Annotated in this window: 45 protein-coding genes; 21 read left to right on the forward strand and 24 right to left on the reverse strand. The window is 61.4% G+C overall.

Translation table 11 applies throughout. The features are described from left to right. Positions 1-254 precede the first annotated feature (254 nt). Genes HNO82_RS19120 through HNO82_RS19130 form a run of 3 tightly spaced genes read right to left on the reverse strand, consistent with a single transcriptional unit; the run spans position 255 to position 3,514 of the window. On the reverse strand, positions 255-1,442 hold the full coding sequence (locus HNO82_RS19120) for an ABC transporter substrate-binding protein (protein WP_488928477.1): 1,188 nt from the start codon (positions 1,440-1,442) through the stop codon (positions 255-257). Between the two features lie 56 nt (positions 1,443-1,498). Beyond that, entirely contained in the window at positions 1,499-2,455 is a 957-nt protein-coding gene (locus HNO82_RS19125; protein ID WP_175344795.1) for a PDR/VanB family oxidoreductase, read from the reverse strand. 9 nt (positions 2,456-2,464) lie between these two features. Then, positions 2,465-3,514, reverse strand: a complete 1,050-nt coding sequence (locus tag HNO82_RS19130) for an aromatic ring-hydroxylating dioxygenase subunit alpha (RefSeq protein WP_175344770.1) — start codon at positions 3,512-3,514, stop codon at positions 2,465-2,467. Positions 3,515-3,841: 327 nt separating this feature from the next. Between HNO82_RS19130 and HNO82_RS19135 the strand changes: the two genes are divergently transcribed. Beyond that, positions 3,842-4,351, forward strand: a complete 510-nt coding sequence (locus HNO82_RS19135; RefSeq protein WP_175344771.1) for a MarR family winged helix-turn-helix transcriptional regulator — start codon at positions 3,842-3,844, stop codon at positions 4,349-4,351. Positions 4,352-4,354: 3 nt separating this feature from the next. On the opposite strand, the gene HNO82_RS19140 is transcribed toward HNO82_RS19135, so the two are convergent. The 7 genes from HNO82_RS19140 to HNO82_RS19170 form a co-directional block, all read right to left on the reverse strand. Further along, a complete protein-coding gene (locus tag HNO82_RS19140) occupies positions 4,355-5,056 on the reverse strand; it encodes an ABC transporter ATP-binding protein (RefSeq protein ID WP_008332179.1) in 702 nt (233 codons plus the stop codon). Beyond that, complete coding sequence (locus HNO82_RS19145) at positions 5,049-5,816, reverse strand: ABC transporter ATP-binding protein (protein ID WP_008332180.1); 768 nt, start codon at positions 5,814-5,816, stop codon at positions 5,049-5,051. Before HNO82_RS19145 ends, HNO82_RS19140 begins: the two co-directional genes overlap by 8 nt. Then, complete coding sequence (locus HNO82_RS19150) at positions 5,813-6,820, reverse strand: branched-chain amino acid ABC transporter permease (RefSeq protein WP_175344772.1); 1,008 nt, start codon at positions 6,818-6,820, stop codon at positions 5,813-5,815. The genes HNO82_RS19145 and HNO82_RS19150 overlap by 4 nt, the downstream gene beginning before the upstream one ends. After that, positions 6,817-7,683 carry a branched-chain amino acid ABC transporter permease gene (locus HNO82_RS19155; protein ID WP_175344773.1) on the reverse strand — a complete coding sequence of 289 codons (867 nt, stop codon included), beginning with the start codon at positions 7,681-7,683 and terminating at the stop codon, positions 6,817-6,819. The genes HNO82_RS19150 and HNO82_RS19155 overlap by 4 nt, the downstream gene beginning before the upstream one ends. A 215-nt stretch (positions 7,684-7,898) precedes the next feature. After that, complete coding sequence (gene pcaF, locus HNO82_RS19160; protein ID WP_008332198.1) at positions 7,899-9,101, reverse strand: 3-oxoadipyl-CoA thiolase; 1,203 nt, start codon at positions 9,099-9,101, stop codon at positions 7,899-7,901. Between the two features lie 39 nt (positions 9,102-9,140). Further along, a complete protein-coding gene (locus HNO82_RS19165; protein ID WP_008332199.1) occupies positions 9,141-9,782 on the reverse strand; it encodes a CoA transferase subunit B in 642 nt (213 codons plus the stop codon). Next, positions 9,779-10,453 carry a 3-oxoacid CoA-transferase subunit A gene (locus tag HNO82_RS19170; protein ID WP_008332201.1) on the reverse strand — a complete coding sequence of 225 codons (675 nt, stop codon included), beginning with the start codon at positions 10,451-10,453 and terminating at the stop codon, positions 9,779-9,781. The genes HNO82_RS19165 and HNO82_RS19170 overlap by 4 nt, the downstream gene beginning before the upstream one ends. Before the next feature lie 360 nt (positions 10,454-10,813). On the opposite strand from HNO82_RS19170, the gene HNO82_RS19175 reads away from it, so the two are divergent. Continuing rightward, positions 10,814-11,755, forward strand: coding sequence for an IclR family transcriptional regulator domain-containing protein (locus tag HNO82_RS19175; RefSeq protein WP_175344774.1), 942 nt, complete (start codon positions 10,814-10,816; stop codon positions 11,753-11,755). Between the two features lie 158 nt (positions 11,756-11,913). Here HNO82_RS19175 and HNO82_RS19180 read toward each other — a convergent pair whose 3' ends face one another. Next, the gene (locus HNO82_RS19180; RefSeq protein ID WP_034351027.1) at positions 11,914-13,029 is read right to left on the reverse strand and encodes a porin; all 1,116 of its coding nucleotides are present in this window, start codon (positions 13,027-13,029) and stop codon (positions 11,914-11,916) included. A 553-nt stretch (positions 13,030-13,582) separates the two neighbouring features. Between HNO82_RS19180 and HNO82_RS19185 the strand changes: the two genes are divergently transcribed. The 12 genes from HNO82_RS19185 (at position 13,583) to HNO82_RS19240 (ending at position 27,562) form a co-directional block, all read left to right on the forward strand. After that, a complete protein-coding gene (locus HNO82_RS19185; RefSeq protein WP_008332209.1) occupies positions 13,583-14,758 on the forward strand; it encodes an ABC transporter substrate-binding protein in 1,176 nt (391 codons plus the stop codon). A gap of 304 nt (positions 14,759-15,062) precedes the next feature. Continuing rightward, entirely contained in the window at positions 15,063-15,842 is a 780-nt protein-coding gene (locus HNO82_RS19190; RefSeq protein ID WP_008332210.1) for a crotonase/enoyl-CoA hydratase family protein, read from the forward strand. A 158-nt stretch (positions 15,843-16,000) separates the two neighbouring features. Continuing rightward, complete coding sequence (locus HNO82_RS19195; RefSeq protein ID WP_175344775.1) at positions 16,001-17,863, forward strand: feruloyl-CoA synthase; 1,863 nt, start codon at positions 16,001-16,003, stop codon at positions 17,861-17,863. A gap of 13 nt (positions 17,864-17,876) precedes the next feature. After that, positions 17,877-19,130, forward strand: coding sequence for a thiolase family protein (locus tag HNO82_RS19200; RefSeq protein ID WP_175344776.1), 1,254 nt, complete (start codon positions 17,877-17,879; stop codon positions 19,128-19,130). Between the two features lie 27 nt (positions 19,131-19,157). Next, positions 19,158-19,922 (forward strand): SDR family NAD(P)-dependent oxidoreductase, encoded by a 765-nt coding sequence (locus HNO82_RS19205; RefSeq protein WP_175344777.1) that lies wholly within the window; start codon positions 19,158-19,160, stop codon positions 19,920-19,922. 16 nt (positions 19,923-19,938) lie between these two features. After that, entirely contained in the window at positions 19,939-20,358 is a 420-nt protein-coding gene (locus HNO82_RS19210) for an acyl-CoA thioesterase (protein WP_008332216.1), read from the forward strand. An 84-nt stretch (positions 20,359-20,442) separates the two neighbouring features. Further along, positions 20,443-21,588 (forward strand): ABC transporter substrate-binding protein, encoded by a 1,146-nt coding sequence (locus HNO82_RS19215; RefSeq protein WP_175344778.1) that lies wholly within the window; start codon positions 20,443-20,445, stop codon positions 21,586-21,588. Between the two features lie 89 nt (positions 21,589-21,677). Beyond that, positions 21,678-22,718: a branched-chain amino acid ABC transporter permease gene (locus tag HNO82_RS19220; RefSeq protein ID WP_175344779.1), complete on the forward strand. Its 1,041-nt coding sequence runs from the start codon at positions 21,678-21,680 to the stop codon at positions 22,716-22,718. After that, positions 22,715-24,508 carry a branched-chain amino acid ABC transporter ATP-binding protein/permease gene (locus tag HNO82_RS19225; RefSeq protein WP_175344780.1) on the forward strand — a complete coding sequence of 598 codons (1,794 nt, stop codon included), beginning with the start codon at positions 22,715-22,717 and terminating at the stop codon, positions 24,506-24,508. The genes HNO82_RS19220 and HNO82_RS19225 overlap by 4 nt, the downstream gene beginning before the upstream one ends. Continuing rightward, complete coding sequence (locus tag HNO82_RS19230; RefSeq protein ID WP_175344781.1) at positions 24,505-25,260, forward strand: ABC transporter ATP-binding protein; 756 nt, start codon at positions 24,505-24,507, stop codon at positions 25,258-25,260. Before HNO82_RS19225 ends, HNO82_RS19230 begins: the two co-directional genes overlap by 4 nt. 63 nt (positions 25,261-25,323) lie before the next feature. Further along, complete coding sequence (locus HNO82_RS19235; protein WP_175344782.1) at positions 25,324-27,099, forward strand: acyl-CoA dehydrogenase; 1,776 nt, start codon at positions 25,324-25,326, stop codon at positions 27,097-27,099. After that, positions 27,077-27,562: a MarR family winged helix-turn-helix transcriptional regulator gene (locus tag HNO82_RS19240; protein ID WP_008332229.1), complete on the forward strand. Its 486-nt coding sequence runs from the start codon at positions 27,077-27,079 to the stop codon at positions 27,560-27,562. The genes HNO82_RS19235 and HNO82_RS19240 overlap by 23 nt, the downstream gene beginning before the upstream one ends. Positions 27,563-27,583: 21 nt before the next feature. Here the strand turns inward: HNO82_RS19240 and HNO82_RS19245 are convergent, their stop codons facing one another. Then, positions 27,584-27,844, reverse strand: coding sequence for a hypothetical protein (locus tag HNO82_RS19245; RefSeq protein WP_175344783.1), 261 nt, complete (start codon positions 27,842-27,844; stop codon positions 27,584-27,586). Positions 27,845-28,131: 287 nt separating this feature from the next. Here HNO82_RS19245 and HNO82_RS22395 point away from each other — a divergent pair, with 287 nt between their 5' ends. Next, positions 28,132-29,655: a methyl-accepting chemotaxis protein gene (locus HNO82_RS22395; RefSeq protein WP_175344784.1), complete on the forward strand. Its 1,524-nt coding sequence runs from the start codon at positions 28,132-28,134 to the stop codon at positions 29,653-29,655. Positions 29,656-29,749: 94 nt separating this feature from the next. Here HNO82_RS22395 and HNO82_RS19255 read toward each other — a convergent pair whose 3' ends face one another. The 10 genes from HNO82_RS19255 to HNO82_RS19300 form a co-directional block, all read right to left on the reverse strand. Then, on the reverse strand, positions 29,750-31,915 hold the full coding sequence (locus HNO82_RS19255; protein WP_175344785.1) for a T6SS phospholipase effector Tle1-like catalytic domain-containing protein: 2,166 nt from the start codon (positions 31,913-31,915) through the stop codon (positions 29,750-29,752). Between the two features lie 16 nt (positions 31,916-31,931). After that, positions 31,932-32,423 carry a DUF3304 domain-containing protein gene (locus HNO82_RS19260; RefSeq protein ID WP_081486084.1) on the reverse strand — a complete coding sequence of 164 codons (492 nt, stop codon included), beginning with the start codon at positions 32,421-32,423 and terminating at the stop codon, positions 31,932-31,934. A gap of 74 nt (positions 32,424-32,497) precedes the next feature. After that, a complete protein-coding gene (locus tag HNO82_RS19265; protein WP_008332233.1) occupies positions 32,498-32,947 on the reverse strand; it encodes a hypothetical protein in 450 nt (149 codons plus the stop codon). Beyond that, on the reverse strand, positions 32,937-33,866 hold the full coding sequence (locus HNO82_RS19270) for a DUF4123 domain-containing protein (RefSeq protein ID WP_175344786.1): 930 nt from the start codon (positions 33,864-33,866) through the stop codon (positions 32,937-32,939). Before HNO82_RS19270 ends, HNO82_RS19265 begins: the two co-directional genes overlap by 11 nt. 18 nt (positions 33,867-33,884) lie before the next feature. Continuing rightward, positions 33,885-36,125, reverse strand: coding sequence for a T6SS phospholipase effector Tle1-like catalytic domain-containing protein (locus tag HNO82_RS19275; protein ID WP_241822149.1), 2,241 nt, complete (start codon positions 36,123-36,125; stop codon positions 33,885-33,887). After that, positions 36,122-36,916 (reverse strand): hypothetical protein, encoded by a 795-nt coding sequence (locus HNO82_RS19280; protein ID WP_175344787.1) that lies wholly within the window; start codon positions 36,914-36,916, stop codon positions 36,122-36,124. The genes HNO82_RS19275 and HNO82_RS19280 overlap by 4 nt, the downstream gene beginning before the upstream one ends. A gap of 80 nt (positions 36,917-36,996) precedes the next feature. After that, positions 36,997-37,764, reverse strand: a complete 768-nt coding sequence (locus tag HNO82_RS19285) for a DUF3304 domain-containing protein (RefSeq protein WP_249777048.1) — start codon at positions 37,762-37,764, stop codon at positions 36,997-36,999. Next, a complete protein-coding gene (locus tag HNO82_RS19290; RefSeq protein WP_175344788.1) occupies positions 37,761-38,711 on the reverse strand; it encodes a DUF4123 domain-containing protein in 951 nt (316 codons plus the stop codon). The genes HNO82_RS19285 and HNO82_RS19290 overlap by 4 nt, the downstream gene beginning before the upstream one ends. Beyond that, positions 38,708-41,653, reverse strand: a complete 2,946-nt coding sequence (locus tag HNO82_RS19295; protein ID WP_175344789.1) for a type VI secretion system Vgr family protein — start codon at positions 41,651-41,653, stop codon at positions 38,708-38,710. Before HNO82_RS19295 ends, HNO82_RS19290 begins: the two co-directional genes overlap by 4 nt. 78 nt (positions 41,654-41,731) lie before the next feature. Beyond that, on the reverse strand, positions 41,732-42,619 hold the full coding sequence (locus HNO82_RS19300; RefSeq protein WP_175344790.1) for a hypothetical protein: 888 nt from the start codon (positions 42,617-42,619) through the stop codon (positions 41,732-41,734). Positions 42,620-42,842: 223 nt separating this feature from the next. Here HNO82_RS19300 and HNO82_RS19305 point away from each other — a divergent pair, with 223 nt between their 5' ends. The 6 genes from HNO82_RS19305 to HNO82_RS19330 all read left to right on the forward strand — a co-directional run bounded on the left by HNO82_RS19305 (position 42,843) and on the right by HNO82_RS19330 (position 51,267). Beyond that, a complete protein-coding gene (locus HNO82_RS19305; RefSeq protein ID WP_175344791.1) occupies positions 42,843-43,682 on the forward strand; it encodes a M15 family metallopeptidase in 840 nt (279 codons plus the stop codon). A 68-nt stretch (positions 43,683-43,750) separates the two neighbouring features. Next, the gene (locus tag HNO82_RS19310; RefSeq protein WP_008332251.1) at positions 43,751-44,008 is read left to right on the forward strand and encodes a PAAR domain-containing protein; all 258 of its coding nucleotides are present in this window, start codon (positions 43,751-43,753) and stop codon (positions 44,006-44,008) included. 67 nt (positions 44,009-44,075) lie between these two features. Further along, positions 44,076-45,623 (forward strand): hypothetical protein, encoded by a 1,548-nt coding sequence (locus HNO82_RS19315; RefSeq protein ID WP_175344792.1) that lies wholly within the window; start codon positions 44,076-44,078, stop codon positions 45,621-45,623. A 29-nt stretch (positions 45,624-45,652) separates the two neighbouring features. Beyond that, positions 45,653-49,474 carry a type VI secretion system membrane subunit TssM gene (gene tssM, locus HNO82_RS19320; protein WP_175344793.1) on the forward strand — a complete coding sequence of 1,274 codons (3,822 nt, stop codon included), beginning with the start codon at positions 45,653-45,655 and terminating at the stop codon, positions 49,472-49,474. Beyond that, positions 49,471-50,457, forward strand: a complete 987-nt coding sequence (tagF, locus tag HNO82_RS19325) for a type VI secretion system-associated protein TagF (RefSeq protein WP_008332256.1) — start codon at positions 49,471-49,473, stop codon at positions 50,455-50,457. Before tssM ends, tagF begins: the two co-directional genes overlap by 4 nt. Before the next feature lie 3 nt (positions 50,458-50,460). Continuing rightward, positions 50,461-51,267, forward strand: coding sequence for an OmpA family protein (locus HNO82_RS19330; protein ID WP_034351042.1), 807 nt, complete (start codon positions 50,461-50,463; stop codon positions 51,265-51,267). 82 nt (positions 51,268-51,349) lie between these two features. Here HNO82_RS19330 and tssA read toward each other — a convergent pair whose 3' ends face one another. Both tssA and HNO82_RS19340 read right to left on the reverse strand, forming a co-directional pair. Further along, positions 51,350-52,477, reverse strand: a complete 1,128-nt coding sequence (gene tssA, locus HNO82_RS19335) for a type VI secretion system protein TssA (RefSeq protein WP_175344794.1) — start codon at positions 52,475-52,477, stop codon at positions 51,350-51,352. A 349-nt stretch (positions 52,478-52,826) separates the two neighbouring features. Then, on the reverse strand, positions 52,827-53,561 hold the full coding sequence (locus tag HNO82_RS19340) for a hypothetical protein (protein ID WP_241822139.1): 735 nt from the start codon (positions 53,559-53,561) through the stop codon (positions 52,827-52,829). Positions 53,562-53,631: the final 70 nt, after the last annotated feature.

Genomic DNA, 53,631 nt, shown 5'->3' on the forward strand with positions numbered 1-53,631 from the left:
GTGGATCAGAAGGATAGTCGGAGCGAAGCGACTCTATCCTTCCCACTTTTCGCTCTGCTGCGGCGGGGACCCTCCGAAGGAGGGCTGGCTCTTTGGGGTCGCCTTCTTTTGCTTACTTTTCTTGGCGAGACAAGAAAAGTGAGCGGCTGCCGGGCCGCTCCCGGCGCGTCCTCCCGACCGGAGAAAGATAAGCATTAAGCTAGAGCGCAGGAAAGAGGCCCGTGCAGACTACCCTCCCCCCAAAAAAACAAAAATCAAACCCCAGGATCCCGCACCTTCTCCACCTGATCAAACTCCACGTTATAAAACTCAGACCCGCGCAACTCAGCCTTGCGCATATAAACCGTCTGCACGATATCGCGAGTAGCAGCATCGATAGAAACAGGCCCGCGCACACTCTCCCAGCTCATCCCCTTCATGGCAGCCAGCAGTTTTTCGCCATTCGCATCGCCGGAGGTTTTCTTGAGGGATTCATAGAGCAGGTGCATACCATCGTAGGCACCGACAGAATGGAAGTTGGCCCGCATCCCCTTGTTAGCCTTGGCCATCGCGTCCACATATTCCTTGTTGGCCGCCGAAGGATGCGCAGCAGAATAATGATGACTGCTCACCACATCCTTGGCGGCCGCACCGATACCCGCCATCAGGTCATCATCGAGCACATCGCCGGTACAGATCAGGCGAATTCCCGCCGCCGCCAATCCCCGCTCGGTGAACTGCTTCAACACGGCAGCTCCTTCACCGGAAGGTACAAAAACGAACAAAGCCTGCGGCCTGGCATCCTTGACCCGCTGCAGGAACGGCGCATAGTCCGGATTGCGCAAAGGCACCCGCACACTCTCCATCACCTTGCCACCGGCTTCAGAGAAAGTCTTCACAAACACCTTCTCTGCATCCAGCCCCGGCCCGTAATCGGAAACAAAGGTCACCACACTCTTGATGCCATTCTTCGCCGCCCAGGACGCCAGTGGCGAGGTCACCTGCGCCAGCGTAAACCCGGTACGCACGATATAGGGTGAACGCTGGACAATGATGGAAGTCGCCGCCGCCGTCACGATCATCGGCACCCTGGCCTGCGTGGCAATGGGTGCAGCCGCCAGCGCCAAGGGCGTCAGCCCGAAGCCCATCAGCACCTGCGCCTTCTCACGCGCCACCAGCTCCTGCGCCAGACGCTTGGTCACATCGGGCGAGACCCCGCCGTCATCCTTCAACAAGATCTCCACCTTGCGTCCGGCCACACTGTCACCGAACTTCTGCTGATACAACTTGACCGCCGCCTCGATCTGCCGCCCGGTCGAGGCAAACGGCCCCGACATCGGCACGATCAGCCCCACCTTCAACGTCTCTGCCGCTTGCGCCACCAGCGGCGCACCAACGGCGGCCAATGCCGTCCCGGCCAACATCAGGTGGCGGCGTCGGGTATTGATCATCTCGCTCATCATGTCTCCTCACGTTTTAATTGGTATAAATGATTTACGGCCAGTTGCTTCGTATTACGCTACAAATCCAGCACCAGCAAGGGACTCCGTGCCCGTGAACAACACGGCGTGAACTGGTCATTGGCCGCGCGTTCCTCATCGGTCAGATATTGATCACGATGATCCGGTTCCCCCTCCAGCACGCGCGTAAGACAGGTGCCGCAGATCCCCTGCTCGCAGGACACCGGCACATCCACACCGTGCTCGCACAAGACCTGGATCACCGTGCGGTCCGCCGGAATGCGGTAGACCTGCCCGCTGCTGGCCAGCCTGACCTCAAAGCTGCCATTGCCGTCAGCCTGCACCGGCGCCGCACCAAAGTATTCAAAATGGACTTGCGCCTCCGGCCAGCCACGCGCACGGGCAGTCTCCACCACATGCGTGATGAAACCGACAGGGCCGCAGACGTAAAGATGGGTGGCCGGATCGGCCTGCGACAGCAAGGCATCGAGGTCGAGCTTCTGTGCAACATCACCATCGTCATAGTGATGCACCACGCGCCGAGCGAATCCCGATGCCGCGATGCGCTCGCGAAACGCCTGGCGGGCGGGCGAACGGGCGCAATAGTGCATCTCGAAAGAAGCCCCGCAAGCCGCCAGCGCCTCGGCCATGCACAGAATGGGCGTCACCCCGATACCACCCGCCAGCAGCAGACTGTGCGGCGCCGACACCAACGCGAACTGGTTGCGCGGCACCCCGATGGTGAGCAGGTCGCCCACCTTCAACACCTCATGCACCGCCACGGAACCGCCCCGCGAATGGGCATCACGCAATACACCGATCTGATAGCGATGCTGCTCATGCGGCGCGTTGCACAGCGAATACTGACGCAGCATGCCGCCCGGCAGATGCACATCGATATGTGCCCCCGCAGTAAAGGCCGGCAAGGCACTGCCATCCGGCGACACCAGTTCCAGCCCGATGATGCCGTCGGCTTCCTCGCGGCGCGCCGCGATCCTGACCTGCAATGTCGTCATCATCCCCCCTCAGGCTGCCGCAGCCTTGCCGGCATCGGCTTCGCGCGCCAACCACTTGTCCAGCACCTTGCGCGACTGCACGCCACCGGCATCGATGTTCAGCGCCAGCAGGCGACGCTCCGGATACTTGAGCAGATTGGCCTGCTGCAGCTCCAGCATCGCACGGTCCTCACCGAAGATCTTGCCCTGGCCCTCGCGGATGGTGTCGGTGAGGTCCTTGTCCTCGGGACGGAAGTGGCGCGCCATGCCCCAGAAATACCAGTGCGAAGTCTCGGTCTCGGGCGTGATGAAATCCACCACGATGGACGACGCCTTGTGCTCTGGCGCAGCGTCGTAACCACCCTGCCCGGCATGCGCCACGCCCACTTCGATCATCACGTGACTGGGCGGCGAAAAGCGGCAGATCTGCCAGCGGTCCACCGGGACGTCGTCGGCCAGCCCGTTGCCTCGCAGGGCCATGCGCCAGAACGGCGGCGGCATGATGTTTTCCATGAAGCGGCTGGTGATGACCTGCTCACCCTCCACGCGCGTGTTGACCGGGGCTTCATCAATCTCCTTCTGGCCGATGCTGGAGGCGTGCACGTAGGTCTCGTGGGTGAGATCCATCAGATTGTCGATCATCAGACGGTAGTCGCAGTTGATGTGATACAAGCCGCCACCATAGGCCCATTCAGGGTTCTCGGCCCACTCCAGGTGATGGATCTGCGCCGGATCGGCCTGCTCCTTCTCACCCGGCCAAACCCAGATGAAACCGTAGCGCTCCACCACCGGGAAGCTGCGGATACAAGGGAAACCACGCACGCGCTGACCAGGCATGCTGCGGGTGTGGCCGTCGCAACCCATCTCCAGACCGTGATACCCGCAAACCAGCTGTCCATCGCGCACGAAACCCAGAGACAGGGGCGCACCACGATGCGGACAGAAATCCTCGACGGCGGCCACCTTGCCCTCGGCACCACGATAGAACACGATCTTCTCGCCACAGATCTGACGGCCCAGGGGCTTGCTTTCGATTTCGTCGGGGGTACAGGCAACGTACCAGGCATTCTTGGGGAACATGACGGTCTCCTTGGGTAAATTCCTCAACCGGCACCGGCCTCGCGCGGCCAGTGCCCTCCTTGATGGACTGCTCCAACTTGTTCTTTTCCGCAGGTGGCTTGATCCAGATCCTGTCGGGTCTCGCATTTTTCTGATTTAATATTCAGTGCACTGAATGTTAGGAAAAGTATCCGCCAATCCGCTGCGCAAGTAAACGCGCCGGCGGACTTTTTTCATTGCGCATCGCATCAATTGATTGAGGGAAAACGTCGCGGACCTTACACTGCCGCATCGCTGCGTACTGATTGCAGCTCATCCATTGCCCGACCGAACCTGACCGAATCCGCCATGCCAGAGACCACACCGCCCAAGGACGAAAGCCAGCTCATCGATCTCTACGAGCACCCCGGCCACCTGTTGCGGCGCGCGCAGCAGATCTCGGTATCGATCTTCCATGACGAAACCGGCGGCATCATTACCCCGGTGCAATACGCCATCCTGCGCATGCTGTCGAATCATCCCGGCATCGACCAGGTGAGCCTGTCGGGGCTGGTCGCCATCGACACCTCCACCGGCGCCACGGTCTGCGCCCGCCTCGAAGAAAAGGGCTTGCTGGTGCGGGAAGTCATTCCGCACAACCGCCGCCAGCGCGCATTGCGCATCACGCAAGCGGGCGAAGCCCTGCTGGAAGAACTGATCCCCGGCCTGCAGCGCCTGCGCAAGCGCATCCTGGCGCCCCTTGATGACGCCGAGCAGGAGCAGTTCATGCGGCTGCTGGACAAGCTGGTGCACGAGAACAATCCACAAAGCCGCGCACCGCTGGCACGCTTGCGCGACCAGGATTGCCAGGAGGACTGAGCCTCAGGCTACCGCTACCAGTCGATCCAATTTTTCACCATCGTCCAGCAGGCTTTGGCTATCCGAGGCATGCACGATGCGGCCACGATCAAGCACGATGGCCCGTTGCGTGAGCGACAGCGCCATGCGCGCATGCTGCTCCACCACGATCACCGACATCCCTTCGTCGCTGACCAGGCGGCGGATCACCTTCAGCAGCTCCTGCACGATGATGGGCGCCAGCCCTTCCATCGGTTCATCCAGCAAGAGGATGCTGGGACTGACCATCAGGGCGCGCGCAATGGCCAGCATCTGCTGCTCGCCACCGGAGAGCTGATTGCCCATGTTGTGGCGGCGCTCATGCAGGCGCGGAAAAATCGAATAAATCTTCTGCAAGTTCCATTTTCCGCCACGCTCCACCACCGTCAGGTGTTCCTCCACCGACAGCGAAGGAAACATGAAACGCTCCTGCGGTACCCAGCCCAGCCCGGCATGCGCGCGCTTGTGGGTCGGCACGCGGGCGATGTTGCTGCCGCGCCAGTGGATGCTGCCGCCATGCAGGCGAGTCAGTCCCATCAGAGTAATCAACAGACTGGTCTTGCCCACGCCATTGCGCCCCAGCAGAGCCAGGCTCTCACCTTCCTGCATGGAGAAGGACACCTCCTCCAGGACGATGGAATCGCCATAACCGGCGCTCACCTTGTCCAGTGCCAGCAGTTCAGGCATGTTCGGCCTCCCCCAGATAGACTTCCTTGACGCGCTGATCCGCCGCAATCTCGGCCGGTGTGCCTTCCACCAGCACCTTGCCGCCGACCAGTACGGTGATGCGTTCGGCAAAGCGGAACACCAGTCCCATATCGTGTTCGATGAAGACGATCGTCACCTCGCGGGGCAGTTGCGCAATCACTTCAAACAATTCGCGGCTTTCCGCCGACGGAATGCCTGCGGCAGGTTCATCCAGCAACAGCACTTTGGGTTGCGTGGCCAGCGCCAGCGCAATTTCCACCAGCCGCTGCTTGCCGTAGGCCAGGCTGCGCGTGATGCTGTTGGCCTCCTGCGCCAGCTTGAGCGAGGCCAGCAGCGCCATGGCTTCGTCCACCACGTCGGTCTGACGGGCCACGGTCTGGTACCACTTGTATTGCAGGCCGCGCCTCTCCTGGATCGCCAGCACCACCGACTCCAGTACGGTCAGTCCGGCAAAGAGCGTATTGATCTGGAAGGTACGCGTCATGCCCCGCTTGACGCGCTCGTGCTGGGCCAGCGCGGTAATGTCCTCGCCACCGAACCATACCTTGCCACTGCTGGGTGCAAAGCCACCCGTGAGCAAGTTGATGAAGGTGGTCTTGCCTGCGCCATTGGGGCCGATCAAGGCGTGGCGCGCGCCGGGCGTGAAGGTCAGCGAGATGTCGCTGTTGGCCACGAAGCTGCCCCAGCGCTTGCTCAGCGCTTCGGTGCGCAAGGTGGTATCGGCTGGATGCGAGCTCATGTGCGCCCTCCCTTGAAGAACTTGTCACGCAGCACGGCCAGTCCACCCAACAGACCACCGCGTGCGAAGAGAACGATGACGATCAGCAGCAGGCCGATCCAGAACTGCCAGTAGGCCGGATCGAGTCCGGAGAGGGTGTCCTGCGCCAGCATGTAGACCAGCGCGCCCACCAGTGCACCATAGAGCCGACCGGTGCCGCCCAGCACCAGGATGATGAGCAACTCGGCCGAACGCGGAAAGCCCAGCACATCGAGTCCGACAAACTGCGTGGTCTGGGCCAGCAAGGCACCGGCCACACCCGCAACCGCAGCGGCGATGGTGAAGATCACCACCAGCCGGCGATTGACGTCGGCCCCGATGGCCGGCATGCGGCGACCTCCTTCGCGGATACCCCGCAAGCCCAGGCCGAAGGGCGAACTCACCAAGCGTCGCAAGACCACGAACAGCAACAACAGCACCGCGAAGCTGTAGCAAAAGGCGACGCGGCCGTTGAGATCGAATTCGAAGACCCCGAAGATCTTGCCCATCACCATGCCGGACAGACCATCCACGCCGCCCGTGATGAAGGATGCCTTGTTGGCCGCCTCGAAGAGCATCAGTCCGATGCCCAGCGTCACCATGAGGCGGGTGAGGTCCGTCCCGCGCACTACCAGGAAACTCACCAGGAATCCGGCAACGGCTGCCACGATGGCGGCCAGCAGCAGTCCGGTGATAGGCTCGCCCCAGCCATGCACGGCCAGCAGGCCGGCAGTGTAGGCACCGAGGCCGAAGAAAGCCGCATGCCCCAGCGAGACGATGCCGGCATAGCCCAGGATCAGGTCCAGCGAGACGGCGAACAGACCCACAATCATGATCTGGCTGATCAGCACCAGATAATCCGGGAAGACGAAATAGGCCGCCACCGGCAAGAGCCAGAAGATCAGCTCCAAGGGCGTCCAGCGGTCATTGGGCAGATGCAGTGCAGGTTTCGTCGCGGACCGGCTTGTCGTATTCAGGCTGCTCATCCGCGCCTCCGCATCAGGCCAGCCGGGAACAGGATCAGCAATACCACCATCAGGCCGTAGATGACGAAGGCGCCGGTCTCCGGCACGTAGTATTTGCCGGCGACGTCGAACACGCCCAGGATCAGCGCGGCCAGCAACGGGCCCTTGATGGTGCCGGCACCACCGACGGCCACCACCAGCAGGAAATAGACCATGTACTTGACCGGGAAAGTCGGATCCAGTCCCAGCACGTCGATGCCCAACCCGCCACCGAGTCCGGCCAGGCCCGAACCGAGCGCGAAGGTCAGGCTGAAGACACGGCTGACGTTGATGCCCAGTCCGGCTGCTGCAACCTGGTTATCGACCGCGGCACGAATCTGCGCACCGAAGCGGGTACGCTCGATCAACAGGCCCAGCGCAATGGTCACCAGCACCACCACTCCGATGAGGAAGACACGATAGGCACCGACGTCCAGTCCCAGCAGCGAGACCTGACCGCGCAGCCAGTCCGGCAGCACGACCGGTTGCTGGGTAGGCCCCCACTGCCAGGTGGCAGCGGCCACGGCCATGAAGGTCAGGCCGATGGAAAACAGCACCTGATCCAGATGGCTGGCCTTGTAGAGACGACGATAGAGAGAGCGCTCAAGGATCAGTCCCACCGCCGCCGCAGCGATGAAGGCCAGCGGCAGGGTCGCGAGGAAGGGAACGCCGATGCCGTTGAGCAGCGTCACGCAGACATAGCCACCCAGCATGGCAAAGGCACCGTGCGCCAGGTTGATGAAGTTCATCATGCCCATCGTCACCGACAGGCCCACGCTGATGAGAAACAGAAGGCTGCCGTAGGCAATGCCGTCAAAGAGTACGCCGAGGAAGTTGCCTAGCATGGCATACCTCCCTGACCGGAACGGGCGCGCGCAGCAGGACGTGGCGCACAGTCATGATGCAGATACATGATGCGATTTGTCTCCTTCTGTCCTGCGGCTCTTTTTTATGGGTGACCGCTCGGAAATCAATATGAATTTTTTTCTATTGTGCTGCGCCTGCCTCAACTCATGCTTGATCAATTTTCACGAAGACCCTTGCGATCTTCATGAACTCATCACACGCGCTCGATCACCATCGCGATGCCCTGCCCCACGCCGATGCACATGGTGCACAGCGCATAGCGGCCGCCGGTGCGCTCCAGCTGGTACATCGCCGTGGTCACCAGGCGCGCACCGCTCATGCCCAGCGGATGGCCCAGCGCAATGGCGCCGCCGTTCGGATTGACGCGCGCATCGTCATCGGCCACGCCCAGCTCGCGCAACACGGCCAGCCCCTGTGAGGCGAAGGCTTCGTTGAGTTCGATCACGTCCATCTGATCGATACTCATGCCCAGTTGCGCCAGCACTTTCTTGCTGGCCGGCGCCGGGCCCATGCCCATGATGCGCGGCGCCACCCCGGCCGTGGCCATGCCGAGGATGCGTGCGCGCGGCTTGAGCTGGTATTTCTCGACTGCGTCAGCACTGGCCAGCAAGAGCGCGCAGGCGCCGTCGTTGACGCCCGAGGCATTGCCGGCGGTAACGCTACCATCGGGCCTGACCACGCCCTTCAGGCGAGCCAGCGCTTCCATGCTGGTGGCACGGGGATGTTCATCCTGGCTCACGGTGATGGGGTCGCCCTTCTTCTGCGGGATCACCACCGGCACGATTTCCTGAGCCAGGTTGCCATTGGCCTGGGCCGCAGCAGCCTTGGCCTGGCTGCGCACGGCAAACCGGTCCTGGTCTTCGCGGCTGACCTTGAAGTCGACGGCCACATTCTCGGCCGTCTCGGGCATGGCATCGACGCCGTATTTCTGCTTCATCAGCGCATTGACGAAACGCCAGCCGATGGTGGTGTCCTGGATGGCAGCCTGACGCGAGAAGGCACTATCGGCCTTGCCCATCACGAAGGGAGCACGGGTCATCGACTCGACGCCACCGGCGATCATCAGCTGCGTCTCGCCAGACTTGATGGCGCGCGCGGCCGTGCCCAGCGCATCCATGCCGGAGCCGCACAAGCGATTGATGGTGCTGCCCGGCACTTCCTGCGGCAGACCCGCCAGCAGCAGCGACATGCGCGCCACGTTGCGGTTGTCTTCACCAGCCTGGTTGGCGCAGCCATAGATGACGTCATCGACAGCCTTCCAGTCCACCTGCGGGTTGCGCTCCATCAGTGCGCGCAGCGGCACGGCCCCGAGGTCGTCGGCACGCACGTCCTTGAGCGCGCCACCGTAGCGGCCGATGGGGGTGCGAATGGCGTCACAGATCAATACGTCTTTCATGTCTTCCTCACAGCGATATCAACGATGGGTTGGGCCGGATCAGGCCGCCGGATGCAGCGGTGCGCCTGTCATCTCTTGCAATTGCGCGAACGAAAGACCTTCGACGATCTCGCGCACCTGCAGTCCTTGCGGGGTCACGTCGATGACGGCCAGGTCGGTGTAGATGCGATTGACGCAAGCGATGCCGGTCAGCGGATAGGAGCAGGCCTCCACCAGCTTGCTCTCGCCGGTCTTGGTCTGGTGGTCCATCATCACGAACACCTGCTTGGCACCAATGGCCAGGTCCATCGCACCGCCCACGGCGGGGATGGCATCGGGCGCGCCGGTGTGCCAGTTGGCCAGGTCACCCTTGGCCGAGACCTGGAAGGCGCCCAGCACACAGATGTCGAGATGACCGCCGCGCATCATCGAGAACGAATCGGCATGATGAAAATAGGAACCGCCGGTCAGCAGCGTCACCGGCTGCTTGCCGGCATTGATGAGATCTTCATCTTCCTCACCGGGGGCCGGGGCCGGGCCCATGCCCAGCACGCCGTTTTCGCTGTGCAGGAAAATTTCCTTGTCAGCCGGCAGATAGTTGGCCACCTTGGTGGGCAGGCCGATGCCCAGGTTCACGTAGGCGCCCTCGGGGATGTCCTGCGCCACGCGGGCGGCGATCTCTTCACGGGTAAAGCGCTTCATTGCTGTGCCTCCTTGGTTTGCACGATCCGTTGCACGAAGATGCCGGGCGTGATGATGTTTTCCGGATCGAGCTGGCCCAGTTCCACCACCTCGGTGACTTGCGCGATGGTGACCTTGGCGGCCATGGCCATGATGGGACCGAAGTTGCGCGCGGTCTTGCGATATACCAGGTTGCCCCAGCGGTCGCCGCGCAGTGCCTTGATGAGCGCGAAGTCGGCGTGAATGGGCGACTCCAGCACGTAGTGCTTGCCATCGATGAGACGGGTTTCCTTGCCTTCGGCCAGCATGGTGCCGTAACCGGTCGGACTGAAGAAACCGCCGATGCCGGCACCTGCGGCACGAATGCGCTCGGCCAGGTTGCCTTGCGGGGTCAGTTCCAACTCGATTTCACCGGCGCGGTAGAGCGCATCGAAGACGTGGGAATCGGTCTGGCGCGGGAAGGAACAGATGATCTTCCTGACGCGCTTGGTCTTGAGCAATGCGGCCAGGCCCGTATCGCCATTGCCGGCATTGTTGTTGACGATGGTCAGGTCGCGCGCGCCCTGGGCGATGAGCGCATCAATCAGGGCCGAGGGCATGCCGGCATTGCCGAAGCCGCCGATCATGATGGTGGCGCCATCATGGATGTCGGCCACCGCCTGCTCCAGGGAGTCAGAAATTTTATTGATCACGTTGCTCTCACTATAGATGCGGCGCCTGCAACTGCGCCGGCTGGATGCCTTGCCACACGTTTGCTTGCGGTGCGACCAGGCGGGTTGGGACTCGTCTCTGCCGGTGTGGACGGGCATGGCGGCGCGGTCAGCTGCGTGACGTTTTTTGCACCGCAATGTTCGATCACCGAACTAATGTTTGATTTTCGCACAAAAAGAGTTTAGCGATCCGGCTTGACGGACGTCAAGAAAAACCAGCAGGATGTGTTCGCTTGCCGCACAAAACGTTAAAATTCCGACGCACTCCTGCACGGCGGCAACGCCGGGCGGCCGCACCGACGATCCGTCCTGACCATCCGACCAGAGAGCCCATTCGCGCCCATGTCCACCGCACCCGCTGCCAAGACCCGCAAAACCGTTGCCAAGAGCGTCCCTGCCGCCAAGGACAGCAAGGCACCGAAGTCCGCCCCCGTCGCCAAAGGCCGCGGCAAGGCCAGGCAAGCCGAGCCCTCCGGCGGCGCTGCCGAGACCGAACGCGAGCTGACCATCGCCGAGGAAATCGACGCGCTCACCGACCCCAGCTTCATGACCTCGCTGGCGCGCGGCCTGGCGGTCATCCGCGCCTTCAGTGATTCGCGCCGCAGCCTGACCATCGCCCAGATCAGCCAGAAGACCGGTATCCCGCGTGCTGCCGTGCGGCGCTGCCTGCATACCCTGAAGCAACTCGGCTATGCCGATTCGGACGTCAACAACTTCTCGCTGCGTCCCAAGATCCTGACGTTGGGATACTCCTATCTGTCTTCCACTCCGTTGACCGTTTCTGCACAGCCTTACCTGAACAACATCAGCCGTACCCTGGGCGAATCCTGCTCGCTGGCGGTGCTCGATGACAATGAAGTGCTCTACGTCGCGCGCTCGGCGACATCGCGCGTGATGTCGGTGGCGCTCAATACCGGCAGCCGCCTGCCGGCCTATTGCACCTCGCTGGGCCGGGCCATGCTGGCACACCTGCCCGATGAGCAGTTGAAAGCCTACTTCGAGAAGGTCAAGCTGCGCGCCCTGACCGACAAGACGGTGGTGTCGCAGAAGCGTCTGCGCGACATCCTGGCCGGCGTGCGCGAACAGGGTTACGCGGTCATCGATGAAGAACTCGAGGTTGGCCTGCGTTCGATTGCCGTCCCGGTGCGCGGGGCCTCCGGCAACGTACTGGCGGCACTGAACGTGGGGGCACAGGCCGCGCGCGTCTCGGTCGCACAGATGGAAGAGGAAATCCTGCCGGTGCTGCTGCGTGGCGCACAGGAATTGTCGGTGCTGCTGCCATAAAAAACAGGTCCGCACTCCCCGATTCGGGGAGGCGGACCGAAGACAAAAACAGACCCTGCCTTTGCCATGCTGCGGATGTCGGCGCACCCTTCGCAACTGCGGGTGCGCCATCCTCCTCAAGACTGCTTGCCGCTATTTGCCACTGTTTGCCGCCACCATCAGAAGGTGTGACGGATGCCTGTCATCACGCCCAACTGGTTCTTGCCCGCGCCTACCGAGCCACCGGCATCGACGGCCACGGCAGCGGTACCGCCGTTCTTGATGTAACCCAGCGAGGTATAGAGGGCGGTGCGCTTGGACAGGTTGTAGGTCAGGCGCGCCACCGACAGGGTGACATCGTTGGGGCTGTTCTTGACGGCCAGACGCGAGAGCTGCGCATCCAGCACCAGGGTGGTGGTCAGCGGATAGCTCACGCCCAGGTAGTAGAGATCGGAATCGGTATTGGTATTGGCCGCTGCACGGGTGCGACGATCCACCACACCGCCGCCGACCTTGACGTCACCGAGCATGAAGTATCCGTTCAGGGTGATGCGCTGATCGCTGTTGCTGCTGCTGGTCAGGCCGCCGGAGGCGCCGGTGTTGCCATAGAGGATGTCGTAGGATGAGGTCATCCCCCAGCCCTTGCCGTCATAGCCCAGCAGACCCGTGACCTGGCGGCAGGCCTTGCTGTTGCCGGCCACCTCGCCCGGACAGTTGGTAGCGGCAGGACCGCCGGTGGCCGATGCGTCGCGACCGAAGCTGTAGGTCGCACCGACGGTAAAGCCGCTGAAGCTGCCGAGGTAACCGATGGCGTTGTCGCTGCGGGCATTGGGCAGATAGGAATCAATGCTGCCGATGGCGAAGATGTTGGGACCCATCACGTCCGTCTTGAGCTGCGAGATATAGGTCATGTTGATCTGCCGACCCAGCATGACCTGACCCCAGCCGCCCTTGAGCCCCACATACGACTGGCGACCGAAGATGCGGTTGCCCTGGCCCATGGCACCGGTATCGGGTGCGAAGCCGCTTTCCAGCACGAACATCGCCTGCAGTCCGCCGCCCAGGTCTTCGGTACCGCGGAAACCGATGCGCGAAGGGAAGCTGCCCGTCAGCGATGGCATCTTGAAGACCGAATTGCCATTGGCGTTGGCATTGGTGGTATAGACCACGCCGGTATCGATGATCCCGTAAATCGTTACCGAACTCTGTGCCATGGCCGAGCCGGATACACCTGCAGTCATCGCACATGCGGCAGCGGCCAGAGCCACTGCACGCAGGGTGATTTTTCTTGTCATTGCCATCTCCTCCTGATTTCATTGAATGGTGAATGGCCGGTCCGCTGCCGGCGCGCACCTTCCTCCAGGCACACGCCAACGATTCGCTGCTCGCCGGCCAGGTGACTTCCAGTGATGTCAGTCCCTGGTGTTTACTGCGACTACCTGTTGCGAATTGCTGCTGCCGCCCGGCAATGATCCGGAGCGCGGACGCAAAACCGCCCCCTGCCCCATGGTCAGTGCCATCGGCATGCTTGCTGCAAGGACGCCTGCGGCGTCCATTCAAGAATGCGAGTTGTTCGATGCCGCCAGGCGGGCATCGCAGAAAGAAGCGTCTCTTTGCTTATTTTTTATAACTTTTATTCCCCGTTCGGTAGCCGCACATCAGTTTGTTTACCGAACGGATGGTGCGATACTATTGTCGGCACCTCCGCTTTGTCAACAAGGCGAGCCAAGGAAGGGAAAGCGATACGTCGTCCGTCTGCAACAGTCGGACCGGCGATGCGACAATGAAGACGGCAGCAGAACCGCCCGCACATCGCCACTCATCACAATCACAAAGGAGACTGAAAAAATGAGGTTCAAGAAACTCGCAATGCTGGCCGTCATGGCCGCCGCCAGCACCGCGCTGGCATCGCTGGCGCAGGCCCAGGAAACCATCAAGGTCGGACTGATCGCCGCCTTCTCCGGTCCCTTCGCCGACTACGGCAAGCAGATGGAAGGCGGCATCAGAGCCTACATGGCGCAGCATGGCGACCAGGTCGCAGGCAAGAAGATTCAGATCATCATCAAGGACACCACCGGCCCTTCGCCCGAAATCGCCAAGCGCCTGGCGCAGGAACTGGTGGTGCGCGACAAGGTGGACTTCCTGGCCGGATTCGGTCTCACGCCGGAGGCCCTGGCGGTGGCGCCCATTGCCGAGCAGGCCAAGAAACCGATGATCATCATGAACGCGGCCACCTCCATCATCACCACCAAATCCAACTACATCACGCGCTTTTCGATGACCCTGCCGCAGGTCTCGGGCCCCATGGCCACCTGGGCGTTGAAGAATGGCATCAAGCGCGTGGTCACGCTGGTGGCCGATTACGGGCCGGGCATCGATGCCGAGACCGCGTTCAAGACGAATCTGCTGGGCGGCGGTGGCCAGGTGGTCGAATCGATTCGCGTGCCGCTGCGCAATCCGGAATTCGCGCCCTACATCCAGCGCATCAAGGATGCCAAACCGGAGGCGGTCTTCATCTTCGTCCCGGCCGGGGAACAGGGCATCGCCTTCATGAAGGGCTATCGTGAACGCGGCCTGGCCGAAGCCGGCATCAAGGTCATCGCCACCGGCGACCTGACCGACGACCACGTACTGCCCGCCATGGGCGATAGCACCCTGGGCGTGATCACCACCTTCCATTATTCGGCCGCACATGATTCACCCGAGAACAAGGCTTTCCTCAAGAGCTTTGCGGCGGCCAACCCCGGTGCGGGCCGCCCCAACTTCATGGCCGTGGCCGCCTATGACGGCATGAACGCCATCTACGAGGTCAGCAGGAAACTCAACGGCAAGATCGACGGCGACCGTGCCATGGCCATCCTCAAGACCATGAAGTTCACCAGCCCGCGCGGCCCCATCGCCATCGATCCGGCCACGCGCGATATCGTGCAGACCGTCTACGTGCGCAAGGTCGAGAAAGTCGGCAACGAACTCTACAACGTCGAATTCGACAAGTTCGAGAACATGAAGGACACCGGCAAATAAACGCCTGTCCGAGCTTCGCGGAAACGCCGGTGATGCAGTGCACACCGGCGTTTTTCTTTGCCCCTCCAGCAAGCACGCTGCCTGGCGGCATCCCGGTCATGAGCACCTCATGATTGCGACGCGGCGCAGCAATTCCATGCCGCATGATGCCTTCATTTTTCGTTCGTTAATCGCCCGCTTTTACGTTGTTCGCACAAGGCGACACGCTGATGGGACTTGCGTTTACCCCCACTTTACTTATACTGAATAACCGTTATAACTTATAACTAATTCAAACGCCGACCACGGCATGACCAGAGACAGCATGAACCAGCACAGCGACCTCCTCGACATCCAAGTTCACGGCGCCATCGCCGAGATCGCGCTCAACCGCGCCGCCAAACGCAACGCCCTCAACGATCCGCTGGTGCGTGCCATCCGCGACTGTTTCCAGGATCTGCCGGAGGGCGTGAAGGTGGCCATCATCCACGGCATCGGTGAACACTTCTGCGCCGGCCTGGACCTGTCCGAACTGCGCGAACGCGACACCACCGAATCCCTGCATCACTCGCGCATGTGGCATGCGGCCTTCGAGCAGATCGCCTTTGGCCGTGTCCCCGTGATCGCGGTGCTGCATGGCGCGGTCATTGGTGGCGGACTGGAACTGGCATCGGCGGCACACATCCGCGTGGCCGAACCGAGCGCCTTCTACGGCCTGCCGGAAGGACAGCGTGGTCTGTTCGTCGGTGGTGGCGGCTCGGTGCGCATCTCGCGCCTGATCGGCGTGGCGCGCATGGCCGACATGATGCTCACCGGCCGCGTGCTGACCGCCGAGGAAGGCCACCAGGCCGGTATCTCGCAATACAGCGTGGCCGCCGGCGCCGGACTGGACAAGGCGCGTGAGCTGGCCGAACGCATCGCCCGCAATGCACCGATGACCAACTACGGGATCATGCACGTGCTGCCGCGCATCCATGATCAATCCATCCAGGACGGCCTGATGACGGAGTCGCTCATGGCCGCCGTCGCTGGCAGCGATCCCGATACCAAGGGACGTCTGGCGGCCTTTCTCGATCACAAGCAGAACAAGGTCAAGCCGACCTGATACCCGTAGCACGATCCGCAGCACGACCGGCGGTAACAACGGCAAACCAGTGCCGGCATAGAGCCACTACAGCGGCCAGCAAGTCAGTAATACAGCGCACGACCACAACAACACACCCGCCCGGCCACGACCGCACGGGTGACACAACAGAGACATGTATGAACACTCCACCTCGCTATCGCAGCTTCAGGTTCGGCATCGGCGGCGTTGACGTCGTGCCGGGCGCCAACGGCGTCGCCCTGGTCAAGACCCGCCAGCCGCTGGAAGCCTATCCGGCACGTCTGACCGACAGACTGATCCACTGGGCCACGGTCGATCCGGACCGCACCTACATGGCACGCCGCGACAAAGATGGCCAATGGCGCCGCATCAGTTACGGGCAGGCGCTGCAAAGCGCACGACGTATCGGCCAGGCACTGCTGCAACGCGGCCTGTCGGCCGAACGGCCGCTGCTGATCCTGTCCGAAAACGACCTCGAACACGCCATGCTGGTGCTGGGCTGCCACTATGCGGGCGTCCCCTATGCGCCGGTGTCTTCGGCCTATTCGCTGCTGTCCAGGGATTACGCCAAGCTGCGCCATGCGGTGCAGTTGCTCACCCCCGGCCTGATCTTCGCATCACATGGCGAGAAGTTCGCCGCCGCCGTCAATGCGGTGGCTCCCGATATCGAATTCGTGGTGACCGAGGCGCCGCCTGCCGGTCGCCAATGCACGCTGTATGCGGAACTGGAAGCCACCCGTGCCGGTGATGAGGTCGAGCGCGCCTATGCCGCCACCGGTCCGGACACCATCGTCAAGTTCCTCTTCACCTCGGGCTCGACCAAGATGCCCAAGGCGGTCATCAATACCCAGCGCATGATGTGCAGCAACCTGCAGATGATCGTACAGACCTTCCCCTTCCTGGCCGAAGAGCCGCCCATCCTGATCGACTGGCTGCCCTGGAACCACACCTTCGGCGCCAATCACAACGTGGGCATCGTGCTCTACAACGGCGGCACCATGTACATCGACGAAGGCAAGCCTACGCCGCAGGGCCTGGCCACCACCCTGGCCAACCTGCATGAAATCTCGCCGACCGTGTATTTCAACGTGCCGGTCGGTTGGGAAGGCATCGCCCACGCTCTGGAGAAGGACCAGGTCCTGCGCGAAAAATTCTACAGTCGCCTGCGCATGCAGTTCTACGCCGGTGCCGCGCTGGCACAACCCGTGTGGGACAAGCTGCACGCCACGGCCGAAGCCACCTGCGGCGAACGCATCGTGATGTGCTGCGGCCTGGGCATGACCGAGACCTCCCCGTCCGCACTCTTCGTGGCGGACCTGGAAGTGCAGGCCGGACAGATCGGCATCCCCACTCCGGGCATGGAAATCAAGCTGGTCCCCAATGGCGACAAGATCGAGATCCGCTATCGCGGCCCCAACGTGACGCCCGGTTACTGGCGCGCACCGGAGCAAACCGCCGAAGCCTTCGATGAAGAGGCTTACTTCCGCTCGGGCGATGCGGTGCGCTGGCTGGACCCGGCCCATCCGGATCGCGGCTTCATGTTCGATGGCCGGGTGGCCGAAGACTTCAAGCTCTATACCGGCACCTGGGTCAGCGTGGGCCCGCTGCGCGCTCTGATCGCACATGAAGGCGCCCCCTACCTGCAGGATGCCGTCATCACCGGTCAGGACCGCAGCGAAGTGGGCATGCTCATCGTCCCCAACATCGAACGCTGCCGCCAGCTGGCGCATCTGCCGGCAGACGCCTCGCGCGCTGAGGTGCTCAATGCGGCGCCGGTACGCGCCTTCTTCCAGGGCATGCTGGATCGCTTGCAAACCCATGCGACCGGCAGCTCCAACCGGGTCACCCGGGCGCTGGTGCTGATCGATCCGCCCTCGTTTGATCGTGGCGAAATCACCGACAAGGGTTCCATCAACCAACGCGCGGTACTGACCCATCGCGCCGCGCTGGTGGAGGCGCTCTACGCAGGCACCGATCCGGCCGTGCTGAGCGCACAGGCCGCGCTCTCCCCCGCTCACTGAGAAAGCAACAGACATGGCACAAGCAGCGTTCTATTCCAGCTTCAAGGACATCTGGCTCGTCGGCGGCGTGCGTACGCCCATGGTGGATTACTGCACCAGTTTCAGCCAGCTCTCGCCCACCGACATGGGCATCAAGGTGGCGCGCGAGGTACTGGCCCGCACCGGTATCGCCGCCACCGACATCGGCTCGGTCGTAGCCGGCAACATGGCGCCCGGTGACTCCTACCAGTACATGCTGCCACGTCACATCGGCCTGTATGCAGGGGTTCCGGTGACCACGCCGGCCATCATGGTCCAGCGCATCTGCGGCACCGGTTTTGAACTGATCCGCCAGGCCGGGGACCAGATCGAACGCGGCTATACCGAGACTGCGCTGATCGTGGGCAGCGAATCGATGACGCGCAATCCCATTGCGGCCTTCGGCCATCGCAGCGGCTTCAGGTTGGGCGCGCCGGTGGAATTCCAGGACTACATGTGGGAAGCGCTGGTGGATCCAGCCCCCGGCATCACCATGCCCCAGACCGCCGAAAACCTGGCGAAGATGTATGGCATCACCCGCGCCGAGGTCGATGAATACGCCGCGTATTCCTTCGAACGCGCCCTCAAGGCGCAGGCCGCCGGTTTCCACGCGGGCGAGATCGTGCCGGTGGTCAACGAGACCTTCCGCCTGGATGGCTACAACGACCGTCACATCAAGCTGCAGGGCAAAGTCAGCGAAGCAGCGGCCGATACGCATCCACGCCCCTCGCCGGTGGAAGTGCTGGCCAAGCTGCGCACGCTCTATCCGGATGGCGTACAGACCGGCGGCAACAGCTCGGCACTGGTCGATGCGGCAGCGGCCACCATCGTGGCCTCGGGCGATTACGTCCGGCGCCACGACAAGGCGCCGCTGGCGCGCGTGGTCGCTGCCGCTGTCGCGGGCGTGCCACCGGAGATCATGGGCATCGGCCCGGTGCCGGCCATCCGCACCCTGCTGGAACGCAACGGGCTGACGGTGGCCGACATCGGCTGCTTCGAGATCAACGAAGCGCAAGGCGCGCAGATCGTGGCGGTGGAACGTGAGCTGGGGATCGACCGCGAGCGCCTCAACGTCAACGGCGGCGCCATCGCCCTGGGCCATCCTCTGGCGGCGACCGGGGTACGCCTGTCGATCACGGCGGCACGCGAGATGAATCGCCGCGGCGCGCGCTACTGCGTGGCCTCGGCCTGCATCGGCGGCGGCCAGGGCATTGCCCTGTTGCTGGAAAACCCGTCGGCCTCCCACTGAACCGTTCATTCGAGAAGGACATTCTTCATGCAGCTGCAAGGACAAGCCGCCCTGGTGACGGGCGGAGCTTCAGGGCTCGGTGCCGAGACCGTGCGCCAACTGGTGCAGGCCGGCGCCCGCGTCTGCATCCTGGACGTCAACATGGATGCGGCGCGGGCCCTGGCCGATGAACTGCGTTGCCACGCGGTACGCTGCGACATCACCGACAGCGCCTCGGTAGAAGCGGCCCTCGATGCCGCGCAAGAGGCCAACGGGGCAGCGCGCATCCTCATCAACTGCGCCGGCATCGGTGGCGCCAAACGCATGGTCGGCAAGGATGGCAGCCCGATGCCGCTGGAAGACTTCAGCCGCATCGTCAACGTCAACCTGATCGGCACCTTCAACGTGATCCGTCTGGTCGCTGCCCGCATGGCGGCGGCTGAAGCAATGGCCGAGGGCGAGCGCGGCGTGATCGTTGCGACCGCCTCGGTAGCCGCCTTCGACGGTCAGGTTGGACAAGCGGGTTACGCCGCCTCCAAGGGCGGCATCACCGCCATGACCCTGCCACTGGCGCGTGATCTGGCACAACATGGCATCCGCGTGGTGACCATCGCGCCCGGCCTGTTTCTCACGCCCCTGCTCTACAAGCTGCCGGAAGAGGTACAGCAATCGCTGGCCTCGTCCATCCCCTTCCCCAAGCGTCTGGGCAAGGCGGAGGAATATGCGCAGCTGGCCCTGCATATCGTCACCAATCTTTCGCTCAACGGCGAAGTGATCCGGCTCGATGGCGCGCTGCGCCTGGCGCCGCGTTGAGCATCGAGGAGCATCCATGAGCAAGACCATCATTCATCCGGTGCGCGTGGAATTCGGTGACTGCGATCCGGCCGGCATCGTCTATTTCCCCAACTTCTTCCGCTGGTATGACGCGGCTTCGCGCAACTTCTTTCACGAATGCGGCCTGCCCCCCTGGCGTGATACCGAGAAGACGCGCGGCATCATCGGTACGCCGGTGGTGGACATCAGTTCGCGCTTCGTGCGCCCGGCCACCTATGGCGACCGCATCGAAGTGCATTCCACCATCGTCGAATGGAATGACAAGACCTTCGTGATGAAGCACGAGATCAGACGCGATGGCGAACTGCTGTGCGAAGGACGCGACGTGCGCGTCTTCGCCACTCGCCATCCGGACGATCCGACGCGCATCAAGGCCATTCCCATTCCGGCAGATATCAGGGAGATGTGCAGTTAGGCAATACGGCAGCAAGCGAGACGCGGTAACAAGCCGCATCCGCCCACATCGAGCATTCGAACCAAAAATACAAAGGAGACGGAAATGAACACGAAACTGGCAATCAAGACAGGCGTACTGGCAGCAATGCTGGCCTGTGCAGGGCTGGCCCATGCCGAACTGACCATTGGCGTGGTGATGTCGCTGACCGGTCCCGGCTCGGGTCTGGGCATCCCGGCCAAGAACGGCTTTGCGCTGTGGCCAGAGACCATCGGCGGCGAGAAGGTCAAGATGATCATCCTCGACGACGCCACCGATCCGACCCAAGCCAGCAAGAATGCGCGCCGCCTGGTGGCCGAGGACAAGGTCGACCTGCTGATCGGCTCGGCGGCCGTGCCGCCTACGCTGGCGGTAGCCGACGTGGCGCTGGAATCGCAGACGGTGCAGCTGGCCATCTCGCCTATCGAGACTGCTGAAGGAAAAGACGCCTGGACCTTCCGCCTGCCGCAATCCACGGCCGTCATGGCCGGGGGCGTGGTGGAGCAGATGAAGAAAATGGGCGTCAAGACCATCGGCTTCCTGGGCTACTCGGATTCCTATGGTGAAAACTGGCTCAAGGAAATGCAGCGTCTGGCCACTGCCGCCGGCATGAAGATGGGCACGGTGGAGCGCTTCTCGCGCGCCGACACCAGCGTGACCGCACAAGCCCTGCGGGTGGTCAGCTCCCATCCGGATGCGGTGCTGGTGGTAGCCTCCGGCAGCGGCGCGGCCATGCCGCACAAGGCCCTGATCGAGCGCGGCTACAAGGGCAAGATCTTCCAGACCCATAGCGCCGCCTCGCGCGACCTGATCCGACTGGGCGGCAAGGATGTCGAAGGTTCCTACGTCATCTCCGGGCCGGCCGTGGTGCCCGAGGCGCTGCCGGACAGCAATCCCTCCAAGAAGCTGGCGATGGATTTCGTCACGCGCTACGAGAAGCAGTTCGGCGCCGGTACCCGCAACCTCTTCGCGGCCCATACCTATGACGCGCAGCTGGTGTTGCAGAAGGTCGTGCCGATGGCGTTGAAGAAGGCCAAACCCGGCACCCCTGCCTTCCGCGCCGCCTTGAAGGAAGCGCTGGAGACGGCCGGGCCGATTCAGATCTCGCAGGGTACGCTGAACTATTCGCCCAAGGATCACTTCGGTCTGGGGGATGATGCGCGCATCATGCTGACCATCCAGAACGGCAACTGGAAGGCGGTCAATCCGTAATCCGCACTGCCCTGCCGTCGCGGCGGCGCAAGGACTCCAGCTTGCGCCGTCACCTTCCTGCCTGATGTCTTTCGCTCCACATCCGATACATGGACTCCTCCATTGCCGCCATCCTCACCCTGGATGGCCTGACCAACGGCATCGTCTATGGCTTGATCGCCATTGCACTGGTGCTGGTCTTCACGGTCACCCGCATCCTCTTCATTCCGCAGGGGGAATTCGTCGCCTATGGCGCGCTCACCCTGGCCATGCTGCAACAGGGCCAGCGTCCCGGCCCGCTGTGGCTGCTGCTGGTGCTGGCCGTCTGCGCGGCCGCCATGCAGAGCGCGGCATTGCTGCGCGCCGGCCAGCTCGCCCTGTTGCCGCGCGCCTTGCTCCGCACCCTGGGTGTGCCGCTGGCCGTTGCCGCCCTGGTGTGGTGGGCAGCGCCCCATCAGTTCTCACTACCGGTGCAGGTCCTGCTGACATTGCTGCTCATTACCGCACTCGGACCGCTGATGTACCAGGTGGTCTATGAATCGATGGCCGATGCCAGCGTGCTGCAACTGCTGATCGTCTCGGTCGGCATCCACCTGGCCATGACCGGGCTGGGCCTGGTGTTCTTCGGCGCCGAGGGCTTCCGCACCCCGGCCTTCTGGGATGAACGCTGGGACCTCGCTGCGCTCACCCTCAACGCCCAGACCGTGGTGGTCGTGGCGGCTGCGGCGGCCTTGCTGGTGGCGCTGTGGCTGTTCTCCGGACACACGCTGTATGGCAAGGCCCTGCGTGCCACGGCGGTGAACCGCCTGGGCGCGCGGCTCATGGGAATCTCCACGACGCTGGCCGGCAAATTGTCCTTTGCCGTGGCAGCGTTTATCGGTGCGCTGTCGGGTGTGCTGATCGGTCCGATGAGCACCATTTTTTACGACTCGGGTTTCCTGATCGGCCTGAAGGGCTTCGTCGCCGCCACCATCGGTGCACTGGCGAGTTTCCCGGCGGCGGCAGGCGGCGCGCTGCTGGTGGGCTTGCTGGAATCCTTCAGTTCCTTCTGGGCCAGTGATTTCAAGGAGGTCATCGTGTTCCTGGCGCTGCTGCCCATCCTGCTGTGGCGCTCGCTGGTCACGCCCGCGCATGACGAGGACGAGGAATGAGCATGAACAAACGACTCCCTCTCTACGCCCTGCTGGTGGCACTGGCGCTGTTCCCCATCCTGCCCACGCCGCAGTTCTGGGTGATCCAGGCCAACTACATCGGACTGTACGCGCTGGTGGCCATCGGCCTGGTACTGCTGACCGGTATCGGTGGCATGACTTCCTTCGGCCAGGCAGCCTTCGTCGGCATGGGTGCCTACACCACGTCCTATCTGACCACGGCGCACGGGATCTCACCCTGGCTGACACTGCCGGTGGGTCTGTTCATCACCGGTGTATCGGCCTATGTGCTGGGGCGCATCACGCTGCGCATGTCCGGTCACTACCTGCCGCTGGCCACCATCGCCTGGGGGATCAGCCTGTACTTCCTGTTCGGCAAGGTGGATTTTCTGGGCAAGTATGACGGCATCTCCGGCATCCCCCCGCTGCAACTGGCGGGGCTGGACCTGTCCAAGGATCGGCACCTGTACTACCTGATCTGGGCCATCGTGCTGGCGGCGGCCTGGGTCTCGCTGAACCTGCTGGATTCACGCGCGGGCCGCGCCATCCGCGCCCTCAAGGGGGGCCGCTCGATGGCCGAGGCCATGGGGGTGGATACGGGACGCTACAAGATCCTCATCTTCGTCTTTGCCGCGCTGCTGGCTGCGGTGTCGGGGTGGCTGTTCGCGCACATGCAGCGTACCGTCAATCCTTCTCCCTTCAGCCTGGCCATGGGTATCGAGTATCTGTTCATCGTGGTGGTCGGCGGCATCGCCCATATCTGGGGAGCGCTGCTGGGTGCCGGGGTACTCAAGCTGCTGTCGGACCAGTTGCAGGTGCTGCTGCCGGCACTGCTGGGTGATGGTGGCAGTTACGAGAGCATCGTCTTCGGCCTGATCCTGATCCTTTTGCTGAAGTATGCACGCGGCGGCCTGTGGCCCTGGGTGCGCGCGCTGTGGCTGCGCGCCTTCCCGCCCGCCCCCCTGGCGCTGCGCGTGGCCGGCGCCGCCCCGCTGGACAAGCGCAACGGTCCGGCGCGCGGTGCGCCGCTGCTGGAGGTAGACCAGATCAACAAGCGCTTTGGCGGACTGGTGGCGGTCAATGATGTGTCCTTCAAGGTCAAGGCGGGCGAAATCGTCGGCCTGATCGGTCCCAACGGTGCAGGCAAGTCCACGACCTTCAATCTGGTCACGGGTCTGCTGCATGCCAGCGGTGGTCGTGTCAGCTTCAATGGCCGCGACATCGCCGGACAGCCCGCGCGCGCCATCGCCAGGCTCGGCATCGCCCGTACCTTCCAGCACGTACGACTGTTGCCGGGCATGACGGTACTGGAAAACGTTGCCCTGGGCGCACACATGCGCAGCCAGCAAGGCTTCCTGCGCAATACGATCAACGCCATGCTGCATCTGGAACGCGCCGAGGAAAAAGCCCTGCTGGACGAAGCCGCACGCGCCCTGCATCGCGTCGGCCTGCAGCATCTGATGCACGAGCAGGCCGGTAACCTGGCGCTGGGGCAGCAACGCATCCTGGAGATCGCGCGCGCCCTGTGCTGCGATCCGCTGCTGCTGTTGCTCGATGAACCGGCGGCGGGCCTGCGCCATCTGGAAAAGCAGGCGCTTTCCCGGGTGTTGCAGGAACTGCGCGCCGACGGCATGAGCATCCTGCTGGTGGAACATGACATGGAGTTCGTCATGGAACTGACCGACCACATCGTGGTGATGGAATTCGGCGCCAAGATCGCCGAAGGCACACCGCAAGAGATACAAAGGCATCCCGCCGTGATCGAAGCCTACCTGGGTGGAATCGAATGAGCGAACTGGTCCTCGACGTCGCGCAATTGCGCGCAAGCTATGGCAAGGTGCAGGCCCTGCATGACATCAACCTCAGGCTGGAGCGCGGCAGCATTGCCACCGTGATCGGGCCCAATGGTGCGGGCAAGTCCACCTTGCTCAACGCCATCATGGGCGTGATGCCCGCGCAAGGCGCGGTGCATTACCAGGGCCAGGCCGTGCAACGCTGGAGCCTGGAGCAACGCGTGATGGCCGGTATCGCCCTGGTGCCGGAGCGACGTGAACTGTTTTCCACCATGAGCGTGGAAGACAACCTGCTGCTGGGCGGCTTTCGCCGCGTACGCTTGCGACAGGCTCAACCGCTGGATCAGCTGGCCACTGTCTTCGACCTGTTCCCGCGACTGAAGGAGCGCCGCACCCAGCAGGCCGGTACGCTCTCGGGCGGTGAGCGCCAGATGCTGGCCATCGGACGCGCCATGATGGCCAAGCCGGAACTGCTGATGCTGGATGAACCCAGCCTCGGCCTGGCACCGCGCATCGTCAAGGAGATTCTGCATATCGTTTCCGAACTGCGCACGGCCGGCATCTCGGTACTGCTGGTGGAACAGAATGCGCGCGCGGCCTTGCAGACGGCCGACTATGGCTATGTGCTGGAACTGGGCAAGGTCACCATGCAGGGCGAGTCCGCGAAACTGGCGGGAGATCCGCAAGTGATCCAGGCCTACCTGGGATTTGGCAAGAAGGCGGAAACCGAGGTGGCGACAGCCTCCTGAGACCTGGCGTTTTCTGCACCACAGTATGCAAAAACAACATAAGAAAGAAGCGCGACGAAAGGAATGACGATGAGCTATGCCCCACCCCTGCGCGACTTCGCCTTCGTCCTTGATGAAGTGCTGCAGGCTCCGCAGCTCTTGCGCGCCCTGCCGGCCCACGCCGAATTCGATGGCGAACTGATGATGCAGGTACTGGAAGAAGCCGGACGCTTTGCCGCCAATGTGGTGGCTCCCTTGAACAGTATTGGCGATCGGGAGGGTTGCCGTTTCGAGAATGGAGCGGTGACCACACCGCCCGGATTCGAGCGCGCCTATGCGCAATTCTGTGCGGGTGGATGGGCGGCCCTGGCCTGTGCGCCGGAACACGGCGGCCAGGGCTTGCCGCATGTGCTGGATTGCGCCCTCCATGAAATGCTGAGCGCAGCCAATCATGGCTGGACCATGTATCCCGGCTTGCTGCATGGGGCCTATGCCTGCCTGGCGGCGCATGGCTCGCCCGCGTTGCAGGCACGCTATCTGGAGAAGATCGCCAGCGGCGAATGGCTGGCCACCATGTGCCTGACCGAAGCCCAGGCTGGCAGCGACCTGGGCCAATTGCGCACACGTGCCGTGCCGCAAGAAGATGGCAGCTATCGCCTCACCGGCGACAAGATTTTCATCTCGGGAGGCGAACACGACCTGACGCCCAACATCTTGCATCTGGTACTGGCCCGATTGCCGGATGCGCTGCCAGGCAGCAAGGGCCTGTCGCTGTTGCTGGCACCGCGTGTGCTGGACGATGGCCGGCGCAACGGCGTGCACTGTACCGGCATCGAACACAAGATGGGTATTCACGGTAGCGCCACCTGCAGCCTGCACTTCGAGCAGGCGCAGGCATGGCTGGTCGGTGAGCCCGGACGCGGGCTGGCTGCGATGTTCGTGATGATGAATGCGGCGCGCCTGCATGTGGGCGCACAAGGGCTGGGTCTGGCCGAGGCGGCCTGGCAGCGCGCCAGCGCCTATGCGCGCGAGCGTCGCCAGTCGCGTGCGCCGGGTTCTTCCGGCAATGATCTGATCGTGCGCCATCCCGCCGTGCAGAAGCTGCTGATGGAGCAGCGCTGCCGCATCGAAGGCGCGCGCATGCTGACCTGCTGGGCCGGGCTGCTGCTGGATCTGGCCGCACATGACTCCGATGCGGTGCTGCGTCGTCGTCATCATGAGCGACTGGAATTGATCACGCCGGTCATCAAGGCTTTTCTCACCGATCAGGGATTCCAGTGCACCAGTCGCGCGCTGCAGGTCTTCGGGGGACATGGTTATGTGGTGGAGACCGGCATCGAACAGTTCATGCGCGATGCCCGCATCACCATGATCTATGAGGGGACCAACGAGATCCAGGCGATCGATTTCCTGATGCGCAAGGTGCTGGGTGATGAGGGCCGACGGCTGGATGATTTCCTCACGCTGGTGCGCGCGGACATCGACGATGGCAAGGTGCTGGGTGATCAGGCCGGATTGCTCGCAAGCGCTGTGGATAAATTAAGAGGACTCGCTACCCGTATCGCCTCGGCGGCAGTGCAATCGCCTTCCCTGCCCTATTACGTGGCCGATGAAATGCTGCGCCTGACCGGCCATGTGGCACTGGGCTGGATGTGGCTGCGCGCCGGACGACGGGCGATATCGGCCATGGCGTCGGACCCGGCCTGGTACGGCGGCAAGCGGGATGCCGCGTGCTATCATTTCGCCTTTGTGTTTGCGGAAGTCCACCAGTTGTCCAGCGTGATCGAAGGCTGCCTGGCGACCGGGCTGCCGCCTCTTCCCACCGACCTGGACCACCATGCTGCCCAAGAAGCCGGCTGATTTCGATTCCGACGAAGATGCAGCGCCAAGCGCGCCGCTGGACCAGCAACTGCTGTTGAGCCTGGTCGGCTACAACTGCCGCCGTGCCTACATCACCATCATGCCGTTATTCGAAAAACGGATGGCCAAGTTCGCATTGCGGCCAGTGGATTTCACGGTGCTCAGCCTCTTGAAGGCCAATCCCGACATCAACCAGAAGCGCCTCTCCAAGGCCATCAACGTCTCCCCGCCCAATCTGGCGACCTTGCTGGACAAGCTGGAGCAGCGCGGGCTGGTGCTGCGCCAGCGCAATCCTCAGGATCGCCGTTCACAGGTACTGGCATTGACGCCGGCGGGCATGCGCATGTGTAGCAAGGCCGAGCAGACCGCCATCGAACTGGAACTCAAGGCCACCGAGATGTTGTCCGATGCCGAGCGCGCCCAGCTCATCGGCTTGCTGCAGAAGATGTTCCTGCCGCAATAAGCGGCCTTTTTCATTCCATTCTCAACGCAGGAAGACCAGCTCGGCATAGCTGGGGTTGGCGTGCGCGCGCTGGTATTGCTTGAAGTCTTCGATGACCTGTGCGCGGGTCAGTCCTTGCTGTTGTTGCTGATCGGCAGCCGCAGTACGCGTTTGTTGCGCCGGGATGCTGGTGGTCGAGGTGGGCCCGGCCTTGACCGGTTCGGCTGCATAGGCTGCCTGCACTGCGATGCTGGCCACCGAAAGCGTGGCGGCGAGGACGAGTTGGCGTGTGATCTTGTTCATGTTCTGCTCCCTGGAATGCAAGCGGATGCTGCACGGTGCGTATCGCTTATGAGTGCTTCATTCCCATGGAAGAATCTTATTATTTCCTTTCTTCAGGAAAAACCTGTAATCCGGTAATGCTCTGTTGCGGCTCCAGAAAGAATGCCGCCAGGCATCTTCTCCCTTTGCTGGCAGCTGGTATGACAAATGATGAGTTGCAAGGCTTTTACCTGCCTCCATTGGCTTTGCCTCAGGGTCAGCAGGCGTCAGAATCGCTAAATCTTATAAATGATTTTCAGGGAACAGGCATGAAAATCGGTACCCGTCTTGGCGGCTCCTTCCTGCTCGTCACGCTGCTGGCGTGCGTGCTCATTGCAGCATCTCTTCTCACCCTGACGCAGATCGGTCGCCACTGGAGTGATTTTTCCGGCATGGTGCTAAACAAGCAAGACTATGCCACCCAGGGTTACATCAAATTGGGCGATGGTGTACAGAACTTCAAGAACTACGTAATACGCGGCAAGGATTACGACAAGCACTTTCTGGCCGACATGGATGCCATCGCGCGCCTGATGACCGAATATCGCAAGCTAGGAGTGGATAATCCCAAGGAAGAAGAGCTGCTGCAAAAGATCAACGCGGGCGAACGCAACTACCGCACTGCCATTGCCAAGGTGCAAGACATGAAGACGGCAGGTGCCACTGTGAGCGAGATCGACGCCTCCATTAGTGGCGCCGACAAGATCCTCGGCGCGGGCTTTGCAGGTTTGCTGGCGATTGCCCGCGAGAACGCCAACGGCACCGGCCAGGAAATTTCCAGTGCCATCCGCAGCGGTCGCGCCATCGGATTGGGGGTGGGTGCGGTCGTCGTACTGTTGGCTACATTATTGGCCACCTTGGTCACGCGTTCCATCACACGGCCCATTGGCGAGGCGGTGACCATCGCCAAGACGGTTGCCGCAGGCGACCTGGGCAGCCGCATCGAGGTTACGCGCAAGGATGAGACTGGTGAACTGTTGCAGGCCCTCAAGGACATGAACAGCAGCCTGCAACGAGTAGTGGGTGGCGTGCGCATCGGCAGCGATACCATCGTCACGGCCTCTACCCAGATCGCCGGGGGCAATCTGGATCTGTCGGCCCGCACGGAACAGCAGGCCAGCTCGCTGGAAGAAACAGCTGCGGCCATGGAACAGATCACCTCCACCGTGCGCCGCAATGCCGATCATGCGCGCCAGGCCAATGCGATGGCGGGATCGGTGTCTGAAGTCGCTTCGCGCAGCGGGCTGGTGGTGTCGGATGTGGTGAGCACCATGGACGAGATCCAGGGCTCGGCCCGTGAGATTGCCGAGATCATCAGCGTGATCGATGGTATCGCGTTCCAGACCAATATCCTTGCCCTCAATGCGGCGGTGGAGGCGGCCCGGGCGGGCGAGCAGGGGCGCGGCTTTGCGGTGGTTGCCTCGGAAGTACGCAGCCTGGCACAGCGTTCGGCGACCGCGGCCAAGGAGATCAAGGACCTGATCGGCAACTCGGTGCAGAAGGTGGAAGCGGGCAGTCAACTGGTCAGGAATGCGGGTGCGACCATCGAGGAACTGGTGGTGAGCGTGCGCAGTGTGACGCAGATCATGAGCGAGATTTCCGCCGCCAGCGGCGAACAGGAAGCTGGCATCGAACAGGTCAATCAGGCCATTGCACAGATGGATACGGTGACGCAGCAGAATGCGGCGCTGGTGGAAGAAGCAGCGGCAGCCACGGAGGCGCTCAAGGAACAGGCGCGCAGGCTGGCGGAGTCGGTGAGCGTGTTTCGGCTGGGGGTGGGGAAGATGGCTTGAAGAGAGAAAGATGCGCCGTGCAACTAACGCTGGGCAATCTGGCGCGGCGTCTCTCTGAGGCGTTCAACGGCGATCCATCCGAGATCAGCGCTGATCAATCCACGATACTGTGCCACATCGCGCCCAGCTCCTCATACTTCTTCATGACGTGACGCTGGGCCGCATCATAGATGCGCTGTGCTTCGTCGGCTTCGCGCTTGATCTCGGCCATGGTTTTCTTTTTCAACGCGCTGGCCTGGTCTCTTGCCGCCTCGGCTGCCGCGTGCAATCTCTTTTTGGCCGCTTCAGCCTGTTCCTGGATTTCCCGCCTGGCAGCTTGCGCCTTGTCCTCAAGCTCGCGCCTGGCGCGCACGGCCGCATCCTCGACGGCATGGTAACCGCTGACGATGCGATCGCGCGCGCGATCATAGGTACGGACGGTGTAATCCTTGATGTCACGCGCGTCTTCAGCCATGTCCGCAGCACGTTCACCCACCTTGCGCTCGACCAGTTCGCCGATCTTGCGCGTGGCTGAATCGCCCTCGCCCTGCAGAAACACCTGACGGAAGCGGGCATAGCCACCGGTGATGAAAATCGGCTCGTGCTTCCCTGCGACACGGAAGCCGGCCCGGGAATCATGGATATAGTCGTCGAAGAGCGTCACCGAGGCGGCCGGCGGCACCGGACCTGCGCACATGATGTCGTAGAATTTTTTCTCTTCCGCAGTCAGGTGCTCCTTGGCCGCATCCGTCAGGACGCCCGCCAGCGGCGAGACGCGGCGCACATACTTTCGGGCCATCTGCCCCATGCGCTGATCCAGATCGAGATTGCTACGCTCGCGCCAGTCACGGATCATTTTCCCGAGTTCGACATCGGCCTCCAGCAGATCCTTCTTGTCGGAGCTTGCAGCATCCCGATAGAACCGCTTGCTCAACAACAAGCCCCCCTTCCCCTCATGCAGCGATCCTCGCCACCGAAGATACTGACGGGTATGGGCTTGCGTAAATTCGCGAATGCTGCCGCCCTTGATGCCGTTACCGGACAACCAGTCGTTGTAGGCCTTGACCAGACGCGCGTCGGTGGCAAAGCCTTTGGCGCTGGCAGAGTCTTTCGCCAGCTCGGCCAGGGTCAGCAACGGGACGCCGCCCTTGAGTGCAGCAAAGTGCATGTCAATGAGGGGGATCTGCGAGAGCTGCGGTGACAAGCCCCAGTCAGGCATGGATTTACCCTGCTCCCCCGGCAGGTAGCCGCCGCCCACATCAGAGTGCATGCCGGGATAGCCGACATTCTTCCATCCTGTGGAGGACTCCAAGGGGAAACTGGCGCGCTGTTCGTGCAGAGCCACGAAATGCGCACACTCTTCAACCGCTGGCAAAATGGATTGCGTATTGTGCGCCCAGGCCATGTGACCGAAGGTGATCGGCGTCACATCCCCGATACCGACCGAAGCGACCGTATCAAAGAGACCGAGGAAGCCAATGCGAATCGGCACACCAGCGATCTCGAAGGCACCCCCGGAAGGCGTAAAGAGCTCGTGCAGCCAGTGCGTGAACGCGCGAGCCTCAGCCGCTCCACGCGAAAAACCGAATACCGAAACGTTGATCTGCACGATCTTGCGCTGGCTGGATTTGACCGCGGCAGTCAGCTTGTCGATGAACTGCTTGTAGATGTCGGCGCGGCGCATCTGCTCCGGTGCGTTCAGCAGATAGCCGGGCACATTCCACTGTCCGACTTTCATGTCCGCCGTTGCTGCATAGGCGTTGCCACCCGCCAGCATGGAAGAACTCATGAAGTTGACGAGTTGGCGTCGTTGCAGGAGGTCACCAAAAAGACCCGCTCCTGTCAGATAAGTGTAGACGGCATCGAGCAAAAAGGTGATGCCCCAGTTGATGCGATCCGCTCCCATGAAGCCAAACGCATTTCCGCCGATGTCGGTTCCCAATTTGCTGTTGTCACCAATCTCTGCAAAGGGTGTTCCCACACCCTGCATGTAGGATTTAAAGAATCCGTTTTTTGGCTCATCGAGATAGGCATCGTATAGTCGCGCGACATTGCTATGCTTGTTCCGCTGCCGCTGTGTCGCCGTCTGTTTTTCCTCTACCCACTTGTCATTGTTGCCGGTTCCATCAAAGAACATGCCGACGAAGATCTGCCCCTTGCATTCAGTACTTCCCCGAGACCGCAGACAAGCCAGCGCCTTGGCACGCTGCGCGGCCTCCTTGGCAGAAAATTTTCGATGCCCATTGCTTGGTACCGGACGCCCCGTGTAAAGCATACTCATGCTCATACTCCCGCAACTAGTTTGATCCTGGCTTCAATTCAGCCTCTGGTCCTTTCAACGGATAGTCAGGGTGCCAGAGCGCGAGGTTCGTAGCGAATACTTTCACCTGCCCATCCCGCAAGAAATGTACCGAGAGGTGACCCGCCTGTTCCGATGTATATTGCGGCACAGGCACTGACCAGGAACGCTCAACCGGCTCCCCCGCACCATTCACGGTGCGGACATTGACGTTCGCCATCAGTCCCGCACGCCAGTTCTTTGGGACACTGATACAGCAGATATAGCCTCCGCCACCCTGTCCGGCTGCGATGTAGCCACCCGCAGCGCGCTTTCCCGGTATGACGGTGACATCAAAGTCCGATATGCCAAAGGCAGTATGGTTATAGCCGACCAGTTCCATCCCCAGCTCGGGCGCTTCCTTCTCTTCACATCCGCCCAACATGATGAGTAGAGACAGCAGCAACATGTGGAGCAGGGACTTTCCGGACATCTTGATGATGTATTCCATGGATATATTTCAAAGTAACGAAAACTCTATCGGACGATACGAGGCTCTATGCTCTGGCAGCGTTCATCGAAGGGCTAACGACTGCTGCCATTGACCGCGTTCTCCCACAACGGCTGCCCGCTATCGTACACACGTTGCGGAAGGCCGATGAGGGCATCACTGAATTGGTCCGAAGAAGCCGGCGGATGCGCCATCACCTGCTTGAACTCGGGCTGCTCGAGACCCTTGCCCGAGGTGTACAAGGCCAGCAGCACGTAGGCGGTCTGACGATCGATATCCTTCAGGCCTGCGGAAACCGCCCGCTTCTGGTACTGCGCGACGAAGCGCTCCAGTTTTTGTGGTTCAACCAGGGCCGTTTCGTCGGGGATCACGAACTTGAGATGCGCCACCAGGGCCTTCAGATCGTCATTCGTCTGGGCATGCGCGCGCGGACAAGACATGGCCAGCAGCACCACCATTCCCAGTACCAATACCAGTACCCATTGCGGAAAAATAATTTTTTTCTGCCAGTGTTCATGCGACATGCTCGTTCTCCCAAAGAGGTGGCCCTGCTTCCCAGACTTCACCAGGCATTTCCTGCAGGGCATCGAAATAGGCTGCCAGTGAATCAGGCGGATCCTGCATCAAGGCCTTGACCGCAGGATGCTCAACACCAATGCCGCTGGTGTAGAGTGCCAGCAACACGTACTGCGTCTGCCGATCGATATCATCCACGCCGGCGTCGCGCGCACGCTGCTGATAGGTGGCGACGAATTCCACCAACGTGCGTGTGGGCAAGGCATTCGTCTCATCAGGGATCACGAAGCGCAAATGCGTGAGCAGGGCATCGAGATCTCCGGCATCCACCAGCAGCCCGAACTGACGGTCATCCAGCGTCACCAGCGGTGCGTCCAACGGCAAAGCCTGGCTGGGCGGGTGCACCTGCTCGCTCTGATAGAGCGTCCGGGCTTCGCCGAAACGGTCCACGAAAGCCAGGCTGAGCATGCCGCCCGTGAATAGCGCCAGTTGATCCTTGGACAAAGCCTGTATCCAGATCGGCAGGATGCGCGTGTCATACCAGCGCATCATCATGACTTGCCCATCGCTGAGACTCACGTGGTGGAAGTTGCGCAGATGTGCTGCAAAGTCATGCAGGCCGAGCGAGCTCTCATACCAGCTCAGGCAAGGCGCGCCAAAGCCGAGCTGAGAGATCCAGCGCACGAGCCTCAATGCACGCTGCTCATCCAGTCCCGAGAGGGGAAGCAGAAGAGGCGCAATTTCAGGCAAGGCTTCTTCGCGCTTTCCCTCGAACAGCGAGGTATAAGGAACGTGCATGGACTGCAGCTTGAGATGGCTCGCCTCGGCCTGCGCCGTATCGAGCAGAAGGAAGGCTTGGTGGCCGCGTTCACGACATGCCTGCGCCCAATGCAACAGCGCCAACGGATCGTCATGCACATCACTCATGGCATCAGTCCCGGTGTTCTAGTTCGGGAGAACAAGCGCATTGCCCTGCAACCGCCGCACCGCTGCGGCATTCATGTCGTCGCTCTTCCTGGTCTCCTCTTCCTTCTTGGCATCGGTCTTGCCGAAGGTATCGATGGCGCGTGTCTGGAAATACAAGGTGGCAGAGAGAACATGGTCGTGCCAGCTGGTGAGCATGGTGTCATGCACCAGCAGATCGAACAGGGCCATCACTTTGTCCGGCAGCGGGTTCTTGCCATTGGTGGCATTGATCCAGGCATCGGCCAGCGTGAGCTCCCCGGGCGACATCAAAGGACGTGCCGGTTTGTAGGTCGGTTTCTGGCCCGAGGGGTCCACGAAAATGGCCGCATGCTCGTCAACGTACTTCTGCCATTTCATCTTGCGTTGGGGTTCGTCGTCCTGCTGTTTCTGATAGCGGGCCCGCTGCGCAATGACCTCCTGAGCTTCCTTGTCCAGGCGCTCCCAGACGCTGACAAAGGGGCGGTGCACTTCCAGGATGGTGTCTGGCATGTTGCGGGTTTCATCATCCTGAGCCGCGAACAACTCGGCCATCGCCCGGCCATAGCCTTCGCGGTCGGTCGATGCCGTGCGGCGCGCCTCTGCGAACGCCTTCTCCGCACGCTCACGCCGTTCGCGCCGTTGATCCTGGGCGGCGCGCACCGCGTCTGCATGGGTGGTCACGGATTCGCGAAATTCCTTGGACTGGTAGCGTACGGCCAGCCAGGAAATGAAGACGCTCATGTGCTTGAGAAAATCCAGGCCTGGCGCGCGCGGGACGACGGCGCGATAGGCGTTGACCAGCTCCATCATGCGGTAGCTGGATTTGTCGTCGACGATGGGGGCCGCCAGGGAGAACTTTTGAAATGTCTCAGTCTTGTAAATCGCAAGATCCTCCATGCGGTCCATCATGACGCCCGAAATCAGCGCCTCATGGAGCATGTCCCGCAGAGGAACTCGTTGCAATTCCCCACGGAAGTTGAGCGTTCCATCCGGGGAACCACCTGTGACGTCTTCGCTGGTACCCGGATAAAGATATTGTTCTCCGCGAGTTTTTTCCAAGCTGTCGAGGCGTTGATAGAAACGTAGTTCATGAGCCGCCGCGAAATGTACGCAACGCTGTACAGCCGGCGGTATTGCCAAAGCACGATCGCCGTAGTTTTGCTTGATCACACCGACCAGAGGCAGAAAACCGATGAGCTTGTTTTCCTCCATGATCGAAGCGACACTATCCAGCAACCCGACGAACTTGATTTCGATCAGGCTACCGTCGATGGCCAAGTCCTGCTCATTGGCGCGCTTGTAGATACGAGCGAGTTCATTGACGAATGTTCGCGCGATGACACATCCCCGGTCGGCACCAAAGACACTGACCTGCATGCGCTGAACCTTGGGAATCTTGCCCTTGGCATCCGCGTAGGCGGCCTTGAACTGGTCCAAGGCCGCACTGAGCCTCACGTCAACGCCGGTTCCAAAGAGACTGGCACTGGCGGCACTGTCGCGGACCATGGGAATGGAATCGGCCACCACATCGGCCATCAATACCTTGGCGGCAGACCAACTGGCTTTCAAGGGATTTTTCTTGAGGTCATACAGGAAACCTCGCAATGATGCCTTGCCACGCATGACCCAACGATCACCGCTGGCCATGGTCAGCATTCGCCGCGCATTACCGGGCAAGGCCTTGGTTTCCTTGATTACGTCCTTGTAAGCCTTGACCACTGGACGGAAAGACATCTCAGTCAACGAGTCCTTCAATACCTTGCCGCCCAGCTTCATCGGATCAGTAACACCAGTTACTGTCTTTACGGACTTTTCCACACGATCGTAGCCTGCAATCTTGCTCGCCGCAGACAGGGCGACGCCCCCGGCATTCTTCGCAATCTTGGTAGCGGCGCGGACAAGATCACGATTAGCTGCGTCCTTATTGAGAGGCGTCCCTAATCCTGAGTAATAGAAGCTATACCAGAACTGATTGTCTGGCCGACGAACATCTTCGTTATCTCTGTGCGCTTCCCACAGACGGCAGATATTCGAATAACGGGATGTCTGTGGATCATCCATATCTCGATTTCTGCCGAAGCCATCAAAAAAGAATCCGACGTGTATATCAGCTTGGCAAGCAAGTTTCTCTGCCTCTTTCTGCTTGGCCCTCGCGCCTGCCATCTTTATAGCAAGGTCCGGCGGGGAACGATCTTCCTGAGCTATTCTGGAAGGATCTCTTTCTCCGGTAGTACGAGTCATGGTTGCTGCTCCTTGCCACTGACAGAAAAAGTCTTGATTTGATCTACAGCGGCCTCTGGCAGGTTCTTCATTTCTCTGCCGAAATCACCCGATTTTCCCTTTGTGTCTTTTAGAATCTCCTGCACCTGCGGAAATCGGTCAAATCCGGGGTTAACCAATAAATAGAACCTAACAAACTGCACCAAATCCTCGGAGTCCGTAAGACGATATTTTTTCCATGCTTCACTGGCAATCCGTGCCGTCCGTCTGAACAATTCTGCTTCATTCAGTTTTCCTGCCGGATCAATTTTTTTCCCATATTGCTCCAGAAGCGTTCGATGGACGGTTCGATAACTGATCCGCGAAGCTCCCAAGTCACTCCTGAATTCAGGCTCGACATGAGCATCTGGATAAAAATGTAATCCTAATATTCTGGTACCGGCGTTTCCTTCCAACTTGGTCGGAGGAAGATGGATATCTTCTTTAAAACTAATATATTGAATTGGCTTGTAAAGGTCCTTGGAGGCGACGTCTGCGTCATACATCTTCCACTCAACGCTAAATTCCGTGCCTTGCAATTGATAGCAACAGCTAAGTCTGCCCGCACCAGAACCCGGCATCAAATCTCCGCCGCCGCTGGCCTGATTTCCATACTTGTCGGTAATAACAAATCTGGACAGGTTATAAGGCGTGTAATTGAAGGCCTCAATACTCAAGCCGCTATAAGTCGGTTCGGAGGAAAGTCCATCACATCCTACCAACGCCACTACCATCGCAACCGCACTGAACAGGGCGCTGCCAATTTTTTTCATCCCATCTCCTGTTATCTCAATTTCGTGTTCACGCGGTTTCAGCGAAAACCTTCATGATCAATCCGGCCTCCAATTTCCCGCTAGGGGATCTGGCGTATCTCGACAATGGCCGAAGCGGGCAATTGTTTCATCTCCGTCGCGAAAGCGCCTGGCTTTCCCTGTGTCTCTTGCAGGATTTTCTTCACCTGCGGATTTTCGTCAAAGTTCTTGTTTACCAGGAGAGTGAAATACACATACTGCTCCAGGTCTGCATCATCAATCAGGCGATACTTGATCCAGCCCTGCCCCGCCATTCTTGCAGTCCGCCTAAATACTTCAGCCGGGTTAAGCTGTTCGCCAAGATTAATCCGCTGACCGTATTTGGTCACGATTTGATAGTTGATAACGCCATAATTAAAACGCGACCCTCCGAGATCGGACCGAAACTCTGGCTCAATATGACCATCGGGATAAAAATGCAAACCCAGAATCTTGGTGCCAGAGCCACCTACTATCTTCGTCGGCGGAATACTTACGTTGGTAGTCGTCTTAATTTTTTCGATCGGCGCATAGAGATTGTGTGAAGCGATGTCGGCATCATAGGCTTCCCATTCCACTTCGAACTCAGTCCCTTTAAGCACGTAGCAGCATGACAACCGCCCTTCCCCGGAACTCGGGGGCAGATCGCCTCCACCAGAACCCCTATTTCCATATCTATCCTTGATCACAAAGCGGTCCAGGTTATAGGGCGTGTAGTTGAACGCCTCAAGACTCAAGCCACTATAGGTCGGTTCGGAAGAGAATCGATCACATCCCGCCAGCACTACCAGCAGCGCTCCAACAGCAATTTTCATTATTACTACGCTCATGCAGCCGCATCCTCTCTGCCGACAAGCTCTTCCTTATCCCACAAGGGAAGATCAACCGCATAGATCTCATCGGGAAGCGCCTGAATCGCCGCAGCGAAGGCCTCGAACCCGGCAGGCGGAGTTTGCAGCAAGGAGGCGAAGGCAGGGTGCAGCCAGGCGGCACCCGAGGTGTACAAGGCAGGCAAGAGACACTGAAGCTGACGCTCGGCATCGTCTATCCCCGCAGCGCAGAGCTGGTCGACATGTGCCTGCAAGAACGCAGCCAAGCGTCCGCGCGCCACACGAGCGAGCTCCGGGGCAATCAGCGACAGCAGACGATTGATCAGGATATCGACTTGGGAGGACTGCATCAGCTGCGCCAACTGCCGGTCATCGAGTTGCACCAATGATCTGCCCAACGCAGGTTCGGACAGGGGCGCAATACGCTCTGCCTGGCGGTCCTGGAAAAACGTCTGCACACGCGCCGTTCGGTCCAGGCAGGACAGGCTGACCAGCGGTGCGCAGAACTGCGCATGTTGCTGTGGCGTCAGGCAACCCAGCCATTGCGGAAGAATGCGGGTATCGTACCAACGCAACAGCATGGTTTGTCCCTCACTCAGATCCACCGTGTGGAACAGCCGCAGATGGGCTGCCAGCGCATCAAGCGGCAACGGTGATGCCATCCAGGACAGGCACGGATGCTCAAGACCCATCGACCATAGCCATTCACACAGACGCTGCAAGCTGCTGCCCTGGGCGCTATCCAGACCGATCAGCAAGGGGGCGATCTCGGGCAGGACGGCTTCCTGTCGTCCTTCAAACAATGAGGCAAAACGCTGGCCCTGCAAGGGCCGCTGTCGGAACGCGCCTTCCACCGGTGCACTGTCGAGCAGAGCAAAGCGATGAAGCCGAGCTTGCGCAGGCGCTCTGCACCAGTCCAGCAGAGGCTGACAAGGGTTATCGGTCATACCAGTACTCCCGGCGCACCCTGCTTCATCGCGGCCAGAATGCAGTCCTTGCAAACGCTGTTGGGCAAGACAGGCATCGGAACCTCCTGCCGCACCGGCCCCTGGAACAGCTTCTGCGCAGCATGAATGGTGAGCTTCCCCGGACACTGCACCGTAATATTGCCGCCCTCGATGGTGATGTTGGCCCCACCCGCAGTGGACAGCGTGATCTTCTTGGCCGCCGCCCAATCCACACTGGTCTTGGCACTCACCACGCTCACCTGATCGCGCGCCTGTACCGCCAGCGTATCGGCTTGCGCCTGCACATCGATATTCTGTTGCGCGGCGATCATCTGCAAACCCGCTCCACCCTCGCCCGCAGCAACGGCGCCGGCCAGCACGCCCAGGGCCTGCCCGCTGCGCATGCGCAGCTGGTTGCCGCTCACATGCTGGCTGTCGTGACCGGACATCAGGCTCACCGTCTCGCCATTGGCCAGTTGCAGATGCTGGCCCGCGACCACGCCCAGGCCTTCCCTGGCAGCGATACCGATCAGGGCGGAGGTGCTCTGCGGCAGCTTGCCCTCGCCCGTCTGCGTGTTGGCGGCCGCCACGTCCTCGCCGCTCTTGTCGGGCACGCCATCGACCATGCCGGCTGCTGCCGTGCGAATGGCTTCCAGGGGCGCGGCACTGTCGTTGATGACGCTGGCATTGGCCTGCGCCGGGCCGACATGGCCGGCCAGCGCGACGGTCTTGTGGGTCACCGCCGCTTCATTGAACGTCTTGCCCAGCAGCGTGGCCTGCTTCAACAAGGCCATGCCGCCGGCATTGTCACCGGCCGGGTCGCGGCTGGAGGCGCCATGTTGGATCTGGTAGCTGGAGAACAGAATGCCGCTGCCCGCGCGGATCGCTCCATAGGCATCGGTGCGCAGTTCCGCACCGGTACCGCGGAAACTGCCGCGATAGTTGTCCGCCGTGTGGACAAGATGACCGAGGTTGAGTTCGGACGCCGCCTGCGAAGTCTTGAGCTGGATGCGGCCCTGGGCATCGGTATCGTCGAACAGCAACTGGTTGTAGCCGGCCCCGCCAAATTCCTTGGAACGAATGCCCCACTGCGCAGCAGCGTTGCGATGCCCGTCGCCATCCTGACTGCCGCCGTGCCATGTCGGCGCATTGCCGCCGGCCAGATTGCCCTGGCCACTGGGAGAAAGATCGCTGGCACTCATGAAGACCTTGTTGCGCTCCTGCTCGCCACCCTGCGCTGCTTCGCCTCCCGGCGTGGGTGAGGCGGAACCTTCACCCTGGCCGTTGTAGAGCGCGCCCAGGATGACCGGGCGATCGATGTCGTCTTCCAGAAACTGCACCAGCACCTCCTGTCCGATACGCGGCAGGAACTGCATGCCATTGCCGCCACCGGCCGAGCGCTGCGCCACGCGCACCCAGCAGGTTGCAGCGGCATCGTTGTTGCGGCCCTGCCAGTGGAAACGGATGCGGACCCGGCCCAGGCGGTCGCAATGAATCTCATCGCCGCCGTTGGCCGTACTCTGTCCATCGGGACCCACTACGATGGCACTCTGGCTACCCCGGGCGGTGGCCCCCGCGTGGCGATACAGGCCAGTGCCATCTGCCAGCACCGGACGCCATACGACGTCCGCGCGTATCGCCTCGAAAGCGTTGGCGTAACCGAGCTTGCGCGCCTGGGAGATGACTGCGTCGAAACCGGCGCGCTCGCTCATGGCGGCAGCATCAGGATGCTGGCTGCCTTGCGCAATCTGGTGCTGCGACTGGCATGCGACCAGGCATTCTTCCAGCAGTGGGGGCAGTGGACCGAACAGTTCGGCCAAGCCTTCCTGCGCATCTTTGGGTAAATTATTTATACCCACACTCGCGACCGACAATACCGCGTATTCGGGGGACTTTCCGGTTGCTGCGGAAAGGCCCAGCGGGCCTTGGGCCAGCGTGAAGCGAGTGCCCGGACGCAGGGTACGCACGGTGCTGCGCGCCTGCCACAGCTTGTTGCGCGCCTCGCTGGCTTCCAGGTGCAGCCGCGCGTAGCGGTCGGCCTCGGCAGCACTGCGATAGGCGTAGAGTCCGGGGCTATCGTAGCTTTCCAGGCGCGGCGCATCCTGGTGGCCGAACTCATGGCAGGTCGGCATGCTGGTGGCGACCGCCTGCTTGCTCTTGTAGTCATAGGAAAGCAAGGTGAAGGATGCCGGCTGCAAGGTCCGGCGCGCAGCCAGGGCCTGGATGCTGTCCTGTTCCTCGCGGGCAGTACCGGCATGGAAGCGGATGCCCTGCCCGCCCAGCTCGGCAGCACTGCTGGCATCCTCGGGGAAGACGGTGGCCCGGGAAGAATCGGCAAACAATACCAGCCGGTGCCCGGCACTGGCCTCGGCGAATTCCTCGACACGCCAGGACAAGCCCTCGGCCGCCAACAGGCGGCTGACGAAATCGAGATCGCACTCACGGTATTGCACCGTATAGCTACGCGGCGGCAGGTCCTGCAGAAAGGACATCACTTCGTCCGACCACTGCCAGGCCGCATGCGGGGCATAGCCGCCGAACACGTCCTCGACGATCTCGACGACGCTTTTGTCCTGCCACACGCGGCTGTTGCGTGATTGGCTCAGCAACCAGATCCAGTGGACCAGGCGCAGCCGATAACGGGCCAGCCCTCCCTCGCTGCCGAGCTTGGCGGCTTCGTTGACCAGCCCCGAGAAGCTGGCACTGGAACCGTCGGCAAGGCTCACCTGCAAGCTGGCCCGTTGGCCGATCAGCGTGTTGAGCGACAAGCCGGCGTCCAGGCTGAGGGCGATCACCTCGCGCACGCCGACGGCATGCAGACCTTCGGAGGCGGCGAAGGCTTCCACCAGCAGATCGCCGGTAGCGACACGCTCTCCCAGGGAGAGCCGATAGAGACGGGTCGCGCTGGTGAATTGCACCAGCTGGTTGAGCAGCTCAGACATCGGTCACCGATTGTGCAGAATAAGAAACAAGATTGAGCTCAGAATTCTCTGCAGACTGCCCGGGTCGGGCAATCTGCATCAATTGTTCGTATTGGCCACCTTGCAGGCGGGATCGCTGTCCCAGCGTCCCGAGCAGATGCGCCAACGGCAGAATTCACCTTCAACGAAACCCAGCGCATGACAGCGTTGCAGCAGTGAGGCGGTACTCTCGCCGTTCTTGCGCTCCACCACATCGACATTGCGGGCATCCTTCTGCCGGGAGGGCCCCGGATGCGCCTGGGAAGACTTCGCCGGGGTGCCTTGCCCGCTCGCACCATCGCCACCGTTTGCATTGCCGGCGCCCTCGGGGCTGCGTTTCTTCTCGACCTCGCCGGAGCGGGCGACCAGGGCCTTGATCAGATCGACATCGCTGTCGTTGCGATTCTCGGCCTTGGCTGCCTTCCTCTTTTTTTCCTCATGCTGGGCTGTCGACCTGGGGGGCTTCACGGTTTTTTCCGGCTTGGCTTCGAGGGCGTTCTTCAGCGTCGCCGGCGGCGGCTTGACGCCTTCCTCCAGCGCCGAAGTCAACTGGTCCGGGCCACGGGCGGGGTTGGAGTCCGCCGCCGGGTCTGGTGCCGGGGCACTGGTATCGTTGATGACCGCTGTATCGGTCGCGGCCGAAGCGACGCCTGAAGCTGGCCCGGTGTCGGTGGTCGATGCAGGTGCAGCGGCTGCCGGTGGCGGCCTGGATCGGGTTGCAGAGGCTTGCACGGAAGTGCTTCCACCATCATGACCGTGCAGACGCAAGGCTGCCAGCGTGATGCCGCCGGCGACCAGCAACAGCAGCAGCACGATGAACAGCACACGACGCGGCTTGTGTGTACCTGCGCCATTGCCACTGCGATTGCTGCGGGCTTTTTTCTTTCCGTCCGAAATCGAATTGAGGATGCGAACTTCATCCGCAGACGAAGTGTCCGATGCAGGCATCAAGCTTGGTCTTCTGGATCCAGGTTTTTCTTGGTTCGGAGGCTGCAAGGCCGTACTCCTGAGTTATCCAACTTGAAACAAGTTGTTTGATTTTTATTAATTTTCTGTTGACTGCCAGTCCGACTCAATCACTTGCCAATGAGCCGGCTCAATTCCAGAAACGTGTCGGCGTCCGCACCTTCAGTGCCACCCAGCGTCGACCAGAATAAAAAGGGGATTCGTCGTGCTGTTCCTTCTCATTGCCACCTATCTGCTGGTCACCGGCTTCGCGATGTGGCTGCTGCTGTTTCCGTCCGGCAGAGGACTGACGTTACGCTTCCTGCACGCCCGGCTTGCAGGTCTGCGCTCACGATGGGAACGCTGGAACAGAAGAAGCGAGGAAGTGATTGCAGGGACCACATCCAGCGTACGGAGTTCCCTGACAGCGAGTGTCGACTACGTGCGCAATAATTACGTAATTGTGTCAACGATCGCAGTATTGCTGATAGGTCCAGCCATCGTTGCATTTCTGTTAAGCGGCAAGTCGATGCTGCAGGGTTTTGACGACACCCAGCGCGTAACCAATTCTCAAATTGCGGAACTTTTAAAAGGCGAGCAACTCGTACCACCGCCGCCCTTGCCGCCGGACATGTTTACCACTGCGGAAGTGGTCCAGGTCCGTCCGATGCTGGTCAACGCCAGCCGCAACTGGCAACTGCTCAATCCAGAATACGCCCAACGCCTGCTGCTGGTCTTCAAGATCATGAAGGAAAAGCATGGTTACGAGATGGCGCTCATCGAGGGTTACCGCAGTCCGGAGCGCCAGAACATGCTGGCCGGGATGGGGGGCAACGTCACCAATGCAGCCGCGTTCCAGAGCTACCACCAGTACGGCCTTGCGGGCGACTGCGCCTTTGTCCGGAACGGCAAGCTGGTCATCAGCGAAAAGGATCCATGGGCCATGGAAGGCTATCGTCTCTATGGCGAGGTCGCCGAGTCGGTGGGACTGACCTGGGGCGGCCGCTGGAAGCTGATGGATTTCGGTCACACGGAATACCGCATGCCGGGCGTGATGAAGAAATGAAGCTGGAGGCGGCCCCTTGCCCGGCCGCCCGCATAAAGACAGACCATAGAAATACAAGGGGATACACCATGAGCAAGCCGATCATCGTCCTCGGCGACAAGACTTCGCACGGTGGCAGCGTCATCGAAGGTTCCGGTCAGACTCTGGTCGGCAACAAGCCGGTGGCGCGCATCGGCGACAAGGTCAGTTGCCCGCACCACGGCACCACCACCATCGTCAGCGGCGACCCCACCATGGTGGTGGATGGCGCGCCGGTGGCGCGCGATGGCGACAAGACCGCCTGCGGCGCGGTACTCATTGCCGGCCAGGCGACCACGACGCTCTGAGCGAACCCAACCATCATGACAGGGGCAGGGCCGACTACAACAATAAGAATCCAGAAAGCGAACGCTGATGAGCACATGGATAAAGCGGGGTCTGTTGACCGTCGCAGTTTTCTTGATGACCTGGGTGATGTTCATCACCTACTGGTCAGGCGCCAACCACATGCCCGATGGCGGCGATGTCATCGTCTATCTGCTGGTGTTGCCGGCCGTCTTTTTGCTGCTGGTGTGGGGCGTGAGCAAGGCCAGGAGCGCGCTGGTCGCGGCAGCCGCCGCCAAGGCCGCCGCCGCGGCTGCCGCACCTGCCCCGACGGCTGCACCCAGCGAACCGGGACATCCTCCCGAGCGCAGGTGGACGCTGGCCATCGTGGCCACTGCATTGCGCTCACCCTTCGGTGCCGACGCCAGCAGCCTGCTGGAACAGATCAAGTCGCAATCTCTGCGCCTGCCCCTGGATGGCGAATTGGTGAACGATCAGGACATGCCCATCCTCGCCGGGCGCATCGGCGACCTCCAAAGTGAAGAAACACGCGAAATCTTCCAGGCCTGGCATCAGCAACATTTCCCCGGGCAGGATCTGATGCTGATGGGCGATGCCCACTGGCGCAGCCTGACGCTAGCCGCCGATATCGCGCGGGAGCTGGGAGAGCGGCTGCAGTGGCATCCCCTGCTGGAGGAGTATCGCGAGGCTGCGCGTCACCGTCAGGAGGAAGTCGGTTTGCCGCATCTGCATCTGCTGGTCCTGCTGCCCGCCCACTGGGGAAGCGAACACCGCATGCAGGCTGCACGCTGGCTGGGTGAGCAGGTATGCCTGGCCGGCTGGCCGGCCGAGAAGCTCAACGTGCTTCCCGCCGCGGCCGGCGAAAACGCACACCCGCTGCAGCACCTGGACCGATTGGTCGCCACCAGTCGCGATGCGCGCACGCAGCAGCCCTCCCCTTATCTGGCCTCGTCCTACCTGGCCATGGTCATTGCAGCCGAGTGCAACCTGGATCCGGAGATCGTAAAGGCCTGGCAGCAGGACAAGCAATTGCTGCAAGGGTCGCAGAACATCGGCAAAGCGCCGGCAGAAGCCGCCGCCGGTCTGATCCTGGCCGACGCCACCCAGGCGCTGGCCATGGGGACGGCCGATCCGGTCCTGCTGCACCGGGCCAGCGTGGGCCGGCATGAGCAATCGGTCGACCAGGCTCGCCGCGTATCGGGCGAACTGCTGATCCAGCTGGCGCAGGCTGCGCTGCGCGATGCCGCGATTGCCCCCGATCAGTTGGCCCTGCTGGTAAGCGATGGTGACTACCGCGCCAGCCGTACCGATGAAATCATGAAACTGGGCTACGCCGCCCTGCCCGAACTGGACCTGGGGAGCCAATGCGTCAAGCTCGGCGCCACCTGCGGCTCGGCCGGCCAGGCCACGGCGCTGTCGGCGCTGGTACTGGCACACACTGCCACCTCCGAGAGCGGCGAACCGACCCTGTGCGTCTGCAACGAAGACGCGCACCGGCGCGCCGTGGTGGCCCTCAGCCTCGCTCCCGTCATTGCGGCAGGAGCCGCACCGGTTTCCGATCCCGCAGCATCCTCGACATCCACGGCATCTCACGCCCCTGCTTCAGCGACCGTATAACAAGAACTCCACACCAAAGCGCTCACATCATGCAACGACTCTGGCATATCCTCAGCGACACGCGTGTCCTCATCCTCCTGGGCTTCGCCGCCTTGGCGGCCTTTCTCTTCATCGGCGCCGATCAGCTCGAAGTGGCGCTGATCTGGGCCGTTGCCCTGCTCGGCCTGCTGTTGCTGGTCTGGCTGGGGTTCTGGCTCTACAAGCGCTGGAAAGCCCGGCGTGCCGCCGGCAAGCTGGAAAACGTGCTGGAGCAGCAAGCCACCCAGGCCGCCCCCGCCAGCAGCGACGGCGCGCGCCGCGACGACGTGAACGCCCTGCGCCAGCGCATGCTGGAAGCCATCAATACCATCAAGACCTCCAAGCTGGGCCAGAAGTCGGGCGGTGCCGCGCTGTACGAATTGCCCTGGTACATGGTCATCGGCAACCCGGCAGCGGGCAAGAGTACTGCCATCGCCAATTCGGGCCTGCAATTCCCCTTCGCCGACAAGGGGGGCAAGATCGTCCATGGGGTGGGGGGTACACGCAATTGTGACTGGTTCTTCACCACCGATGGCATCCTGCTCGATACCGCCGGGCGCTATTCGGTATACGAAGATGACCGAAATGAATGGTTCAGCTTTCTGGGCCTGCTCAAGCGCTATCGCAAGCAGGCGCCGATCAACGGCATCATCATTGCGGTGAGCATCGCCGAGCTGACCGGCAATCGTCCCGAATTCGCCATCAACCTGGCCAAGAATCTGCGCCAGCGCGTACAGGAACTGACCGAAAAGCTGGAAGTCTTTGCGCCCGTCTATGTGGTCTTCACCAAGGCTGACCTGATCACCGGTTTCAACGAATTCTTCCTCGACACCGAACGCAGTGAACGCGACCGCGTCTGGGGCGCCACCCTCGCCTACGACCGCAAGCGCAGCGGACAGGAGGTCAGCAGCTTCTTTGATGAGCGCTTCGACGAACTGTACGCCGGCCTCAAGGAAATGAGCCTGGTCAACATGTCGGTCAAGCGCGGCGAAAACCTGGCGCCGGGCGTACTGACCTTCCCGCTGGAGTTTTCCTCCATCAAGGGCGTGCTGCGCTCCTTCGTGACTACCCTGTTCGAGGAGAATCCCTTCCAGTTCAAGCCGGTCTTCCGAGGCTTCTACTTCACCAGTGCCTTGCAGGAAGGCGCGACCGTGAGCGCCTCCTCGCAGCGCATCGCCGACCGCTTCGGCCTGACGCTGGAACACAAGCCGCAGCGCGATATCTCCTCCCAGCACGGATTCTTCCTGCACAACCTGTTCAAGCAGGTGATCTTTGCGGACAAGCAGCTGGTGGCGCAGTACACCAGCCGCCACAAGCTCCGCATGCGCTACATCACCTTCTTCGCGGCGGTGACCGTACTGGGGGCGCTGCTGGGTGGATGGAGCTGGTCCTACATGGGCAACCGCCAGTTGGTGGCCAACGTCCAGGCCGACATGGACAAGGCCGTCAAACTGCAGGAAAAGCGCCTGGACCTGCAATCGCGCTTCGAAGCACTGGAGATCCTGCAGGACCGTATCGAACAACTGGACCGCTATCGCTCCAGCCGCCCGATTTCGGTCGGACTCGGGCTCTATCAGGGCGACCTGCTGGAACGCAAGCTGCGCGAGGAATACTTCGCCGGCATCAAGGAAATCATGTTGAAACCGGTGGCCTCCAACATCGAGACCTACCTGATGGAAGTCAACGCCAATTCCGGCAAGCTGGAACCAATGTCCAAGCCGCCCCAAGCCGGCGGCATCACGCCGGTGGCCGACAATGGCGCGCAGGCCGGCAACGCCCTGCGCACCTACAAGGACAGCTCGGCCACCAGTGTGGAAGATGCCTACAACGCCTTGAAGACCTATCTGATGCTGGCCGACAAGTCACGTGCCGAATCGAGTCACCTGAGCGACCAGATCACCCGCTTCTGGCGCGGCTGGCTGGAGACCAACCGGGGCACCATGCCGCGCGAACAGATGATCCGCAGTGCCGAGCGACTCATCAGCTTCTCGCTGGAACAGATCAATGATCCCTCCTGGCCGACCGTGGAAAACAAGCTGACCCTGGTCGACCAGACCCGTGAAAACCTGCGTCGTGTGGTTCGTGGCATGCCGGCGCGCGAGCGCGTATATGCCGACGTGAAGGCACGTGCCGCGACCCGCTTCGCGTCCATGACGGTCGCCCGCATCGTCGGCGACAAGGACAAGGAACTGGTGATGGGCAGCTACGCCATCCCCGGCACCTTCACTCGCGATGCCTGGGAGAAGTTCGTGGAGGATGCCTTCAAGGAGGCCGCCAACAAGGAACTGCAAAGCGCCGACTGGGTGCTCAAGACCTCCACCAAGGACGACCTGACACTGGAGGGTAGCCCCGAGCAGATCCAGAAGGCCCTGGTATCGCAGTACAAGACCGAATACGCGCGTGAGTGGCAGAAATTCCTGCAGGGCGTGAGCATCGTCGAACTGCACAACCTGGACGAGGCCACCAATGCCATGAACCGTCTGGGCGACCCGCTGACCTCACCGCTGAACAAGGTGATCAATACGGTCTACGACGAAACCTCGTGGGACAACCCCTCGCTGGTCGATGCCGGCCTGGCCACCGCCAGCAAGGGCTTCATGGGCTGGTTCAAGGAAACCATCCTGCGTCGCTCGCCGGCCCCGGTACCGGCGCCGACCCAGCTCAATACCGATGGCAGCACCGCTATCCCGATGGGTCCGGTCGGCCGCGAATTCGCCGGCGTGGCGCGCCTGGTGGTGAGCAAGGACAAGGGCAATTCGCTCATGCGCGGCTACATGGAAAATCTCTCCAAGCTGCGTACCCGCTTGAACACCATCAAGAACCAGGGAGACACCGGCCCCGGTGCCAAGCAGCTGATGCAGCAGACGCTGGAAGGCAGCGGCTCGGAACTGTCGGATTCGCTCAAGTTCGTCGATGAGGAGATGCTGCCCGGCCTGAACGACCAGCAGAAGACCACACTGCGGCCGCTGCTGGTGCGGCCGCTGGTACAGGGCTTCAATGCGCTGGTGCGTCCGACCGAAGGCGAGGTCAACAAGATCTGGCGTGCCCAGGTATACGAGCCGTTCCAGAACAATCTGGCGGCCAAGTATCCGTTCTCGCCCAACTCGAAGATCGAGGCCAATAGTGGCGAGATTGGTACCGTGTTTGGCGAGAATGGCGCGATCTCCAAGTTCGTGACCACGGCCATGGGTCCGCTGGTGGTACGCCGGGGCGACACGCTGTCGCCACGCAAGTGGGCCGACATGGGCATCACCCTGTCGCCGACCATCACCACCAGCTTCGCCGACTGGATCAGCACCCCGGGTGGTGCTGGTGCAGGCGGCGGTGGCGGTGCTGCAGATGCGCAGACGGTGTTCCAGATCCAGCCCCAGCCAGCGCCGGGTGCGCTGGAATACACCATCGAGATCGATGGTCAGCAGCTACGCTACCGCAATACCCAAGCCCAGTGGAGCAACTTCGTCTGGCCCAATCCGCAGGGTGCGCCGGGTGCCCGGGTGACTGCCGTCACCTATGACGGCCGTACGGTGGAAGTGGCCAACCAGCCCGGACGCTTCGGTCTGGAACGCCTGATCAACACGGCCCAGCGCAAGCGCAAGGACAACGGGGTCTTCGAGCTGTCGTGGACCAATGACGGGGTGACGGTGGTGGTGAACCTGAAGATCATCAGCAGCGCCGAAGTCTCCGGCAACAGCAATGGTGCCGCACGCGGCACGGCGGCTCTGCGTGGCCTGAAGCTGCCGGAAACCATCGCTGGCGGCGCGCCGCCAGCGCCTGCACCGGCGTCGCCGGTGCAATCGCAAACTCAATCCATGACTACAGGGGCCAAGCAATGAGTGCATCCGGCACCCCCATCAGAATCGGCTATTTCGGCAAGATTCCGGCACGCGGGGATTTCATCAAGGCCACCGACAACGCCGCGCTGATCACGCTGCTGGACAACTGGCTGGCGCAGACCATGGAGCTGCTCTCGCGCGATGCGCGCTGGAAGATCATCTATGACGGCGTCAAGCCCCTGCATTTCGTGGTCATGGGTCCGCGCAGCCGGCGTGCCGTGGCGGGCCACCTGCGTGCCAGCGGCGACCAGTCGCAGCGCCGCTTCCCGTTCATCTCGATGAGTGCCTTCGATATCGAAGACCCGGTGGCCTTCGTCAGCAACAGTCCTCTGATCCTCTCGCGACTGTGGACGCGCCTGGAGTCGCTCACACAGGGGGTACTGAGCGCGCCCGATCCTGGCCAGCCACTGCAGACACTGGCTTCGACCACGCTGGAACTGGACATCAACAGCGCCGGCTACCGCGCCGCCTTCGCTGACTTCCTTGATCTGCAGACGACCGGTTCGCTGCAACAGATGCTGACCGAGGCAGGCTTCGCCGGCAATCTGCGTCAGCTGCTGCTGGCACTGGGCCTGCTGCTGCAACCTGTCATGGCCAGCACCTCCAGCCGTCTCGACAAGAACCTGATCCTGCCACTACCGCGCGACCCGATGTATCGCAGCCTGGTAGCCAGCTTCTGGATGCACCTGATCACGCCCTTCCTCACGCGGGCCGATTTCGAGCTGGTGCTGTTGCTGACCAGAATGGATGAACAACCGGTCATGTTCCTTGGCTTCTCCGGAGCTTCACCGCGCACCCTGCATTCGGTGATGGATGTCCAGGCCGGTGCCGAGCACAACATTCCCTTCGACGATGCCGACTGGGTGGAAGAACACGTGAGCGGTGACTACGGCATCCAGAAACTGTCCAGCTACCTGGCCCATCCAGACCTCTCGCTGACCTCGGCCCTGGCCTCGTTCCGCGAAGCTTTCATCGGAGCCTGAATCTTGAAGACGAACCTTCTTTCCCAAACCCGTCGGCTGGCGCTGTTGAGCATCGCCTCGCTTGCCTGCTCAATCGGCCTGGCGCAGAACGTTGCGCCACCTGTTGCCACTCCCGCGCCGGGCCAGGTCCTGGTCACCGGAACGGTACCGGACGAAGCCAGCAAGGCCGCGGCCCTGGCGCGTCTGCGTGAAGTCTACGGCGCCGATCGTGTAGTCGACCAGATTGCGGTGGGCCAGGTGGTATTACCGGCCAACTGGAACAGTCACGTGCAGAAACTGATTTCGCCCAACCTCAAGGCGGTCAGCCGAGGTCAGCTGAAGATCGACGGCACCAGCGTCAGCATTTCCGGCGAAGTGGCCAATGAAGCACAGCGACAACAAATCGCCAGCGACATGGCCAGCAGCCTGAATTCTTCCTATACCGTCAACAATGGCTTGCGGGTTTCCACCTCGGAACAGGGCTTGCTGGACAATGTACTGGCCAACCGCGTGGTGTCGTTCGAGAGCGGGCAGGCCACCTTGACGCCTGAAGGCAAGCGCATCCTCGATGAGATCGCTGCCACCATGTTGAGACTCAAAGGACGGCATGTGGAGATCATCGGCAATACCGACAATGAAGGTCTGCGCGCCAGCAACATTTCGCTGTCGCTGGCGCGGGCCGATGCGGTCAAAGCCTACCTGAGTGCAAAGGGCGTCGATGAGAGCCTGCTGACTACCTCTGGTCAGGGCCCTGACCGACCGGTCGCCTCCAACAGCACGGCGGAAGGACGCGCCAAGAATCGCCGCATCGAATTCCGCATCGCCAAGTAAGGGCTGGGCGAATCTCGTAAAAGAAAAAAGGAACCGATTTTTGGCGGTTCCTTTTTTCATTTGAGCTGAGGCCGCTACGGGCTCAATCCTGCGGAGGCGGTTGCAATCCCAGCAGTTCCTCGACATGGGACAGCGCGGCATTGTCCTTGATGACAGTCTTGAGCCAGGCATGCAAGGGCATTTCGCCCCACTGCGCTGCCTTGTCCGCCAGGTGGGCGACCGGGCTGTGCGGCTCGGTGCGTCGGAAGAATTCCGCCACCGCACGCAATTGGGCGATGGCTTCGGCACGGGTACGAATGGGCCCTTGATGCTGGACCTGCGCCGCAACTGGGCTTCCGGGCTCGGTAAATTGGGCGGCCAGGGCGGCGGTGTTCTCGTCTGCGACGGCGATTTCCGCGGGCGCCACTGAACGCAGGCCGGTGTCGGCAGCGAAACGCGCGATGGTGTCATGCACCAGCGTGATCGCCTCGCGTGCGGCAGAGAAGCCGGGGCCGTCGACGCCCAAACGCTGGTCCACCGACTTTTCGAATTGTTCCAGGCATTGCAGGCAGTATTGGGTATCGGCGAGCATGGCTTCGTAGAAGGCATGTGAACTGCGTTTGCGGGCCGATTCCATCACTGCCAGCTTGACGCCCTCCTCCGGCTGCCCGCCCTCGTTGGCGATGCGCTCGGCATTGGCGGCGCGCGTGCGTGCGCCGTCGAAGTCGAGCAGGGAGAAGGCGCTGCCACGTCCTTCGGTCAGCGGGATCTCGCGTGACATCTGCACCGAGCGCGACAGCAGCCAGGTGAGGTTGCCGACGCGGCGGTCGTGGTCGCCCTCTTCAGACAGGGGGTAGAGGTGATCCCAGAACTGGTCAAACAGGCCGGCCACCAACAGGAAGCCATCACCCAGCCCGCGCAGCCCGCGCGTCTTGCAGGCGGCTTCGCTGTACCAGACGGCCAGGCGCAGGTCCTTGCTGCGGGTTTCGATGAGCTGGGCGCAGCGTTGCTCGACGAAGATCCAGTCGGCTTCCTTGATGTCGGTGACCCATTCGCCCTGGTCCAGGGTCGGATCGTCGAAGCGACGGGCCTCGGCGATGGCGTCCAGATCGGCGGTGAAGGAGAGGTCTTCGCCGCCGGGGTGATTGTCATTGATGGGCTTGAGCAGCGAGTCCACGGCGGAGGTGGGTGGCTTGACGCCGAGCAAGGATTTCAGGGTAGGCAGTTTCATGGTCGATGCGATCCCGATCAGTTATTTTCTTGTCATGATGATCCCCGCTGGTCCTGCGTTTGCTTGCTGGAACTGGCGGGCCTTGGAGCGGGTTGGACAAGGGTTAGGGGCGGGTGTTCGCGGTGGCAGATGAATAAGCGGGAAATTATGAGCCGATTCTCGATCTCGTATGTGGCTCGTACGCTCCAAGCTGATCAGTGTGAGTGGTGCCGTGTGATATCTGTGCAGCGGCAATAATTGAGAATTTGCGAATGCTGCCGCCACGGGAGGCAGACTTCATATGATTGCGGTACTAATTTCAAGGACATGATCGCTGTAATCTCGTTGGGGAAAGCGATCATTCCATCGACTATTGATCTTCTGGGAATAGCTCATGTGGAATGATGTCTTCAGATAACCACTCCCAAGTCACTTCCCTATCGAATGAGCGTGGCATGGGCGCCCCTGCTTCAACATATTCTTTATCGTCGACCAAATCCGCAATTAACCAATAACCAGTTTGCGGACACGTCACTCCTGACTTGATGCGAATCCGACTGGTATCAACATCAGCTATTTTTTCTGCGGATATACACATGCCAGATATCTTTTCAATTCCGTTCTTCAGGCTGACAAAAAAATCCCACGAGGCTAGATTTCTATCGGTGAACGGAGTGAAGTCGGCGAGATAGAGTTGCAGATAATAATTTGAATTGTAGGTAATCGTATGAAGCAAGCCTCCATCCTCGTCTCGCAAAAACATGGTTGAGTATCCGGGCACAAGACTGCCGTCATTCTTTTGCGCCGGGACCAGATCCAATTGCAGGCCGTCTCGCAAATCCTCAAACAGGGCTCCAGCCAGATGGCGGAAAAGTGCAAATTTCTTGTTGTCCGGCGTGACAAACATCAATACACGATCTGCTGTCCAATAGGCGTAGAAGCGCTTTCCTTCTACTTCAATGTACGAACCCCTTATGGGTAGTGCGAAGTGAGCAATGAGATCCGTGTCACTGCCTCTCCATGCAGTATCAACGTACCGCCACAGTCCGGTAGTCGGTTCAAAATCAATGACGTCGCTGCTGGTGTGGTGCTGGCAAATCAACATAAGTATGAACTTGGGTTGACCTGCTCCCCAAGATTAGTACGGTAATGATGTAGAGTCTGCCCCATACGGA

Source organism: Herbaspirillum sp. C9C3 (genome assembly GCF_013359625.1).
Taxonomy (GTDB): domain Bacteria; phylum Pseudomonadota; class Gammaproteobacteria; order Burkholderiales; family Burkholderiaceae_D; genus Herbaspirillum.

What these genes read in the sequence shown, in the direction of transcription:
- HNO82_RS19235 (WP_175344782.1), top strand. Translation starts at nt 25,324, where the DNA reads ATGACGATGAGCTATGCCCCACCCCTGCGCGACTTCGCCTTCGTCCTT.
- HNO82_RS19265 (WP_008332233.1), bottom strand. Translation starts at nt 32,947, where the DNA reads ATGTCGCATGAACACTGGCAGAAAAAAATTATTTTTCCGCAATGGGTA.
- HNO82_RS19120 (WP_488928477.1), bottom strand. Translation starts at nt 1,442, where the DNA reads ATGATGAGCGAGATGATCAATACCCGACGCCGCCACCTGATGTTGGCC.
- HNO82_RS19310 (WP_008332251.1), top strand. Translation starts at nt 43,751, where the DNA reads ATGAGCAAGCCGATCATCGTCCTCGGCGACAAGACTTCGCACGGTGGC.
- HNO82_RS19240 (WP_008332229.1), top strand. Translation starts at nt 27,077, where the DNA reads ATGCTGCCCAAGAAGCCGGCTGATTTCGATTCCGACGAAGATGCAGCG.
- HNO82_RS19275 (WP_241822149.1), bottom strand. Translation starts at nt 36,125, where the DNA reads ATGACTCGTACTACCGGAGAAAGAGATCCTTCCAGAATAGCTCAGGAA.
- HNO82_RS19300 (WP_175344790.1), bottom strand. Translation starts at nt 42,619, where the DNA reads ATGCCTGCATCGGACACTTCGTCTGCGGATGAAGTTCGCATCCTCAAT.
- HNO82_RS19155 (WP_175344773.1), bottom strand. Translation starts at nt 7,683, where the DNA reads ATGCTAGGCAACTTCCTCGGCGTACTCTTTGACGGCATTGCCTACGGC.
- HNO82_RS19270 (WP_175344786.1), bottom strand. Translation starts at nt 33,866, where the DNA reads ATGAGTGATGTGCATGACGATCCGTTGGCGCTGTTGCATTGGGCGCAG.
- HNO82_RS19200 (WP_175344776.1), top strand. Translation starts at nt 17,877, where the DNA reads ATGGCACAAGCAGCGTTCTATTCCAGCTTCAAGGACATCTGGCTCGTC.
- HNO82_RS19245 (WP_175344783.1), bottom strand. Translation starts at nt 27,844, where the DNA reads ATGAACAAGATCACACGCCAACTCGTCCTCGCCGCCACGCTTTCGGTG.
- HNO82_RS19205 (WP_175344777.1), top strand. Translation starts at nt 19,158, where the DNA reads ATGCAGCTGCAAGGACAAGCCGCCCTGGTGACGGGCGGAGCTTCAGGG.
- HNO82_RS19220 (WP_175344779.1), top strand. Translation starts at nt 21,678, where the DNA reads ATGGACTCCTCCATTGCCGCCATCCTCACCCTGGATGGCCTGACCAAC.
- HNO82_RS19210 (WP_008332216.1), top strand. Translation starts at nt 19,939, where the DNA reads ATGAGCAAGACCATCATTCATCCGGTGCGCGTGGAATTCGGTGACTGC.
- HNO82_RS19190 (WP_008332210.1), top strand. Translation starts at nt 15,063, where the DNA reads ATGAACCAGCACAGCGACCTCCTCGACATCCAAGTTCACGGCGCCATC.
- HNO82_RS19140 (WP_008332179.1), bottom strand. Translation starts at nt 5,056, where the DNA reads ATGCCTGAACTGCTGGCACTGGACAAGGTGAGCGCCGGTTATGGCGAT.
- HNO82_RS19255 (WP_175344785.1), bottom strand. Translation starts at nt 31,915, where the DNA reads ATGAGTATGCTTTACACGGGGCGTCCGGTACCAAGCAATGGGCATCGA.
- HNO82_RS19135 (WP_175344771.1), top strand. Translation starts at nt 3,842, where the DNA reads ATGCCAGAGACCACACCGCCCAAGGACGAAAGCCAGCTCATCGATCTC.
- HNO82_RS19130 (WP_175344770.1), bottom strand. Translation starts at nt 3,514, where the DNA reads ATGTTCCCCAAGAATGCCTGGTACGTTGCCTGTACCCCCGACGAAATC.
- HNO82_RS19185 (WP_008332209.1), top strand. Translation starts at nt 13,583, where the DNA reads ATGAGGTTCAAGAAACTCGCAATGCTGGCCGTCATGGCCGCCGCCAGC.
- tssA (WP_175344794.1), bottom strand. Translation starts at nt 52,477, where the DNA reads ATGAAACTGCCTACCCTGAAATCCTTGCTCGGCGTCAAGCCACCCACC.
- HNO82_RS22395 (WP_175344784.1), top strand. Translation starts at nt 28,132, where the DNA reads ATGAAAATCGGTACCCGTCTTGGCGGCTCCTTCCTGCTCGTCACGCTG.
- HNO82_RS19340 (WP_241822139.1), bottom strand. Translation starts at nt 53,561, where the DNA reads ATGTTGATTTGCCAGCACCACACCAGCAGCGACGTCATTGATTTTGAA.
- HNO82_RS19165 (WP_008332199.1), bottom strand. Translation starts at nt 9,782, where the DNA reads ATGAAGCGCTTTACCCGTGAAGAGATCGCCGCCCGCGTGGCGCAGGAC.
- HNO82_RS19280 (WP_175344787.1), bottom strand. Translation starts at nt 36,916, where the DNA reads ATGAAAAAAATTGGCAGCGCCCTGTTCAGTGCGGTTGCGATGGTAGTG.
- HNO82_RS19230 (WP_175344781.1), top strand. Translation starts at nt 24,505, where the DNA reads ATGAGCGAACTGGTCCTCGACGTCGCGCAATTGCGCGCAAGCTATGGC.
- HNO82_RS19295 (WP_175344789.1), bottom strand. Translation starts at nt 41,653, where the DNA reads ATGTCTGAGCTGCTCAACCAGCTGGTGCAATTCACCAGCGCGACCCGT.
- tagF (WP_008332256.1), top strand. Translation starts at nt 49,471, where the DNA reads ATGAGTGCATCCGGCACCCCCATCAGAATCGGCTATTTCGGCAAGATT.
- HNO82_RS19150 (WP_175344772.1), bottom strand. Translation starts at nt 6,820, where the DNA reads ATGAGCAGCCTGAATACGACAAGCCGGTCCGCGACGAAACCTGCACTG.
- HNO82_RS19215 (WP_175344778.1), top strand. Translation starts at nt 20,443, where the DNA reads ATGAACACGAAACTGGCAATCAAGACAGGCGTACTGGCAGCAATGCTG.
- pcaF (WP_008332198.1), bottom strand. Translation starts at nt 9,101, where the DNA reads ATGAAAGACGTATTGATCTGTGACGCCATTCGCACCCCCATCGGCCGC.
- HNO82_RS19180 (WP_034351027.1), bottom strand. Translation starts at nt 13,029, where the DNA reads ATGACAAGAAAAATCACCCTGCGTGCAGTGGCTCTGGCCGCTGCCGCA.
- HNO82_RS19225 (WP_175344780.1), top strand. Translation starts at nt 22,715, where the DNA reads ATGAGCATGAACAAACGACTCCCTCTCTACGCCCTGCTGGTGGCACTG.
- HNO82_RS19145 (WP_008332180.1), bottom strand. Translation starts at nt 5,816, where the DNA reads ATGAGCTCGCATCCAGCCGATACCACCTTGCGCACCGAAGCGCTGAGC.
- HNO82_RS19175 (WP_175344774.1), top strand. Translation starts at nt 10,814, where the DNA reads ATGTCCACCGCACCCGCTGCCAAGACCCGCAAAACCGTTGCCAAGAGC.
- HNO82_RS19290 (WP_175344788.1), bottom strand. Translation starts at nt 38,711, where the DNA reads ATGACCGATAACCCTTGTCAGCCTCTGCTGGACTGGTGCAGAGCGCCT.
- HNO82_RS19315 (WP_175344792.1), top strand. Translation starts at nt 44,076, where the DNA reads ATGAGCACATGGATAAAGCGGGGTCTGTTGACCGTCGCAGTTTTCTTG.
- HNO82_RS19285 (WP_249777048.1), bottom strand. Translation starts at nt 37,764, where the DNA reads ATGAGCGTAGTAATAATGAAAATTGCTGTTGGAGCGCTGCTGGTAGTG.
- HNO82_RS19260 (WP_081486084.1), bottom strand. Translation starts at nt 32,423, where the DNA reads ATGGAATACATCATCAAGATGTCCGGAAAGTCCCTGCTCCACATGTTG.
- tssM (WP_175344793.1), top strand. Translation starts at nt 45,653, where the DNA reads ATGCAACGACTCTGGCATATCCTCAGCGACACGCGTGTCCTCATCCTC.
- HNO82_RS19125 (WP_175344795.1), bottom strand. Translation starts at nt 2,455, where the DNA reads ATGACGACATTGCAGGTCAGGATCGCGGCGCGCCGCGAGGAAGCCGAC.
- HNO82_RS19195 (WP_175344775.1), top strand. Translation starts at nt 16,001, where the DNA reads ATGAACACTCCACCTCGCTATCGCAGCTTCAGGTTCGGCATCGGCGGC.